Consider the following 51,691-nt stretch of genomic DNA (forward strand, 5'->3'; position numbering starts at 1 on the left):
CCTGCTGGCCAATTTCCACCCGCCGTTCACCGTTGCCGGCGCTACCGTATTCGCGGGTAAACCCGCTCCTACACAGACTGGTGGTGGGCACGCCTCGGTGGTTGGACATAGGCCGCCGTGTAGGAGCGGGTTTACCCGCGAAAGGGCCGGGCCTGCTGGCCAATTTCCACCCGCCGTTCACCGTTGCCGGCGCTACCGTATTCGCGGGTAAACCCGCTCCTACAAAGTNCCTGCTGGCCAATTTCCACCCGCCGTTCACCGTTGCCGGCGCTACCGTATTCGCGGGTAAACCCGCTCCTACACAGATTGGTGGTGGACACACATTGGTGATTGGGCGCAGACCGTCGTAGGAGCGGGTTTACCCGCGAAAGGGCCGCCCCTGCTGGCCAATTCCCATCAGCCATTCACCGTCGCAGCCGCCACCGTATTCGCGGGTAAACCCGTTCCTACGCCGTGAACCATCCCTCACCCCAGGGTTTTCCCACCCCCACAACCCGCGTATCATCTGCGCACACAAATCTGAACATTCCCACGCCAGTTCCAGACCATGAGTCTTGCGCACCCTGCGTGCATGGCAGTTTCAGGTACCCAGACAATCATCAGTGACATATAACGAATGGCCAGTTTCGTGGCCAGGCCAGGCATGCCGGCTGTCCGACGGATGGGACGGTGCCCGATGAGATTTGAAGGAATAGGTTTTGATCAAGCGTAGAAAGGTTGCAATCGTTGGTTGTGCGTACCGTTTTCCTGGCTCTTCCAATGCAGGCTTCTGGCAAAACCTGATGGAGGGCCGCGACCTGGTGACCCAGGTTGACCCGTCGCGTTGGAACAAACGCGAGTTCCTGCACCCGGACAAGGCCAGCCCTGCATCCAGCTACACCTTCGCCTCAGGCACCCTGGGTGATATCAGCGCTTTCGACGCTGGCTTCTTCAGCATCTCGCCGCGGGAAGCCGCGATGATGGACCCGCAGCAACGCATGCTGCTGGAAATGTGCTGGGAAACCTTTGAAAACGCCGGGGTCAAGCCGTCCAGCCTGCGTGGCAGCAACTGCGGCGTGTACCTGGGCATCGCCGGTGTCGAGCAGTCCTACCGCCTGCTCGAGGACCTGTCGGCCATCGATGGCGCCACGGCGACCGGCAACACCATGAGCATCGCGGCCAACCGCCTGTCGTTCTTCTACGACCTGCGTGGCCCGAGCATGGCCATCGACACCGCCTGCTCGTCGTCGCTGGTGGCTTTCCACCAGGCGTGCCAGGCCATCCTCAGCGGTGATGTCGACCAAGCCGTGACGGGCGGTATCAGCCTGCACATGCACCCGTTCGGCTTCATGATCTTCGCCAAGGCGACCATGCTGTCGCGCACCGGGCGCTGCCAGTCGTTCGACGAAAACGGCGACGGTTACGCCCGCTCCGAAGGCGGCGGGTTGTTCCTGCTCAAGGACTACGACCAGGCAGTGGCCGATGGAAATACCATTTTGGCGGTGGTAGCGGCCAGTGCGGTGAACACCGACGGGCGCAAGTCCAGCCTGACCCTGCCCAATGCCGAGGCCCAGGCGGCGTTGCTCAAGCGCGCCTACTCCCAGGCCGGTATCTCCCCCGAGCAGTTGGACTACCTGGAGGCCCACGGCACCGGTACCGCGGTGGGAGACCCGATCGAAACCCGCGCCATCGGCGAGGCACTGGGCCAGGCGCGCGGCGCCGGCAACCCGCTGCCAATCGGCTCGGTGAAAAGCAACCTCGGGCACCTTGAAGCCGCCTCTGGCGTGGCTGGCCTGATGAAGGCACTGAACTGCCTGGCCGAGCGCACCGTGCCCGCTACCATTGGCGTGCAGGCGCTCAACCCGAACATCGCGTTCGCCGACCTCAACCTGCAGGTGGTCACCGAGCCCCTGCCGCTGAAGGCAGATGGCCAGTTGACCGTGGGGGTGAACTCGTTCGGCTTTGGCGGCGCCAACGCCCATGTCATCCTGCAAAGCCCCGAGCCACAGGCGCCGGCAGCGCAAGCGGCCAGCGCCCGGCGCGTGCCGTTACTGCTCAGTGCCAAGAGCGAACAAGGCCTGCGCGCAACCGCTGAACGCTTTGCCGCCTACCTGGCCGGGCAGCCTCAGGCCGACTATTACGATGTGGCCTACCAGGCGATGTTCCGCCGCGATGCGCACAGCCACCGCCTGCTGCTGGTTTGCGACAACGCGGCCGAAGCCGCCCAGGCGCTGGACGACTATGCCCAGGACCCGACCCTCAGCGAACTGAGTGCAGTGCTGGAGGCCGGCCAGGCTCTGGACGGCGCCTCGGCACCGGTATTTGTCTACTCCGGCAACGGCTCGCAATGGCAGGGCATGGGCCGGGCGATGCTCGACCAGCCGCTGTTCGCCGCCGCCGTGGATAAAGTGGACGCGTTGTTCCAGCCCTTGGCGGGCTACTCGCTGCGCGCCGAGCTGCTGGGTGACAACGGCGAAGGCCGTTATGCACGTACCGAAATCGCCCAGCCTGCGCTGTTTGCCCTGCAAGTGGCGGTTACCAAAGTGCTGGCTGCCGAAGGCATCCACCCGGTGGCGGTGATAGGCCACAGTGTGGGTGAAGTGGCGGCGGCCTGGGCCAGCGGCGCGTTGAGCCTGGAGGACGCCACCCAGGTCATCTACCACCGCAGCCGCCTGCAGGGCCTGACCCGTGGTACCGGGAAGATGACGGCGGTCGGTCTCTCGGGTGAGGCCACGGCGCAACTGATTGCCGAACTGAAACTGGATGGCCGCCTGGTGGTGGCGGGCGAGAACAGTGCCCGCGGCGCCACTGTCGCCGGTGAGGTTGACGCCCTGGCACTGCTGGAAGCGGCCCTGGAAGAGCGCCAGGTATTCGCCCGCCGCCTGGACCTGGACTACGCCTTCCACTCACCGGCCATGGACCCGATCAAGCAAGCGGTTATCGACGACCTCGCGCATATCCGCCCGCAGGCTACGAAGATCCCGTTCTATTCCACTGTCGTCGGTGGCCAGTTGAACGGCGAACGGCTGGACAGCCAGTACTGGTGGCAGAACATTCGCTTCCCGGTGCTGTTCCAGGGCGCGCTGGCTGCCTTGGTGCGCAATGGCCTGAACCTGTTCGTCGAAGTGGGCCCACATGCGATCCTGCGCAGCTACGTCAACGATGTGCTGGCCGAGTGCGAACAACCGGGGCAAGTGATTGGCACCCTCAAGCGCAACGACCACAGCCCGCTGCTGCTGGAACGTACCGTAGCCCGCCTGCAGATTGCCGCCGTCGAGCCACAGTGGCAGGCACGCTTCCCGGTGACCGGGCGCCCGCTGCGCCTGCCTAACTATGCCTGGCAGCACGACCACTTCAGCTTGCCGGTCACTGCCGAGGCCTATGGCCCGCTGAGCCACGAGCGCGTGCACCCGTTGCTGGGTTACCCGGTAACAGACCAGGCGCTGACCTGGGAAAACCGCCTGGATACCCAGCAGTACCCGACCCTGGCCGACCACAAGGTGGGTGAGTCGGTACTGTTCCCGGGTGCAGGCTTTACCGAGCTGGCCCTGGCGGTGGCGCAACTGCACCAGCCGGGCGAGTTCGTCGATATCGAAGAGCTGGAAATCCACAACCCTCTGCTGCTGAGCAGCGAGGTCATCAAGAAAGTGCGCGTGCAGGTCGAAGAGGCCGACGGCACGTTGCGCATCAGCTCGCGCACGGTGATGCAACGCGAAGACTGGGTACAGCACGTGGTCGCACGCTTGCCGGGCGAAGCGCGCGGTGTGCTGCTGGACACCCGGGCACCGGCGTTGCCAGCCCGCCCGGCAGACTTCACCGGCGAGCAGCACCTGGCAATGACCTGCGCGGTTGGCCTGAACTACGGCCCCGCTTACCAGACTGTGGCCGCAGCCTGGGTGGAGGGGGAGCGCGTGTTGGCTGAGTTGGTCGTGCCTGCTGCCATCGAGCACGAACTGGCAAGCCTGCACCTGCACCCGGCGTTGCTGGATGGTGCCTTCCAGCTGATTACCGAGCTGCTGGCCAGCCGCCAGGGGCATGACGATGGCCTGGCGTTCATCCCCGTCAAGCTTGGGCGCATTGCCTTTACCAATGCTGGCGGTGTTCCGGTGTTGGCCGAGGTGCGTCAGCGCAAACGCACCGCGCATTCGCTGCTGGTCGACTTCACCCTGTTCGATGCCAGCGGCGCTGCCGTGCTGGCGATCAAGGATGCGCGCATGCGTGCCGTGCGCCTGCAGTACGACCGCAGTGGCGATATCAAGCGTATGGGCCATGTAGGGCAGGCCGCGCCAGGCGCGGTTGTGCCTGTGCAGCGTAACGCCGTGGCCTGCTCGCCGTTGGTCGAGGCCTTGCAGTGCCTGGCCGACGAACCGGCACAGGTGCGTTACCTGAATGAAGTGGAGCCACTGCTGGATGTGCTGTGCAACAGCTTTGTCCTCGATGCGGTGGAACAGGCCGGCGGCCGCATCAGTGCCGAGCAGGTCGCGCTATGGTCGCAGGGCCAGGGCGACTTCCTGGCGATGCTGTTGCGCCATGCCGAGCACGACGGCAGCCTGCAGCGTAGCGCGGACGGCAGCTGGCAACTGGTCGACCAGGGCGAGCGCCCGACCTCGCAGGCTATCTGGCAAGAGCTGTTCAAGAGCTACCCCGAGTACTTCCAGATTATCCATTCCGTTGGCCGCATCGGCCGACATCTGTCGGCGTTGCTGGATGGCAGCCAGGCCTTCGACACCCTGCAACCGCGCGAAACCAGCGGTGCCAGCCTGGCGCGCCTGGTGCTGGGTGCGGCAGGGCAGCAGCACCTGCTCAGCGGCATTGGCCAGACCTTGGCCGCGCGCCTGGCGCAACTGCCGCCCGGCCAGCGCCTGCGTGTGCTGGAATTCGGCTTCGGTGGTGCTTCGTTTGCCGAACTGTTGTACGCCGGCCTGGATTTCGATCGCCTCGATTATGCCTACTGTGTCGCCGAGCCTGAGCTTGAGCAGCGTCTGCGTGACGATTGCCCGGCGCTGGAGGTGCTTGGCCTGGAGCAACTGGCCGACGCCGGTACGTTCGACTGGGTGCTGGTGCCTACCGACTTTGGCCCCCTTGGTACGGTGGGTGACGCCCTGCGCCTGGCCAGTGGCCGGCTCAACCCGCACGGCCAGTTGGCGCTGCTTGGGCAGTACCCGGCGCGCTGGGCCGATTTCGTCTTCGGTGCCCAGCCAGATTGGTGGCTGGCCGGCCCGCAGCAGGCGTTGTCGCGCCAGCAAGGCCCGGCGTTCTGGAGCCATGAGCTGCAGCGGCATGGCCTGACCGCGTTGCGCCCGCTGGAGGCGTTGCCGGGTAACGCCTGTGGTAGCTACCTGTTGCTGGCGGACAAGCCCGCCGGTGCCGACACTGTCGCACCCGTGGCAGTGCAGCGCTGGGCCGTACTCGCCGAAGCAGGGCAGGGCGCTGCCCTGCGCCTGGCAGAGCAACTGCGCGCCCAGGGCCAGCAGGTTGACCTGTTGCAGCCGGGTGACGCCCAGGCGCTGGCGGCTCAGCTTGGCGCCTTTGCCCAGCCCCCTGAGCATGTGCTGCACCTGGCCGGTTTCGATAGCGGCACAGGCCTCGATGGCCAGGCCGAGCGCTGCATGCAAGCGGCCGCGCTGGTGCAGGCCTGTGAGTCGCTGACGATCGCCCCGCAGTGCTGGTTGTTCAGCCGTGGCGCTGCCGAGCACCTGCACAGCGTCGACACCGCCGCCGACGTTGCGGCCATCGGCGACGCCGCCTTGTGGGGCTTTGGCCGTACCCTGGCCAACGAATCCCCGAACTGTCGTATTCGCCTGCTCGATCTGGCGCACGCGGCAGCGGTCGAGCTGGCGGTACCTGCGTTGCTGCACGCCGATAGCGAAACCGAGCTGGCCCTGGACGCCGAAGGCCGTCGCTACGTGCCGCGCCTGCGGGTGCTGGCCGACCAGCCGCGCCCCGCAGTGGGCGATGCACAGTGGGTATGCCTGGGCTTCGACCTGCCGGGCCAGCTGCGCAACCTGCGCTGGGAAGTGCGTGAGCCGCGTCAACCGGCGGCGGATGAGCTGGACATTCAGGTGCGCGCGACGGGCCTTAACTTCCGTGACGTGATGTTCGCCCTCGGCCTGCTGTCGGATGAAGCCATCGAAAACGGCTTCTCCGGCCCTACCCTGGGCTTCGAATTTGCCGGTGTGGTGCAGGGCAAAGGCGCCGAGGCAGTGGGCGACTTCGCCCCGGGTGAACGTGTGGTGGGCTTTGGCCCCTGCAGCTTCGCCAACCGCCTGGTCACCAACGCCAACGCCGTTGCACGCATCCCCGAAGGGATGTCGTTCGAAGCGGCGGCCACCATTCCGAGTACCTTCTTCACCGTGTACTACGCGCTGCATCACCTGGCGCGCCTGGAGCCGGGCGAGAAGGTGCTGATCCACGGTGCTGCCGGTGGCGTGGGCATTGCTGCCATCCAGATCGCCAAATGGCTGGGCGCAGAAATTCACGCCACCGCAGGCAGCGACGAGAAGCGCGACTTCCTGCGCCTGCTGGGCGTCAGCCACATCTACGACTCCCGTTCGCTGGCTTATGCCGACCAGGTGCTGGCGGCCACCGGTGGGCGTGGCGTGGACGTGGTGCTCAATTCGCTGGCCGGTGAGGCCATCAACCGCAACCTGCAGGTGCTGAAGCCGTTTGGTCGCTTCCTGGAGCTGGGCAAGCGCGACTTCTACCAGAACACCCGTATCGGCTTGCGCCCGTTCCGCAACAACATCAGCTATTTCGGTATCGACGCTGACCAGCTGATGAGCGAGCGCCCCGCGCTCACCCGCCGCCTGTTCGCCGAAATGATGGAGCTGTTTGAACAGGGCATCCTGCATCCGTTGCCGTTCCGCGAGTTCGACGCCAACCAGGTGGTCGAGGCTTACCGTTACATGCAGCAGGCACGGCAGATTGGCAAAGTCGTGGTGACCTACGCTAACCCTATCCAGCAAACCGTCGACACCCGCGTGCAGCCGGTGCGGGCACTGCAGCTTGCCGCCGATGCCAGCTACCTGGTCACCGGCGGCCTGGGTGGCTTTGGCTTGCGTACTGCGCAGTGGCTGATCGACAAAGGTGCCCGTCACCTGGTGTTGCTGGGCCGTCGTGGCCCGGCCAGTGAAGAGGCCCAACCGCAGCTGGCGTTGTGGCACGCCCAAGGTATCGATGTGCAGGCCGTGGCGTGCGACATCACCGACCGTGAGCAACTGCGCGGGGTGTTCGATCGCATCGGCGCCAGCCCATGGCCACTGCGTGGCCTGGTGCATGCCGCGACGGTGATTGACGACAGCCTGATCCGCAACCTAGACGGCGACCAGTTGCGTCGCGTGCTGGAACCCAAGGCCAAGGGCGCGCAGTACCTGCACGAGCTGACCCAGGGCCTGGCGCTGGACTTCTTCGTGATGTTCTCCTCGGCCACTACCTTGTTCGGCAACCCCGGCCAGGCCAACTACGTGGCGGCCAACCACTGGCTCGAAGCCCTTGCGCGGCACCGACGTGCTCAGGGCCAGGCAGCCACTGCCGTGCTGTGGGGCGCCATCGACGATGTCGGCTTCCTGGCGCGCAACAGCCAGATCAAGGACGCCCTGCAGAGCCGCATGGGGGGCTCTGCGCTGCGGGCCGAGGCCGCCTTGGCACAGCTCGAGGCCATGCTGTTGCAGGGTGATAACGGCCATGGCGTGCTGGAACTGGACTTCAAGGCCCTGGCGCGCTTCCTGCCGAGCGCCAGTACACCGCGCTTCAGCGAACTGGCCCGTGCCTATGGCGGCGACCATGAGGATGAAGGTGGCGGTGAAGACATCCAGCGCATGCTGGAGGAGCTTGACGATGGCGAACTGCTCGAACGCTTCGTAGACATGCTCAAGCACGAGGTGTGCGAGATTTTGCGCCTGCCGCCAGCACGCCTGGATGCCCAGCGCCCGCTGCAGGAAATGGGGCTCGATTCGTTGATGAGCGTCGAGTTGGTGGTGGCGCTGGAGGAGCGTTTCGGTATTCGCCTGCCGGTGATGGAACTGAGCGACAGCTCCAGCATCGACAAGCTTGCCGTACGCTTGCTGGAGCTGCTGCGCGGTGAAGCGAGCAGCGGCGAAGAGCAACTGGCGCAGAATGTGCTTGCCCGCCATGGCAGCGAGCACAGTGCCGAAGAGTTGGCGCAGTTGAACGCAGCCTTGGCCGACAGCAACGCGGCACCCAACCGATTGATTGATTAAGAGTGCCAGATGACAGCCAGAACCCCGACCGGCCTTGGTGGCGATGCCAAGCAACGCCTGATCCAGCAAGCCCTCGCCCGGCGCCGCCATGTGGCTGCCGAGGGCGAGCAGGGCGCCACCCTGGAGCAGGTACAGCAGGCTGCCCTGAAGGTGCCCGAAGCGCACTATCGCTTTGATCTGCACCCGGGGTACCAGCAACTGCGGGTAATCCAGCAAAGCGCCATGCAGCTGGGCGTGAGCAACCCGTTCTTCCGTATGCACCAGGGCACCGCCGGTGCCCAGACGCAGATTGGCGAGCGCGAGTTTCTCAACTTTGCCAGTTACAACTACCTGGGCTACTCCGGCCACCCGAGCGTGGCCGAAGCGGCCAAGGCGGCGATCGACCGCTACGGCACCTCGGTGTCGGCCAGCCGCCCGGTTTCTGGCGACCGCCCGCTGCACCGCGAGCTCGAGCGCGAACTGGCCCGCCTGTACGAGGTAGACGATGCGGTGGTGATGGTCAGCGGCCATGCCACCAACGTCACCACCATCGGCTACCTGTTCGGGCCACGCGACCTGGTGGTGCATGACGAGCTGATTCACAACAGCGTGTTGCAGGGTATCCAGCTGTCCGGTGCCCGCCGTCTGAGTTTTGCCCACAACGACTGGCAGGCGCTGGACCGCCTGCTGGGCGAACAACGCCAGCACTTCGAGCGGGTGCTGGTGGTGGTGGAAGGCATCTACAGCATGGACGGCGACTACCCCGAGCTACCCCGGTTCGTCGAGCTCAAGCATAAGCACAAGGTTTTCCTCATGGTGGATGAAGCCCATTCGCTGGGGGTGATGGGTGCGACGGGCAAAGGTATTCGCGAGCACTATGGGTTGGCTGGCGATGACGTCGACATCTGGATGGGGACGTTGAGCAAGACCCTGGCCAGTTGCGGCGGGTACATTGCGGGCCGCACGGCACTGATCGAGCACCTGAAGTTTCTGGCGCCGGGCTTCTTGTACAGTGTTGGCATGCCGCCGGCGGTCACGGCCTCTGCGTTGGCAGCGTTGAAGCTGCTGGCTGCAGACAGCGAGCGGGTAGCGCAAGTGCAGGCGCGAGGTGAACTGTTCCTGCGCCTGGCGCGTGAAGCAGGGTTGGACACGGCGACCAGTACCGGGTTGGCGGTGATCCCGGTGATTACCGGCAGTTCGTTCAAGGCCGGCCGCTTGTCCAGCGCCCTGTTCGAGCGTGGTATCAATGCCCAGCCGATCCTGTACCCGGCGGTGCCGGAGCATTCGGCGCGGGTGCGGTTTTTTGTGTCTTGCGAGCATACGGAAGAGCAGATCAGGCATACCGTGGCGGTGGTGGCGGAGGAGATGGCGCGGCTGGGGTGAGGGCCACGGCTACAGCCAGATGGCATCCCAGTGTGGGTAGTTGCCGACATTGGGTGCCAGGCCGGCCCTGACCGGGTTGGCAATGATGTAGCGAGCGGCGTTGAGCAGGTCATCATCCTTGTGCATGGCGCGATCGCAGTAGCCCGCCTGCCAGATGGGGTTGGTTGTTACGCCGGCCTTGTGCAAGGCATGGCTGGACCTTGATTTGAAGCGGCGCATCAACGTGGCCAGCGTCACCTGTTTCAGTTCTATCAGCCAATGCACATGGTCGGGCATGACCACCCAGGCCAGCGTGGCGCAGCTGTTTTCCCGGTCTGCCTGGCGCAAGTGATTGACCACCAGCCTGGCCAGGTTGAAGTTGTGAAACAGCGGGCGACGCTGGTAGGTGACGGTTGTCAGCATGTATAGCCTGCCGGGGTGTGAAACCCGGTGGCGGCGCAGATGGTGGGCGTGGGCGTAGTGCATGTGGTCATCCTTGAGGCTTCGATAGTTCGAGCCAGCGTAGACGCCGTCATGATGCCAGCAGCGATTCAACCATTGCAGAATGTGCCCACTGACCAGGGGGGGACGGTGATTGGCCAAGGATATTGGCCAGCAGGCCCGGCCCTTTCGCGGGTAAACCCGCTCCTACACGACGGCCTGCGCCCAACCACCGATCTGTGCCCACTCCCGATCAGCGTAGGAGCGGGTTTACCCGCGAATACGGTGGCGGCGGCAACGGTGAATGGCCACGGATATTGGCCAGCAGGACCGGCCTCTTCGCGGGTAAACCCGCTCCTACACGACGGTCTGCGTTCAACCACCGGGCCGGTCCGGGTCGGGCGTGGGTCAGATATGCGGTGCCTCATACGCATTCAACTGCTCCACAAACCGCCAATGGCTCTTCTTGCCAAACCCCATCAATCGCTTCAACCGGATATCCCAACGCATGTGGTGGTTGGCAATCCATGGCAATGCAAACAGGTGCGCCCCGCGCCATGGGATGAACGGGTTACGCCGCAGGCTGGCATAAATCTCGACGCGGTGGCTGGCCTGATGGCTCGCACAGCGGGCATGGAATCCAGACGTGTCGGCCACCACCAGGGTGTTGGCTGGCACCGCAAAGCGACGGGGCGGCGGCAGACCGAGGGCCGCCAGCTCGGGCTCGTCAATACGGAATGAACCCTCACGGTGCATCTGCTCGCCGGAGCGCGCCGCCCCCAGGCTTTGACGATACTCCCAGGCCAAACGCTCCGGCGTCAGGCGGTGCGAGCCCGGCACATAACTGAACGGCCCTTGGTCATCCGCCACATCGTCCAGGAACAACCACGCCTTCGCCGTGGGGTGGAAGGTGTCGGCATGCAGGCGGGTCTGCGGGTCCTGATCGGCATTGGCGGCGTCGATCACGATCGACTGCAACTGGTAGGTAATGCCACCGGTATTGGACGACGCATAGGCAATCAGGTCGCGCACCCCACGGTCCGCCACAAACGCCGCGCTGGCCGGGTTTTGCGCCAGCACGTCCTGGTCAAGGCTGACCCGGCGGGTAACCGCGCGGCCCTGACGCATTTCCCAGCCAGTGCTGCGCAATGCACCCAGCTCGGCGCGCAAGGCCGCAAACTGCTCGGCAGGCAGGGCGTTTTCACGAATGAAAAAACCGTTCTGCTCAAAATGCGCGCGCTCACCGGCATCCAGCCGCGAGGCCAGCGCATTGCGACGGTAACCTGCCATGGCCATCGCCAGCTGACGACGCTGCACATGCAGGCCCAGGGCATTGAGCCGGGCGCTGCCCAGCACCGGGTTGTTCTCGAACGACTTGGCATGGGTTGCCAACTGCAGGCAATGCCAGGGGAGTGCCGCGTAACGGCCGATGTCCTTGATCGAAACAGGCATGATCTAGTCCTTTGATGGGGCCAATGGCCGGCCACAGCCGAGCATGGTCCGGGTATAGTTGAGCAACGGCGCCACTCGCCGATAGGCCACCGGCGCCGGGTGGGGCGCGCTGAGGCAGGCGAGGGCGTGCCAGGCATCGCAGGGCAGGTCTTGCTGGACGTCGGCATAGCGCGCATAGCGCAACAAGGCGCCGGCTACCAACTGGTCCAGGGTTAAACGCCGGGTGCGGCGGGGCAAGGGCTGATGGTCCTCGGTCAGGCCCCAGCCGGCATAGAACGGCGTGCCATAGGTGACCACCGGCAGCCCGCGCAGCAAGGCCTCGAAACCGGCGGTGGAACTGAGCGTATGCAGTGCATCGACCTGGCCATACAGGCTGGCGATGTCCACCCCCGCCAGTACCTGATCGGCCAGCCCCACCAGCTGTGCCGGGGCGATGTGCCCGCGGCGCTTGCCGGCCTCCACGTCGGGGTGCGGTTTGTACAGAATCCAGGCATCCGGCAACCGCGCGCGCACCTGTTGCAGCAGCCGCAGGTTGCACCCGGTACCGCCACCGCTGCACAGTGCCGAGGCATCATCCTCGACCTGGCCCACCACCAGTATCCGCAGCTGGCCCGGTTGCCCCAGCAAGGCCGGGCGCACATTGCTGCGCAGGTTGAACTTGCTGGTGCCGCTGGCAACGATCTGCGCCCGCAAGCGCGCCGCTTCGGCCAGGCATGGGGCGTCGAATTCGCCATGCTGCAACAGCTGCTCCAGGTCGCTGTCAGACTGCGCATCGTAATGAATGCCACCCCGGTCCAGCACCAGTGACAGCGCCGGGCTGTTGGTAGCCCCCAGCCCCGTGGAGCGCAAGAAACCATCCTCGACCCGCCACACTGGCACCCCCGCCTGGCGCGCACGTTCGGCCAGGCCGGCCGGCTCGCGTGCAGCCCATACCAGCAGCCGGCCCTGTTCGGCCGCTACCAGGCTTACCAGTTGCGGGCTGTCCACGCTGAAGCGCAGCTGCCCCCAACGGCTTGCGAAAAAGCGCCGGATGTTGTGCTGCTTGTGCCGCTTCACGCCCAGCACCGTGGTGGGGCCGGCAAACGCAGCATCGCGGGCTTTCTTGCTGGCTAGCTGGCGAGCAACGGTCAAGGCATCGGTCAATTGGCCGCTCAATGGGTCGACATAGCGGCAGTAGCGCACATAGGCCGCCGCCACCAGTTGCACAAGGTCTGGCCGTGCCTGCCGGCGAGCAATGGCCATGCGGTCATCGGTCAGCCCCCAGCCCGCATAGAACGGCAGCCCGAAGCAGGTGACCGGCACGCCCTGGATCAACGCCTCCAGCCCGGCCTGGCTGGTCCCCACGTACACCCGCCGGGCACGCCGGGCCAGTGACGCCCAGGCTACTGGCCGCGCCTCCAGCGTTACACCACGGGCCCGCGCGGCATCCAGCAGGCAACTGGGCTTTTGCCCGCCCAGGCAGTCCGGGTGAATGCGCACGCGCACGTCGGCATCCGGGTTTTCTGCCAGGGCCTCATCCAGCATTCGCACGTAGTCGGCTTCGCATAGCCCGCCGCCCGGGATCGAATAATCCCCGGCAGTCTGGTCCACCACCAGCACCAGCGGCCGCTCGCGGCCCAGCGGGTCGTCGTCGGGCAGGTCCTGGGCGTTGTTGTACTTGCCGATGCCGCTGCTGCGCATCAAGGCAATCAGTTCGCGGGCGCAATTCAGTTCATATGCGCTGAGCGCCTCGGGTTGCTGCAGGATGTTTTCCAGTAGCGAAGGGCGGTCTGCCAGGTAGTGGATGCCCACCGGGTCGACCACCATGGACATCGGCGTATCGCCCTCGATGCCCAACGAGGACGAGCGCAAAAAACCGTCCTCCAGCGCAATGTAGGGCAGCCCCCAGCGCTGGCACAGCACCCGGGCATGGGCCGACGACTGCTTGTAGCCGATACCGGCAATGGCCTTGAGCCCCTTGGGCGCCTTGCGGCCACGGCGCCACAGCCAGAAGGGCGGGCCTTCCGGGCCGAGGAACTGCGGCAGGTGCAGGACCTTCCAGGCCACCCATTGCGACATGATGCCGACCCAGCCGGTGCCGTCTACCAGGGCATCGGGTGGCGAGTAACCTTCGGGCGAGTGGGGTGCAAAGGGAGGCGTATTGTGCATTACACGGCCCGCCACATGTTGCGCACCGGCGGGAACGGCACCCAGCGCTTGCGGCGCAGGGCAAAGCCATTATGCAGGTACAGGTGCTGCGCCCGATGATTGCTCAGCGGCACCTCCAGCTCTACTCGGGTAAAGCCCTGGCCGGCGGCGTGCGCGCAGCACGCCTGCACCAGCGCCGAGCCCACGCCTTGCTGGCGTGCGGCCTTGCTGACCCGCAGCCCATACAGCAAGAACGGGTAGCGCCATTCGCGCAGCTCACTCAGGCAGAACCCGATAAACCGCACCCAGCCACTCAATACGCCGAATTCACCAACGAACGGCCGCCAGTGCAAGGCAAACGGCCCGCGCCGGTCATGCTTGAACGCGGCAAAGCCCAGTGCCTGCTCGCCGTCGAAGGCCAGCAGCACACGGTCCCAGTGGATAGCCGACCCCAGCAGGCGATAGCGGCAGGCCGTATTGCCAATCAGAAACGCCAGCGACCCCCGCCCCTCGGTCAGCAAACGGGCCAAGGCAGGGTCGGCGGCACGCTCCGGCGACAGGTCCGATCCCAAAACGATACGCACCACGTTGTCAGGCTACCCCGGCACTGGCCATGGGCGTGTCCTGGCGGGTTGCCGGCGCCAAGGCATGGCCCAGCAATGTGCTGGAAAGCTGCTGCACCGGCATTGGCCTGGCCCCGCAGCCAGGCTGGCGGCGGTTGGACCACACTAGGTAGTCGGTATCACCCGCGGGCGCACCAACAGCCTGGTACACCTCGGGCAGGATCGGCACATGGTCACCGAAGAAGCACAACAGCGCCTCGTTCGGCTGGGCCAGCAAGGTTTCGCGCAGCATGCCCAGCATGCGGTCGGCGTTGCCGATGTGCCGCACATACGGCGCCAGGTCTTTCATGCCCGGTTGCAGCGGGCGGTCGAACCAGGCGGGCAGCTCGTGCGCGGCTACGCTTTCCAGGTGCAACGGGCCATGGTTTTCCATGGTGACCGCATGGATGAACAGCGGCTGGGTGCGGCCTGGCGCCTGCAGCAGCGCGCGGATTTTATCTGCCACGGCGCAATCACCAATGAACGGCCCAGCCTTTTGCGAAGCGTTGAACGCCTTCACATCGATGAATTCATCAAAGCCCAATGCCGGCAACACCTTGTTGCGGCCATAGAAACCACCATCGTACGGGTGGATGCAAATGGTCCGGTACCCCTGCGCCTTGAGCCTGGAGGCGATACTGGGCAGGCCTTGGCGGGCCAGCACCCGGTACGGGTTGAAGCGGTGCACGCCCAGCCGGTCGGCAGGGATGCCGGTAAGGTAGGCGAACTCGGTCCGCACCGTATTGGCGCCCCAGGCTGCCACCTGCAGTTTGCCCCGGGCCAGCGCCTGGCTGGCCAGCAGGTCGTACTGGTCGAGCACTTGCGGGCGCACGCCAGGCCACAGCCCACGCACATCGAAAAACGACTCGCTCTGCACCGAGACCAAGTCCGGCAGCGCCCCGGCCTGGGCCACTGGCGGCTGCGAAGAGGCCGGCGCAGCCCCACCCGCAAACGGCGAGCCCAGCCCGTCCCGGTCCACCGGCGCCCGCGCCGCCCAGAAGTACCGCCACAAACTGGCCGCCAAGCCCCAGCCGCGCACATCCCGCTCGGCATCAAAGCTCGGCTTCACAGCCCGATGCCCCAGGCGCAGCAAGCCCAGGCCCAGCGCCAACGGCAGCAACGCCTCAAGCCGCGCGCCCGCCACCTCGAAGCTCAAGCCCGCCCACAGGTAAACCAGAAAGCCCACCGCCAGCAGCGCGGCCTTGCCAAAACCAAAGAACGGCAAGTACAACCGCGGGAACTTCACTGCATCGCTGAAATACTCGAAATCTGCACACACAAACGGCTCGCGCAGCGAGTGATACTTGGCGTTGCTGACCAGCACGATCAGCAGCCACAGCAACAACACATTCACGCCACTGAACAACGGCCGCGCCGTCAGTGCATACAACAGCCCGAAGGCCACACACCACAGCCCTGCGTGCAGCAGCCAGCAATCGGCCGGGCGACGCAGGGCAGGGCGGGGAACCAGCAGGCGCTCGACCGCGACGGTCAAGCCCAGGCCGATCAAAGCGACCGGCAACATGGAAACATCAATCACTGTACTTCAACCCACGCAGGATCATCGAAGAAAGCCACTGCGGGATTAGCCCCAGCAGCCAGGTGCCCAGGTTGAGCGGGAACGGAAAGCTGATACGCGCCTGGTTCGCCGCCAGCCCGCGCTTGATACGCCTGGCCGCTTTGTCGGCGGTCCACAGAAAAGGTTTAGGCCCGGGCATTTCGAAGCACATCTTCGACTCCACATACCCCGGCACAATCACATTCACTTTCACCCCTTCCGGCGCCAGCCAGTCGCGGATGGCCTCGCCGTACACACGGATGGCGGCCTTGCTGGCGCTGTAGGTCGGTGTGACCGGCAAGCCACGCCAGCCCGCCAGCGAGCTGAACAGGGCGATCTGCCCGTCGCCACGGCTGCGCATGGCGGGCAGGGCGGCCTCGACGGTGGCCAGGGCGGCCATCACGTTCACTTCCATCAGGGCGCGGCTGTCGTCCCAGTCTTCCGCTTCGCCATTGGCACCCACGGCGGTGTTAAGCCCTGCGCCCACCAGCACCAGGTCGGGCTGATGCTGCTCGCTAACCCGGCGCACCATGGCCCGCAGGGCGTCCAGGTCGCGCACGTCGAGGGCCTCCAGCAACACCTGGGCACCCAGGGCGCGGCATTGTTCGGCCATTTCGGCCAGGCGGTCCTGGCGCCGGCCTTGCAGGATCAGCGTCACCCCCGGGGCGGCGTAGGCAGGCGCCAACGCGCCACCGATACCGCCTGTGGCGCCGGTGATGAGGATGCAGCGGGGTGAGGCATGCGAACTCATAGGTATTTTTCGATTCTTGAGGTTTTCGCCATCAGCACTTCCAGGCAGTTGGCCACGGCCATGTCCATGCCGCAGGCGGTGTAGAAGCCGCCGTTGACCTGGGTGGTGTGGATGACGGTGTTGCGGAAGCGTTGAAACAGCGTGTTGTCGGGCGCTTCGGGGTGCTGCCAGAAATCATCCAGCCCGCCCTGGTGGGTTAGCCCCGGCATCGCGTAGATCGGCTCGGCCAGCGTGCAGGTAGGGCGGTGGTGCAGCAATGCAGAAGCCCCAGCGGTACTGTTGACGGTGATCATGCCGGTGATGTGCGAGAGCAGCGTAGGCATGTGCCCGCTTTCCATGAAATCGACACGCTCGGCCACGTCGTACTTGCGCGCCAACTGCTCGGTCACCTTGCGGTAGTTGACCAGCCCGGGCGTCAACGGGTGGTTTTTCACCAGCAGGCGCGCATCGAAGGGGGCGTTGAGCGAGAACGAGTCGATCACATGCTCGATCACCTGGGTCATGTTCTGGAACGGCGAGTGGTCGCGGATTTGCGCATCGCTGTCCAGCTGCAAGGGCAGCAAAAACGTGGGGTGCCGCTCGCGGGCCACTTCGGCCACCAGCGCGTCGTCATGCACACGGGCGCGCAGCAGGCGCATGCCCTGGCGGATGAAGCCGGCGTACTCCATGGCGGCGTTGAACGGGGCATGGGTGCGGTAGCGCGGGAAGCACAGCCGGTTCAGCGCGCCGCCGGCGTGGTACAGCACATCGTGCGTGGCACGTGCGGCGAACGACAGCTTGAACGGGTTGCCATTCTGATAGCGCGGAATGTACTTGCCCACATCGCGGTACCACTGCGGGTCACGTGGCAAACGCGAGTTGTTGTTGACCCCGTCGCGCTCCAGCGTCACCCAATAGGGCCGAAAGTAGCCTTCCTCGAACACGTGCACGCGAATACCCGACAGCCGCGCCAGGGTCACGGCCGGGCGGTGTACCGGGCGACAGTCGCCGAACAGCACCAGGTCGGTGATACCCAGTTGGCGGAACACCTGTGAATACCAGGCCTCCATGTCTTCCGGGGCGTACGGGCAGGTCAGCTGCGCGCCGCCGGGGCCATACAGGGCGTCGCCGACGTTGAAGCGCACACTGTGCACTCGCTGGCCGATATCCCGCAGCCCCTTGGCAAGGCGGCTGAAGAAGGGCGAACTGACACCCTGAAGCAGCAGAAAATTGTGTGACGGGATACGCAGCAGCGGACCACGCGTCGCCCTTGCATTCAGTTGGTCGGGCGCTTCATGCCCAACAAACTGCTCAAGCGTCGTTTCAAGTCCTGCCATCGGGAGGGAGCTCCAGGCTGCGGTAAGGCGTGCCAATTTTGTAGTTCGTATAAGGTTTGTTCGGCGGTGGTGAAGCGGTTGGTCACCAGGCTTACGTAAGTGGGGTAGAGCAGCAGCGTGCCCGCTACCAGCTGGTCCAGCGTCAGTTGTCGGCTGCGCCGTGCCTGCACCGGTGCTTGAAGGTCCATGTCGCGGGTCAGCCCCCAACCGGCGTAGAACGGCTGGCCATAGGTCGTCACCGGCACACCGCGCAGCAGGGCCTCGAAGCCCGACTGCGAGGTCAGTACGTGCAATTCGTCGACCACTTCCAGCAATTGCTGCAGTGGTGTATCGCCGATCACTTCATCGCACCAGTGCACGGTTTGCGCTTCGTCGTCACCACGGGCGCGCGTGCCGGCCAATACCTCTGGGTGGGGTTTGTACAACACCCACGCATCAGGGTTTTGCTCACGCACGGCGCGCAGCAGTTGCAGGTTGCTGCGGATACGGTTGCCGCCAAAGCGGATGGACGCATCGCCCTCCACCTGGCCAGGCACCAGGATCACCCGTTGCGCATGCGCGGGGCGCTGCCAGCTGGCGCCGGGCAAGTTGTACTTGGTCAGCCCCGCCGCGCAGATGGCCAGGCGCAAAGCATGCGCGCGGGCCAACAACTGCGGGTCGAAGGGCTCTTCAGCCAGGATGCGCTCCAGGCGCGAAGGCCGGGTGGCGTCGTAGTAAATACCCAGGTCATCGACCACCCACGACAACGGTCGCGCCTTGCCGGCGCCCAGGCCGACCGAGCGCAGGAAGCCGTCTTCCACGCGGTTGACGGGCAGTGGGTGGGCGCTAAGGTGGGTGTCGTGCTTGCAGCCCCAGGACACCACGGGCAAGTCTTGCGCCAGCGGTTGCTCGGGCTTGACGAAGCGAATGGCCGCGCCATTGAAAAACAGGTTTGCCAGCGGTTCTTTCCAGCGGCTGAAACCCAGCATCTGTACGGTGCCTGGCAGCACGCTGCGGTGCCGCCGTTGCAGGCCCAGCCAGTTGATCAGCACCTCTGGCGTACACGGCTGACCACGTTCTGGGCAGACATAGCGCGGGTAGGCCACCAGGCTGGCATGAATCAGTTGCGCCAACGGCACAGGCTTGCGGCGCGAAGGTGCCGGCAAGCGGTCGTCGGTCAGCCCCCAGCCGGCATAGAACGGCATGCCCCAGGTGTGCACCGGTACGTCCCAAAGCAGGGCATCGAAGCCCAGTTGCGACGTCATCACGAACACTGCACGCATGCGTGGCAGCAAATCGGCCGGGTGAACATTGTTGGCCAGTACCTGCACCCGCGGGTTGCTGGCCAGCGCTGCCAGGTCGAAGTGCCCGGCCTTGCGCCCGGCCACCACGTCGGGGTGCACCTTGAGCACGATGGTGCTATGCGGATAGCGGGCCAATGCCGCCTCCAGCATGGCCCGGAAGTCGCTGGCCCCTGCACCTTGCAACGAGGCATCGCCACAGGTCTGGTCGGCCACCAGCACGCAGTCGGCCGGCAGCGCTGGCAGTTCGATGCGTGCGTCGTTGTACTTCGACACCCGTTGCTGCTGCCACAGGCTACGTAGTGCCAGGGCACGTTGGGTTTGCTCGGCGTCGAGGGGCGTGGCGATCAACTGTTCGAGGCGGGACGGCTGGGAAGCGTCGTAGTACACGCCCACGTCATCGACGATCAGCGACAGGGGCGGCTCGTCGGCGCCCAGGCCCACGGAACGGATGAAGCCGTCTTCCAGCGTTAGAACGGGCTTGCCTGCCTTCCCCGCTCTGGATATTGCTTTGACGGCGCTCGCTTTACGGCCCCAAACCATGACCCAGTCAGTTTTCGAAAGGTGGCGCACGCCTCCGTTTCGCAGCACGAAATCAGGCAGCAAAGATGGCAGCGTGTCTATACGCTGGGCACCTTTTGAAAGCACCAGCAAGCGAGGGCGTGAGACGTCGTCCATAAACCTGAAGCGAGATTCCAATCGATAATTGATCGCGTCGAGCGCAAAGCGCTCACGGTGAGCCAGAAAAAGGGATGGTGCGAATCTTAATACAATTTCACATGAGTGGTGGCTTCAAATGGTTCAAATTTGGCGCCAGAAATCGAAGTTCATCATCGGATTTCGCTGAAGTGATGTCATTTTGATGTCGGCGCTGGGAGGGTTACGCGACTCCCAGAAGGTAATCATACTTTTCTCGAAGTAGGTGCATTGTCCCTTTTGTTCTGTACTCATCAACCGTTTCGGGGCGCAGGCAGTGGTACAGTGCCGTCATCAGGAAGATGTAGCGCATGTTCCTCAACGCCTCGGTTTCGTCGAACCTTGCGGCTAGAGAGTGCCGATATTGGTCTATGAATTCAGCGCGTGCGGTGAGAAAGGTGATCATCTCTGTGCGTCGGAATAAGCTCCCTAGGTAAGCGCCAGCATCAAAGCCGATTCTCCCTACCTTCCCTTCGCTCCAATCGATTACGTGTAACTGACCTGATATCAGAAATAGGTTTTTGCGCAGGTAATCCATGTGGCAAATGCATCGAGTCCCCCCCCTCGCCTGGCGCCCCAGTTTTTTGAGTCGAGGAATCAGAGCTTTGAATCCCTCGCCAAGGTCTGCGAAGCGCTTGTCCTCGTATCCCAGCTGCTCAAGGGAGGGAAGAAAGCGGTCGAAGTTGAAGCGCGGCCTTAACAGGAACCACGGGCGGAAAAAGTCCATGCTCCACAGCAGAGGCTTTTGTGAGAGTGGTTGGCTGGTCAAATAGCTATTGCTATGGCCCTCCAGCTCGGCAATCCCTAGCGCGAGCTGGCGCGCAATTGCCTGCATTCGTGGGGGTTTACCGCGAACAAACTCAGTAAAAATCAGGCTTTCCCAGGGGGTTTCGATGACTCCGAAGCAGGCAGGGTGCCGGAAATGCAAGCATCCACGGAAGATGCCGTCAGCACGATGTAGGCGAGCTTCTTGACTGCCTATGAAGGCTAGCTTGCGAATAGATTTCTCCACTAGCTCAACAGGTTGGCCTGTGCATGGATCAATAAATCGGTGGTGACGCACGTAGTTAACGAATGAGGCGTTAGAGGCCAAGGTCTGGCTGCTTACCTCCAAGGCCCTATCTTTCCACTGAGGCATCAGGGTTCGAAGGTTCTGTTCAAGTGAGGAGCGTTGCCAGCGATAGTGGGTTTTGCTGCCCGAGGGCGGGCGAGAATTTGCGTTCATGACATCCAATCAGGCAGAGCCGTACGTCCAAGTTCTAATCGTTTGCTGCGGTATGCTGCTGCATAGTGACGTTAGGCACAACGAAAAATTGCTCTGATGCCCAGTCTGTGGAGGTTGAGCTTAGCCGCAAAGCCCCGGAAGGCACGGCTCAATGATGCCGATTAGGCTTCTGCCAGAAAAAATGTGATTTCGGAGGCTAGCCGTCCCATGAAACCCTGAAATCGAGCGGCGTACTGATGCAGATTCCTGTCAGTGGTGCGTTGATGTGTGCTGCAGGTAGGAGGGCGCGAAATGTTACAAAAATGCGACTAAGCCTTGCTCTGCTGCGAGGGAGAGATTTGCAGATCGTGTGTGGTATCTGAGTCGAAAAGTGATTCTGCGCCTGCATTGCCATTACGGTGCCGGCGCTCAAGGGGGCTGAGGACTGCTCCCTACGAGGGCGAAGCTCGCGGGTTTTGATCCAGCTCATCGGCAACAAGCGTTTTTTACCCAGCTTCAAGACCAACGAGCTTTGCTTAAGGTTGCAAAGACCTTAATATTCCCCGTTTAGTACACCTCAGTCTTCAGGGACGAAAATGAACCACCTCACGATTGCCAAAGAAGCCTTGATTGCCCAAGCACAAGCCGTTACCCAGCTGGCTGGACGTATTGATGGCGAGTTTCAGAGCGCTGTGGAGCTTTTGCTCAGTTGTAAAGGTCGAGCCGTGGTCTGCGGTATGGGGAAATCGGGCCTTATCGGTAAGAAAATGGTTGCGACCTTTGCGTCTACCGGTACTCCCAGCTTCTTCCTGCACCCGGCAGAAGCATTTCATGGCGATTTGGGTATGCTCAAGCCGATCGATGTACTGATCTTGATCAGCTATAGCGGTGAAACTGACGAGCTGATCAAATTGATCCCAAGTCTCAAATCGTTCGGTAACAAAATCATCGCAATGACCGGCAACGGAAATTCAACCTTAGCTAAACACGCCGATATTTGGCTTGATATTTCCGTTGAACGCGAGGTGTGCCCCAATAATCTGGCACCTACTACATCTACGTTGGCCACGATGGCAATGGGGGATGCTCTGGCTGTGGCTTTGATTGAAGCAATACAGTTTAAACCTATGGACTTTGCCCGCTATCACCCTGGCGGTAGCCTTGGCCGAAAACTGTTGACCCGCGTTCGCGATGTAATGCATTCGCCTGCGCCTGTTGTATCTCCATCCACGAGCTTCCATGATTGCTTGTTGGTAATGACGCGCAGCCGATTAGGTCTGACAGCGGTAATGGATGAAGACAAACTGGTCGGTATCGTTACCGATGGTGATCTCCGTCGGGCTTTGGTGGAAGATGAGGGTGTGATACACGCCAATGTTGAGCTGTTCATGACTGCTCATCCTCACACTATCAAGGAAGATGCACAGTTGTCTGAGGCGGAAGCTTATATGCTTGACAATAAAATTCGAGCGCTAGCTGTGGTTGATGATCAGAACTCAGTAGTAGGCGTGGTCGAGATTTTTGACTAACTAACTGCTTTTTGCACTTTGTTGGCGCTGCGGCGAAGGCCGCAATTATCTGGATGGATACTTCTCTCAAGGGAAGTAGCAGGCTGTAGTAAAGTCTGCTACTTCTTCTCAGCGCTTCTAGGGCGGTGCTGAGGCTTTCGAGTAGAGTTTTGCTTGGGATGTATCGTTGCGTATGCCGTAGCGCCAGTTGCGTTAGTTATTGTGTAGAGAACAACTGTGTTGAAATTATTCAGGTTGGGTGCGTCGGGCGAGCCGGTAAAAATGGACAAAGTGATTGATTTACCAAAAATTGTTGAGCGCCATGAGCGTCATGTCAGCGGTAAGAAAATTTTATATGTTCCGTTGAATCCTGATGTGAAGTCTGAGCGTCTCTTGATCGTCATGAGTGCGCACAATCAGGGTGGCAAGTATATGGCCCTGAGGTCATTCTTGGAGAGTCAGGTCTGTGATCTTCTATTTGTCTCTGACCCTAAAAATTCTTGGTATCTAGACGAAGATGAAGGTGAAGCGTTCTCCAGAATTTTCCGTATGTTTTCGACGGATTATCGACCGAATTCGATTTTCTTTTTTGGATCGTCCATGTCGGGGTACGGGGCGATATATCACGCATTCAAATTGAATGCAAACGCGATTGCTTCAAATCCGCAAATCAATCTGGATATAACCAAGGACTATGCTTGGCCGGAGTTGATTGAACATATTGAAGCTATTGGAGGAAATCACGTAAACCTTGATGAAGTTGCACAGCAAGCTTGGGGCGATTCAGCGGTTTACGTGATCCATGGCCACGATGAAATTGATACTATCAACGTGGAATTACTGACGCGTGTGGCTCCGCCGAACAAGAAACTTATTGTTCAAACCTTGGACGTTGATTCCCATGTGATGTTTTTTGGTAAAGAGGTTGGTTATATTTACTCAGTGATGAATCTGCTTGATACCTTTAGGACGGAGCTTAATCTGCAGGGTATATTGGCACAGCTTGTTCCTGAGGATAAAACTAATCGACGTCTGCTGAGGGCTGAGCGAAAGCAGGCTAAAGTTCAAGACCCGTATCGTACAATGGATCATACAGGTCAAAGCATCTCTTGGCAGAATCGATACCTGCACCAGCAAGCGGGGAGGGAAGTTTTCTTCTCCAATGTGGGCTTCTATTCCGAGGGTGCTCTTTCGGGTGCTACCTGTTTCTTTGATGGTGATCGCTGGCGGTTGATGGGCCCTACGCCTTCAATAAATGATAACCTAATTGCCGTCAATAGCTTCAAGACAGTCCAGTCTGTATCTGCTGCGGAAAACAATCAGTTTGTTAATGAGCACTGGTGGGTGCGGAATGACGCTGCTTCGGACCTAGTGGTTCGAGGTGGTTATGAGTTAATTGAAATTGATCTGCGTTCTGTAAATTCAAAGAATATCTATTTAAGTACTTCGCTGAAGCTTAATGGAAAGGCGTATGATGAAATTAAGGGGAAATACCTAACTCTATCAGCTGATGTTTTTTCAACTGGTGGCGATATATATCTTACGCTCGGTGGGGTTGGTGAGTCAGGGTATCATCATATCAATTCGCCAAAAAACAAGGCCGGCGAATGGAGAAGAATTCACATAGCACAGCAATTTTTGTCCATTAACTCAGCTCACAGGGACTCGATATTTGTGCGGGTCAACGTTGCAGCAGATGGGAAGCCTAAGAAAGTTCTTTTGAAAAATTTAACTCTTCAAGTGGGGTATTTCCCCATGGGTTTTGCATAAGCTAATTAGCTTTTTGCTGCGGCAGGGTCGATGGCGAATGCCACCGACCCTTTAGCTTATTATTGGGCCATCTTTGACATTACTTTGGCGTAGCCTGTAGCTGTGTTGAGTACAGCTTCTTTGCCCTTGGCGAAAAGGATAGCATCGGCGACTTCTCTAAATGCACCGGTTCCGCCAGTTGCCGTCAGTGTATAGGTTGCTGTTTCTTTCACATATGCCGGAGCGTCGGCAACAGCAAAAGAGATGCCGCACGCTGCAAATGCGGGCAAATCAATGCAGTCATCACCTATGCAAGCCGTCTGCAGTTTGTCTACGCCAGCTTTGGACATTAACTCCTCGCAGGCAGAAAATTTATCTTTCACGCCAAACTGGAATAGTGTTACACCTAAATCAGCCACACGCTTGCGAAGTGTCGCTGAGTCCCGGCCTGACAGTACAGCTACACGTACTCCGTTCTCTTCCAGCAGACGCATCCCCATGCCATCTCGGACGTGGAATCTCTTAAGGCACTCACCGCTTGCGTCATAATAGATGCCGCCATCGGTTAATACTCCATCAACGTCGGTAATTACAAGCTGGATATTCGAAAGTGTTGGTGCGGAATCAGGACGCAGCCCACTCATGATTGAACGTACTTGCTCAAGGCACTCGGGGGTATCGACGCCAGGTCCAGTAGGTTCTACATGGTAGGCGCGAATGCAGTAACCAGCCGCTAGCAGGCGCAGTTGCTCAAGCTTCTCTGCATTTTCAATCATGGGTTGTGCAAGGCTTGCATACTCGGCTAAAACATTACGGCGATAAGCATAGACACCGACATGTTTTAGGTAGGTTGCAGCTTCGCTCTCCCGCGGGAACGGTATCGATGAGCGACTGAAGTAAAGAGCGTTGCCATTAGCCGCTAATACTACTTTCACAGTGTTGGGGTTTCGGGCTTCTTGAGCATTAATATGATGACACAAAGTGCCAACGCTAACGCTATTATCGGCCAGCATCCCGGATACTAGGGTTTCGATATCTTCAGGGCGGACCAGCGGTTCATCACCTTGTAGATTTATATATATATCAGCTTCAACTTGACGCATTACTTCCGCAAGCCGATCTGTGCCGGAGGGATGATCAGGCGATGTCATTACATATTGACCACCGAACTGCTGCACTGCTTTAGCAACTCGCTCGTCATCAGTAGCAATGATCACCTGTTCGGCACTTTTCACCTGTAAGGCACGTTCATAGACATGCTGGACCATTGGTTTACCAGCGATATCAGCCAGCGGCTTACCAGGCAAGCGTGTTGAGCCGTACCGTGCCGGGATGACGATCGCAACACGTGGATTAGAGCCTGCCATAATCACAATCCTTGTCTTGAAACGGTCAATATCTTTAATCGATGGTCAGCTGAGGAAGCGATTTAACAAGATCATCAACAGCTTTGATTTGCGCCAGGAATGGTTCAAGTTTATCCAGTGGCAGTGCGCTGGGACCATCGCATTTGGCCTTATCCGGGTTTGGGTGCGACTCCAGGAAAAGTCCTGCTAAGCCTACTGCCATACCTGCTCGAGCTAAGTCGACTACTTGCTCGCGACGGCCACCGGAAGCAGCCCCTGAAGGATCACGGTTCTGAAGAGCATGAGTGACATCGAAAATAACTGGTAAGTCATCGCAAGTGCGCTTCATTACACCGAAACCGAGCATATCAACTACGAGATTGTCGTATCCCATGCAGCTGCCGCGGTCGCACAGAATCAGTTGGTCATTTCCGGCTTCTTTAAATTTGTGAACGATATTTTGTACTTGCGAAGGACTGAGGAATTGTGGTTTCTTGATATTTACCGGTTTACCTGTTTTCGCTAGTGCGACAACCAGGTCTGTTTGGCGTGCCAGAAATGCGGGCAATTGCAGTACATCGACAACTTCGGCAACCGGGGCAGCTTGGTAAATTTCGTGAACATCAGTGATTACCGGTACACCGAACTCAGCCTTAACCTTCTCAAAGATACGCAATCCTTCTTCCATCCCTGGGCCGCGATAGGAGTGGATGGACGAGCGGTTAGCCTTGTCAAAGCTTGCTTTGAATACGTAGGGGATTCCCAGCTTTTCAGTGACGCGGACATACTCAGCACAGGCAGTAAGAGCCAGATATTCTGACTCAAGAACGTTAATGCCTCCGAAGAGTACGAATGGAGCGTGATTGGAGCATTCAATAGTGGAGGTGATTTTCATCATGATTTACTCAGTAAAGCCCATGGGGAAATAGCCAATGGCCAAGCAGGCATTTTTAATTCGGATGACTTTGGGCTTTCCGTCTGTCGCCAGGTTGAATCTTACAAAGATTCGATCTTTATGACTTTCTTTGATCGACGTGAATTGCTCAAAGACTACAAGTCTACTCCAGGTTCCCGGAGTGTTTTTCTCTGAATTTTTGTGATGGTAACCCACATCCCCAACTCCGCCAAGGGTGAGTGATACTTCGCCTTCGCTTGTGTAGATGTCGGCAGTGAAGGTGAGGTACTGGCCTTTGATTTCTGCGACATCGATATTGCTGGGTATGCTCGAATTGATATAGATGTTTTTATTTTTCGCTTCGGAAATTACTATTTCGCAAAAATTATGCGCGCCTGAAATTGTGACGGATGATTCGGCTTCGTTTCGGATCCACCAGTAATCATTAAAGTAGGCGTTGTTCGTGAATGCAGAAATCACACCTTGGGTGATGAATTCATTGCCGGCTATGAGGTTGTCGCCCATTTCATAAGGGACGCTAATTAGACGCCATCCGCGTCCATCATAAAAACAGGTGCCGCCCGATAATTCGCTACCTGTGTACAGTCCTATATTAGCGAAATGTACGAGCTTGCCGAGTTCTTCATGAAGGTAACGTTCTTGCCATGAGACAGCATTCTCTGAGATGTTCAGGGAGCGATACGGGTCAATTACGTTTAATTGTCTGCGCTCAGCTCTGAGCATTTTTTTAACATTACTGGACTCTGTTGCTAAGTCGTTCACCGTAGTAGAAAGGTCTAGTTTTGTCCTAAATATTGACAGCATTGATATTACGTCAAAGACATAATCTACATTTTTCCCGAAGTAAAATGTATGTGCATCACTATCGACAGTTTGGATTATTAGTTTTCTATTATTGGGGACAGCATTGAGTAGAAGGCTGGCATTGATAGTGTCAATATCATCATGGCCATGGATAATGTAGACTGCAGAGTCCTTCCAAATGAAGGGGGCAATTTCTTCGATGTTTGTATGGTTGCCTTTTATGCTGGAAATGTGCTCAACCAGCTCGGGCCAGGAATAATCTTTTGTAATGTCGAGGTTGATCTGTGGGTTGGACGCGATGGCGTTGTGGTTTAGCTTCAGTGCGTGGAGAATCGCGCCGTACCCAGACATTGATGAACCAAAAAGGAACACGTTTCTGCTTTCATAGTTCTTAGTGAAATACGAAATAATGGTTTGATATGTTGCGCCATTGTCATCATCTAGGTACCAAGTGTTCTTGGGGTCAGTGATGAAAAGCAAATCGCATGTCTGCTTGCTAAGAAAAGAACGCAGAGCCATATATTTTTCGCCATGATTATGAGCGCTCATGACGATTAATAGGTTTTGAGAGTGTTTCTCCGGTTCCTGCTTGACGTAAAGAACTCTCTTCCCTGAGACAATTTTTTCGTTTCTCTCGATTATTTGCGCAAGATCGAATTCTATTGTCACATTTTGTCCTAGTAGCAGGCCAGGATATTATTGTGGTTATTCCTGGCCTTGACGGTTAAGTGTTATTTGCCTGAGAAACTCAGCTTTTTAGGAAAGAAGATGTGCATCCAACGGACGCGCTTGTTTTTTGAGTCCAAAAAAAAACGTTTGGGAGTTTTCCAGAACTTTTGCCATTTTTTCTTTTTTTTCTCTGCCGCTTCGATCTTAGCTAGCTCAGTTTGACTCTTTTCAGCGGTTGCTGGCGCGTCCACAGGGTCAGCTGGCTTGGTTGCAGCAGGGGCAGCAACTATTGCAGGAGATGGAGTGGCAGGGGCAGCAACTACCTTAGCAGCTGCTGGGCTTGCCTGGGGCGTTGCGGGCGGGACAGGTGCTGTCGGTTTGGGTGCAGGCGTTACTGCTGCGGGCGTAGCTGCGTTAGCTGGGGTTGCTGGCTTAGCTACCGGAGCATTAGGCTTCGTCGGGGCAGCAGGCTTCGCAGGGGCGACTGCTGGTGGGCCCTTTAGGATAGCCACATGCGATGGGAGATTGAACATCGTGCTCAATTGAGCTTTTCCGGAAGGGAAAGCCGAAACTAACGAATACTGCAGCGTGCGAAGCAGGAAGGTTTCATAGTTGCGGTATTCATTAATTCCCAGTTGGCTAGGGACTGCACCTTTATTTATATCGTCTATGAATTGATCAAGGTTCTCGGTAGTGTAGTCCGAAGTAAAGCCTTTTTTTCCATAGAACGCGTTGCCAAACTGAATTGGTTGATAGCCTTCAAAGGCTGCTTCAATAAGTGCCTGCGAGTTGATCCCTGCGACAAAATCAACTTGCCTGAAGAGGGACTTGATATTGAAGTCCTCAATGAAAACTAGTCGATCATTGGCTGTTGTGATACTTGGTGATGTGTTGAATTCTTTACACAAAGTATCAAGTGTAAGCGGGGACTGAATATTTTTCTTCTTTCGCTCCCACGGATGTGCCTTGAATATAATATTCAGATCGGTGCGGGTTAGAAGTTTTTTGATAAGCTCTATGTAAAAGGCAATGCTATTCAGGCCTACACCTTTGTACTCAAGGACTGAGAAGTCATTTAGTACTTGGCCGGTGATTAGAATGGTCTTTTTTTCGTTTTTGAAGAGCTTTACTTTGGTTTCTTCTGGTTGATTAACGTTTTTGTTCTTTGAGGAAATGACTTTGTTGATGGCTTTGTTTCGTTCGCGGTCGCGCTCCGCAGGTGTCAAGTTCGGCTCAAGAGAATTGTAGTATGCCAGATGCTTGAGGTTTGAATTGTTTGCGATAGGCTCAAACTTCTCTTCGACATAGTTGTCGTTGCCGGTAAAGAAGCTCTCTAATACGAAGATTCGGGCAGTATGAGTACGCACTGCCTCAAGAAGAGATCGCGCGTATGTCAGGCTTCCGGAGAATACAAGGACGAATTTCGGATTGTGCCGTTTCAGCATTGCCGACCAGAATTCGATCCAGTGGATGGCGGCAGCCATATTCCAGAGGAGGGTATCCTTGTGCGCGCTGTACAAAATATCAAAAAGCTCGCGTGTATTATCAGGCAGTGGGGTGCTGCGCATATCTTCGGAGGTTATTACCAGCGAGAGAATTTCTGCTCTGCATACCTTGAACAGATTTATTTGCATCACGCTGAAGTCGAAAAGCTCGTTTGCTTCTAGTTTCTTCAGCTTAGAATAATTTTCTTTCAGCGGCTTCTGGAATTCGGTGTAGTTACCAAAGGCGCTCATCCATGGTTTGAACTCTTCGTTAAATACTGTGGTCGCCTTTTTGTCGGCGAAATAGTCGAAAAGGCTACCGAAGTTACGGGCATGGATGTGTACCGGATCGGCGATGAGAAACTTGCTCATGCGGTTGCCTCCAGCGCTTTGGTGATAGAGTCGTGACTACCTTTCAGGAGGCTTACATGCTGCTTGACATTTCCAAGAATGGAATCCTGCCAGGTAATTAAGTTTTGGCTTGCAGTTTGGCTGGTGTGAAGAAGGTCGGAGTAGATGTTGTCTTCATCGGCCGCCAGTCGATTAATGGTTTCCGCATCAATAGATGGGTCCATGGTCAAGTAGATGCCATGCAGTCCGTCGTCAATAAGGTCGGGAACCATTCCGATCGGGTTCGACAAAACCGGGACGCCCATTGCTGCAGCCTCAGGAATATTGGCTGGGCCGCCTTCAAAGTAACTGGTCATGAGTAGTGCATCGATACCCCGATATGCATCAATCAGGGTGGCGTATGGTAGCTTTTCATAAACCTCGGTGTTGAAGCCGAGTTGACGGAAAATGCGACCTTCCTCTGCTCGGCCGTCGCCTACAAGGAAAAACTCGATTAATGAGGGGTCGAGTCGTTTCGCCAGCTCAAACAGATAGGCCTCCCCCTTAACTTTCCGACCGTACCGTTTAGATACAATGGCAAGCGTAAACTTTTCTCGTTTGATACGGCCCTTGGCTCGTGCAGGGTCAATCAGATGTTGGTTGTAGCCATGCGGTACAACACGTGTATGATGAATACCGTGTTTGGCCAATATTTTTTGCTGAATAGTATTCAGGCAGATAACTACATCCGCTTCTCGATAGCGGTCGAGAAATGCATCGATAGAAAGCCAGCCATCAGGATCGTCCAAATCGTGGTGAACCGTCACGACGCAAGGGGAAATGAGCTTATCTTCGAGATGAGGACGGTGATAGTGGCGTACGTGAGCCCCAATGATCGGTTTTTCACTTACGACATGTTCCGCGAAGCCCTCGGTGTAGCGAGAAAAGTATCTGAAGATATCCTCAAATATACCGCTATGAACGTTATTTGATGTGACGTGGTTGATGGTTATGGCCATTTTCGATTTTTCTGCCCTGAAAATTCGTATGTTTATAGCTGAGTGGGTGTTTAATTAATAGTCGGTAAAATCAGATTCTGATTTTAGTTGTAAGCTCCTGCTGTTCGACCTAGAACCATTGTTTGAACGATTGGGCCGATAACTTTTTGCCATTCGTATACCGCTGCGTTTGTGACGTAAATGGTATCGTCGGGCTTAACTGCAATCTGCCTGGCGTAGAAAATTGCTGCTGGGTCTCGCATGTTCAAGCGAAGCACTGTGGGCTTGGCGTTCGGACCGTCGCCCATCCTGAATACAAAGACACCCTCTGGGTTAGCATTTGCTTCCCGTAATCCTCCTACACTACCAAGTGCATCTAGCAAGCTGGTATGCTGGCTTGGAAGATCTTTGAGGCCAGGTTCGCCTACTGCACCCATTGCAACGAATCTCTGGCGTGCGCGATCTAAAACTACTTCCGAATTAGGGCGCAGAACCATGTTGTTGCCAGCGAGGATGTCTTCGTAATTGAACTGTCTAACTTCGCTGCCTGTACGCACCGTGACATTGACAAGGTGAGGCTCCATGACTGGGCCTCCTGCTTGGTTGACAGCGTCAAGGAGCGTTAGCGGGCCTTGCAACGTACTGAAGCGACCTGGAGCTTTGACTGCTCCCGCAACTAATACGGAGCCAGAAAGATCCCCAACGAGTTCGACATGAGTTTGTACGTCTGACGTAATTCCCTTGAGCTGGCGGCGAATCATATTTTCCACTTCGTTGAGTGTCATCCCGGCAACGAATTGCCGACCAACGTAGGGAAGTGAAAGCATACCTTGCGCGTCGATGCGAGACTTCAACTGGGTGCCGCCGGTAGCAAGAGGTGCAAACAATGCCGATCCTTCGGGAGCGGTGTCGGCAATGAGTACATTAAGCGTATCACCCGCCATCAGCCGGACTTCTGGCGGAGTAGGTTTTGTCACGCTGGCTAGTGCTGGGCGAGCGGCCCCTTGCATGTAAGGAGCAATTGTGCGGGCGTCGATATCAACGAGATTGTAAGCCTCGTTTTTGCTTTCAATTGTGCCCTTGTATGGCCCGGCGCCTGACAAGGTGCCGCCGCAGCCAGTCAGCCCTGCAGTCGCGAGCACGACCGCCATGATTTTGAGGTTAAATGTCATAGAGACGCTCAGTGATTTAATCACGGTGATCCTCGATTGAAGCCAGAATGAAGCGGGTGATACCGTAGACCATCAGGAGACCCAGCAAAATTGTTGCCAGGTTGTACCAGCGCTCCGGGTACAAGGCGAGTTGTGGAGTATTAGGGCTAACAACTGTGACTAAAGTACGAATTTTTTTGCTTGCTTCGACACGCGCATTGTCAAGTGCAGCGACAGCCGTTTTGTAGGTCTCTTCCGCAATCCCTGCATCCAAGGTTAATTGTTGGTAGCGAGAAGCTACGACGTTCAATTGAGAACCCTGAGGCGAGGAAACCAACAATCGTTTTTCTTTGGCTAATTGTTGAGTGATCGCTTGAACTTTTTGCTTTTGCTGACGAATTTGAGGGGCGTCGCCTCGTAGTTTAAAAGACATCTCTGTGAGTGCGGCTTGCTCTTTGGTGTACTGTCCTTCAAGGTCGGCAATGATGGTGGCGCGGCTTTGCGCCGTGTTACCGCCATCCAAAACTTTATTGTCGTTCTGGAAGTTCAGCAATTGAGTCTTACGTTTGGAGTAATTAAGCCGCGCCGTTTCCAATTCGCCTTGAGCAAATTTCATTTGCTCGCGTGCAATGTTGTGACTGACTTCGTTAACGAAGTGTTCGCTGGCCTGAAGGATGACTCGCAGCATTTTTTCGGACAATTCGGGAGTGAACGCCTGGACTTCAACGCGTAGGAGTCCAGTTGTTTCATCGTAGTGTGCCGATACCATGCGCTGGTAGTACTTGAGCAGATCTTCGCGAGGGGCGTCTTTGTCGAGCCAGAAAAAGACGTCGCTGCGTTGAGCGGCGTATTGCTCAATCCACTTTACGCGGTCTTCAAGCAGCAACATCATGTCCATAGACGTGATGAATTCGCGCAGGTAAAGAGTCTCTTCCCGCGAAGCCGGATTGGTGCCAGTCAGCAAGGTGGCAAGTCCCGGTACTTGAGCACCTTGATTATTGCCATCCTGACGTACCACCACTTGAGCGGAGCTGACGAAGCGGTCGACAGCAAATACGCTGTAGTACACACCTGCCAGGATCATTGGTAAGACTACCATGGCGATCGCCAAGTGCCAGCCCTTCTTTTTACCCCTACTGCTCATATTTGGATGCATCCTTGATATCGAACGGTACCGCTTGAAATTATGATTGGGTTGTTTCAGCTGCTGTAAGCCTTTATACCTTCAGATACATCATCGTAAACTTGGATATCACCATTTCGTACCAGTAGTACCACGTCGCAAAGTTTTTCAACCTCGGACATTGTATGGGTAACTAGCACAATGTTGGATTTTTGCAGTTTTTCTTGGAAGACATCGGCGCATTTACGTTTGAATTGGGCATCGCCCACCGACATTACTTCGTCAATAAGGTAGTAATCGAAGTCAAATGCCATGCTTAGGCCGAACGCCACGCGTGAGCGCATACCGGAAGAATAGGTCTTAATTGGTTCGTCGATCCAGTCACCAATTTCGGCAAAATCCTGGACGTAACGAATCTTTTCGCGCATTGCATCGCCGGTTGCTCCGTAGATACGGCAGACAAACTTGATATTGTCACGTCCTGTCATACTGCCTTGGAAGCCCCCCGCCAATCCGACTGGCCAGGAGATGCTTCGATCGGTAATTATGCTTCCAGAGTCGGGCACATCTGCTCCGCCGAGAAGACGCATTAGGGTGGATTTACCAGCACCGTTGCGACCGATCAGTCCAATATTCTTACCTGGCGGTATAGCTAACGACAGGTTGCGGAAGACATACCTCCGACCGTTCGGGGTGAGGTACGACTTGGTGACGTTTCTTAGTTCGAACACGTTTGGCCTGTACTTAACCGTTCTTGGTGGAAATCAAATGCATTCTTCGGGCACGGTATGCGCCCAGAGATAGGAACAGCAATACCAGGGCGAAGCTAATGACATACGCCTCGGATACCCCATCAACAGGCGTATACTGAGGCAAGACTTCAGCTCGGATTAGCTCAAGGATGTGCAGGAAAGGGTTAAGCAGTAGCACCGGCATCATAGCTTGGGGGAGGTATGAGGCAGGGATTAGTACGCCTGAAACGAAGTAAAGGGGAAAAAAGGCCATGCGAATGACAATTTTCAGGCTTGGAAGGGCGTGGGTAATCAGGGCTAGGAGCATTCCTAGTCCGAAGGCGAACAAGAGTCCAAGCAGTAGTGTGGCAACCCACTGCAGGGGGCTATGGACTGACATGTCAAAGCCGAACCACGCGAAGCCAAATACCAGAATGGCGTAGACGGTAGCGGCAATGCATGTTTCTACAATTACCCGAGCAACGTAGGTGTCCAAGGGCTTAATTTGCTTGTAGCCAAACAACGATCGGTTTTCTCGAAGGCTATCCATTAGCCGGAGAGCGGTGTTGCGATAGAGTAGGAACGGCGCCATTCCAACCAGGATGAATACAGGGTATTCCACGCCAGAGATTGTACGACCGCGCATCATCGCGAACAGCACAGAGAACAGCAAAAGGTGGATCAGCGGCTCAAGCAGCATCCACACTGCCCCGAGGCGACTACCGCCAACGCGAGCACGGGCCTCGCGCAGGACTAAGGCGAAAATAACCGATTTCTGTATCTGTAAAGACGAACGAGCTTTCAAGATGGCGACCGCAAAGCAATGCAGCGCGCCTAGGCACGCCGGAATTCATCTTCAGGAAAGGTTCGCCCTGGGGCGATTTCAGACGGATCTTCCGGACACTTCCCTGTTCTAAGGGGCGGAAGGGTAAGCGCGAGAGGGCGTAAGCGTCAAGCAAGACGCTGCAAATGCAACCGAAAGTTCTAATCCTTTAGCCGCATTCGAGACGAATGGCGTAGATTGATGGTGGCATATTGATATCGATTTGGGAAGTCGTGAACCTACAGATTTTTGTTTCCGACATTGCTTCACAGCTTACGCTGGACGGACCGTTTTGGAAGTGAATGGGTTCACACTGTGCAGCCAAGGCATGGGGTTTTGATGGGCAGTCGCTGACTGTAAGGTTTACGACCAAAAAGTGCACCCGACCCGCAGATTTTTGCAGCGATAATTGAGGGGTAGGGGTGCCTTCCGAAGGCGGAGGTAGCTTCAGGAAGCGTAATTTCAAGCGCAAGCAAACCTGCGACAGTGGCCGCGAAACCCATGTGTTTACAGCAAAATCCGCAAAATTATGGCACTCTGCCAGACCTCACTAGCCTTCTTGGCTTGACTTGTATCCGTACCAGAGCATCCGCCCGATGCGCCTGCCTGACCGTGAAACGATGAACATCCCTAACTTCAAGAAGTTGTTTATGCCTGATATTTCAGCAGACGCAGCCAGCCTTATCCATGCCATAGCCTCTGCCACTGCGGTCATCGCTGCGCTGATCGCCGCCAGTGCGATGATCATTGCCCATATGACCTCGGATGTAAAAAACCAGCAAGCCGAAGTGCCCGTTTCCCGGGGGGCGCAGGCGGTTACTGTCGTCCACGAGTCGGACGTGCAGGCCAGGCTGGAGATCGAGCAACTCATTGAGCAGAACGATGCGCTCAGGGCCGAACTGGAGCGCGAGAGGGCCGAGCGGTTGAAGCTGGAGGCCAGCCTGAAGCCCAGAGCGCTGACGCCGCAGGCGCATGATGCGTTCAAGGCATTGGCGGGCGAGCTGAAGGCTAAGACGCTGGCACCGGTGGTGTTGCTGAATATCCACAAAGATGACAAGGAAGCTGTGCGCTTTGCCAAGGAAATTGCCGTTGCGCTGACCAAGGCGGGCGTGCAGGTTCAGATCAAGCAGCTGCCCCTGCAAAAGCACAATACCGGTACCCAGGTGGTCGTTTATGCCGGGGTGGGCGGTGACGAGCTTGAGCAGGCATTCAAGACGGCTGATTTTGCCTCGGATATCAAACGCTCGGGGCAGAGCCCGCGGGTGAAGGTGGATGATGGGGATGCAATTGCCATTTCGGCGTTTATCAGTGTTTATCCGCGCAGTGAGATTTGAGCGGCGGGTGGGGCTGTGATCTTGTAGGCATGGGGTGGATGGCACCGGCGGTGCCGGTGTTCGCGGGCGCGCCCGCTCCCACAGTGTGGGGCTTGGCCACTGCAGTGGTTCGCCCTCGCCACGTCTGGCCTGATGAAGCCCATTTCTTCTGACTGCAAGCGAGGCATAGCCTCGCCTGGTCTCGCGTCATTCCCTTCAGTGGTGCCTGTTTTTCGCAATCTCGATGTCGTTCATCAGGGCTTTTGCGGTGGCCAGCAGGTAGTCCGCAGCGCCCAGCATCTTGTGGTCGTCTTCCATGTCGCCTTCGCGTACCAGGTGCTTGCAGTAGCCCAGCAGGACGGAGACGTGTTCATAGGCGTCATCGACGGGGACGCCGGGTTGGACGCGCAGCAGGTACAGGGTGGGGTTGCCGGCTTCGAGGAAGGTTTCGATGCCTGCGGTGAGGAGGGGGGATTGGTTGTTGTTTTTCATGGTAGTTGCTCCTGATAGGTGGAACTGCCACGCAGATCTTTCTCACGGACCAGGGCGGCAGTCGTACACGGGGTGAGAAACCGAGGGAGCTACAAAGCTCGGCCAGACCGAAGTCTGCCCGCGTACGACTGCCATGACAGGCAAGCCAGGTAGCTCGCATCAGGTTCTCACACCCGGTCACCAACATGGCGACCCGGTGACGTTATCCCTGAGGCATTTCCCCGACAATTCAGCTGCTTCTGACTGGCGCGTAGGATAGTTCGCTTGGTTGTCCGAGCTGAAGAGGTGGGGCGGGGTTTCAGGAAAGTCTGACGTGAGTAATGTGCATTCCAAGGCAAATATCTTCGCGGTGATTGTTGACCGTTGTTGGGGTGGGTTTACACGCGGAAGGGGGGGGCTGCTGGCCAGTTTTTACTGGGTGTTCAGCGGTGCTGCGGCTACCGTATTCGCGGGTCAACCCGCTCCTACGCCGAGCGGGGGGGGGGGCACAGGTCGGGGTGGGCCGCTGGCCAGTTTTTACTGGGGGGCAGGGGTGTCGCGGCTATCGTATTCGCGGGTGAACCCGCTCCTACATTGAGCGGTGGGGGCTGGTCCAGGTGGCCAGGGCTTCGCGTATGCGCGCGCAGGCTTTGCCATCGCCATAGGGGTTATGGGCGAAGCTCATTTCGCGATACGCCGCCTCATCGGTCAGCAAGGTACTCAACGCCCGCACAATCGATGCCACTTCGGTGCCCACCAGCTTGACCGTACCTGCCGCCACGGCTTCCGGGCGCTCGGTGGTGTCGCGCATCACCAGCACCGGTTTGCCCAGGGCCGGCGCTTCCTCCTGAATGCCGCCCGAGTCGGTCAGAATCACACAGGCCCGGGTCATGAGGTAAACGAATGGCAGGTAATCCAGCGGTTCGACAAGGTGGATGTTGCTTACATCCCCCAACAGCCGGTTGACCGGCTCGCGTACGTTGGGGTTGAGGTGGACCGGGTACACGACGTCCAACTCGGGGAATTGCCGCGCAATCTGCACCAGGGCCTGGCAGATGCGCTCGAAGCCGCCACCAAAGTTCTCGCGCCGGTGGCCGGTGACCAGCAACAGCCGGCGCTCGGCTGCCAGGTAGCTGAAGTGGCTGGCGAAACGGGCCTTCAGCGCGGGGCTTTGCAGCTTTTGCTCCACCTCCAGCAAGGCGTCGATCACGGTGTTGCCGGTGGTGAAGATGTGCGCCGGGTCGGTGCCTTCGCGCAACAGGTTGTCGCGCGAGGTGGCGGTGGGCGCGAAGTGCAGCGCGGCAAGGGCCCCGGTCAAGCGCCGGTTGCCTTCTTCGGGCCAGGGTGAATACAGGTTGTTGGTGCGCAGGCCGGCCTCAACATGGGCAATGGGGATTTGCTGGTAGTAAGCCGCCAGAGTGGTGGCAAAGGTGGTGGCGGTGTCGCCGTGCACCAGCACTACGTCGGGCTTGAACGTGGCCAGCACCGGTCGGATGCCTTGCAAGATGGCAGTGGTCACACCGGTCAGGTCCTGGCCGGCTTTCATGATGTTCAAGTCGTAATCGGGGCTGATGCCGAACAGCTCCAGCACCTGATCGAGCATTTGCCGGTGCTGGCCGGTGACGCACACGCGGGCTTCGAAGCGGCTGTCCTGCGCCAATTGCAGGGCTAGCGGGGCCATCTTGATGGCTTCTGGGCGGGTACCGAAAACAGTCAGGGTCCTGAGGGGCACGGCAGTGATCCTCTTGCTCGGGTCCTTGAAGCAGGCCGGTTTCCATTGCTCAAGAAATCTAGCAGGCGAGCAATGGCGTGCCAGTTTGCCGGGGGGAAGCTTACCGACTGGGGGAGGGCGGTTTACCGGGCGGGCCTTGTTCGGCGGGCGTTGTAGGAGGATGGCTGGGCATTCGTGGGCAGCGGGTATCGGACAAACGGGGATTTGGCTACAGGCACAGGGCCAGGGCCTTGTGCATTCAGGGCCGGGCCGAGCGGGGCGAAAACAGCCACGGTTGGTGGGTGGGCGAAGTTGAGCGTTTTGCTGACCGATTCGGTAACCATTCGCCGGGGAGGTTGGGTATTGTGCGGCCGGCTTACCCGCTAGGGTTGGTTGCGCAGCCGAAGGAAAGCGGCTGCTGGAAAATGACCAACCCAAGGAGTGTTGACCATGCGCAATAACGTTCTGTCGTACCTGCTGCTGCCGCTGTTCGCCAGTTTGTCTTTCTCCCTTAGCGCCGCCCCGGCCAGCAACATGGCAGTGGCCGAACCGGTGCCGGTGGTGGCCCAGGCACAGCAGGCGCCGAGGCTGGACTTGAACACGGCGGATGCACTCACTCTGCAAAAGGAGCTGAACGGCATTGGCAAGGCCAAGGCGGAGGCTATCGTGGCCTACCGCGAGGCCAATGGGCCGTTTGCTTCGGTGGATGAGCTGCTGGAGATAAAGGGGATAGGCAATGCGTTGCTGGAGCGCAACCGGGACAAGGTGATGGTGGAGTAAGCGGGCAGGGGCCGGGGTGATGCCCTGGCCCGGCCTTTACGTGCCGGGAATGGGCGCTCCCACAGGCGCAGCGCCTGAAGGTCTGGGTGTTTTAACGGTCTTCTGCGTCCTTGGCATCCGCCTCGGCATTGCGCTGATGTACCTTGCGCAGTTGTTCTTCGGTCAGCGGCAGTTTCTTGGCCGTGTCGCGCAGCAGCATCAACCCGCCGACAATCGAGCCGAGGGCTATGATGAGTATCAGCCAGGCATACCAGGGCATTGTCGTTCTCCTTAGATCGGGCCGTGGGCAACGGTTACATGAATTTTGAGCAATTGCCCGTTCCGTTGGTTCAATTATAGGTGCCAGGCCTTGTTGGGCCAATTCCGTGACCTGCGGGCCCCAAAGCCTGCGCCACTTCGTTTACAATGCGCGCCGTTTTCGACTTGCCAAGAGACCCTGCCCATGTCCGCCTGCCAGACGCCCCTGATCGTCGCCCTGGATTTCCCTACCCGTGAGGCCGCCCTGAAGCTGGCTGACCAGCTTGACCCTGCGCTGTGCCGGGTGAAGGTTGGCAAGGAGCTGTTCACCAGCAGCGCTTCGGGCATTGTCGAAACCCTGTGTGACAAGGGCTTCGAAGTGTTCCTGGACCTCAAGTTCCACGACATTCCCAACACCACCGCCATGGCCGTAAAGGCTGCCGCCGAGATGGGCGTGTGGATGGTCAACGTGCATTGCTCCGGTGGCCTGCGCATGATGGCGGCCTGCCGTGAAGAACTGGCCAAGCGCAGCGGCCCGCAGCCGTTGCTGATTGGCGTGACCGTGCTGACCAGCATGGAGCGTGAAGATCTGGCCGGCATTGGTCTGGATGTCGACCCCCAAGAGCAAGTGCTGCGTTTGGCGGCGCTGGCGGAAAAAGCGGGTATGGACGGTTTGGTGTGCTCGGCGCTCGAGGCCCCGGCACTGAAGGCGGCGCATCCCTCGCTGCAATTGGTGACCCCGGGCATTCGCCCGGCGGGCAGCGCGCAGGATGACCAGCGCCGTATCCTCACCCCACGCCAGGCACTGGATGCCGGTTCGGACTACCTGGTAATCGGCCGGCCGATCAGCCAGGCTGCAGACCCTGCGCAAGCGTTGGCAGCGGTGGTGGCGGAGATTCGTGGGTAATTAACCTGCGGCTGTCCGACAACGGCCTGCGCCGAACCACCGATGTGTGTTACCGCGAATACGGTGGCGGGGGCAACGGTGGACGGCGGGTGGAAATTGGCCGGCAGGCCTGGCCCTTTCGGGCCACCGATGCCTGTGTCGAACCATTGATGTGGCTGCGCCCCCGATCCGTGTAGGAGCGGGTTTACCCGCGAATACGGTGGCGGCGGCAACGGTGAACGGCCGGTGGAAATTGGCCCGCAGGCCCCGCCCTTTCGCGGGTGAACCCGCTCCTACGACGGGCTATGTCGGGCCATCGGTGCCGTGCAGGGGCGTTTAAACCTTTAACACCAACTTGCCAAAATTCTCCCCGCTGAACAGCTTCAACAAGGTCTCCGGGAAGGTTTCCAGCCCTTCCACCACGTCCTCTTTGCTCTTCACCTGACCACTGGCCAACCAGCCGGCAATCTCCTGCGCGGCCTTGCCGTAGTCCTTGGTGTAATCCATCACCACAAAACCTTCCATGCGCGCGCGGTTCACCAGCAGCGACAGGTAGTTGGCCGGGCCTTTCACCGCTTCTTTGTTGTTGTACTGGCTGATCGCGCCGCAAATCACAATGCGTGCCTTGAAGTTAATGCGCGTCAGCACGGCATCGAGGATGTCGCCGCCCACGTTGTCGAAGTACACGTCCACGCCTTTGGGGCATTCGCGCTTCAGGCCGGCCAGCACGTCTTCGGCCTTGTAGTCGATAACGCCGTCAAAGCCCAGTTCGTCCTTCAGGTACTGGCACTTCTCGGCACCGCCGGCAATGCCGACCACGCGGCAGCCTTTGATCTTGGCAATCTGCCCGACAATGCTGCCCACCGCACCGGCCGCGCCGGAAATGACCACGGTATCGCCAGCTTTGGGTTGGCCGACCTCCAGCAGGGCGAAGTAGGCGGTCATGCCGGTCATGCCCAAGGCTGACAGGTAACGGGGCAGGGGGGCCAGCTTGGGGTCGATCTTGTGCAGGCCCTGGGGCTCGCCGGTGAAGTAGTCCTGCACACCGAGGGCGCCGCTCACGTGGTCGCCGGGCTGGTAGCCGGGGTGATTGGAGGCAACCACTTCACCCACACCCAGCGCACGCATTACCTGGCCCAGGGCCACGGGCGGGATGTAGGACTTGCCTTCGTTCATCCAGCCGCGCATGGCCGGGTCCAGCGACAGGTACAGGTTGCGCACCAGTACCTGGCCTTCGCGGGGTTGTTCGGCGGGTACGGTCTCGAAGCTGAAGTCGTCACGGCGCACGGCGCCGACCGGGCGTTTGGCAAGCAGGAAGCGGCGGTTGGTCTGGGTCATGGCGGGTCCTTGTGGGCGGTGGAGGGCGTAAGGCGTTCAATCTACCTTGTTGATGAAGACGGTTCCTTAAAATCACTGACAAGCATGGTAGCCCAACCGTTGCTGTGATGATGCTGCCCGGCCGGGTGGTGGCTGACTATGCTCTGAACCCCACCCAAACCCTCACAGGAGCACGCGATGAGCATGACCTTTTCTGGCCAGGTAGCCCTGGTGACCGGCGCGGGTGCCGGCATAGGCCGGGCAACCGCCCTGGCGTTCGCCCACGAGGGCGTGAAAGTGGTGGTGGCCGACCTCGACCCGGTCGGCGGCGAGGCCACCGTGGCGCAGATCCACGCGGTGGGCGGCGAAGCGCTGTTCATTGCCTGCGACGTGACCCGCGACGCCGAGGTGCGCCAGTTGCATGAGCGCCTGATTGCCGCATATGGCCGGCTGGACTACGCCTTCAACAACGCCGGGATCGAGATCGAGCAACATCGCCTGGCCGAAGGCAGCGAAGCGGAGTTCGACGCCATCATGGGTGTGAATGTGAAAGGCGTGTGGTTGTGCATGAAGTATCAGTTGCCCTTGTTGCTGGCCCAAGGCGGTGGGGCCATCGTCAATACCGCGTCGGTGGCGGGGCTTGGGGCGGCGCCAAAGATGAGCATCTACAGCGCCAGCAAGCATGCGGTCATCGGCCTGACCAAGTCGGCGGCCATCGAGTACGCCAAGAAGGGCATCCGCGTGAACGCCGTGTGCCCGGCCGTGATCGACACCGACATGTTCCGCCGCGCCTACCAGGCCGACCCGCGCAAGGCCGAGTTCGCCGCAGCCATGCACCCGGTGGGGCGCATTGGCAAGGTCGAGGAAATCGCCAGCGCTGTGCTGTACCTGTGCAGTGACGGCGCGGCGTTTACCACGGGGCATTGCCTGACGGTGGATGGTGGGGCTACGGCGATCTGAGTGGATACCGTGCGGGCTGCTTCGTGAGCAAGCCCGCCCCTGAAAAATGCGATCACCAGGCCAGAGCCTACGATGTCGCGTATGGACAGGAGGGGCGTGCCCGGGCCGTTCTGAGCAAGTCGGGCAGCCAGCCGGCCAGCCGGCTAAAAGCTGACGCCTATTTTCAGGCCATACTCGTCACGGGTTTGTTCGTCCGAGTCAGTCATCAGGAACTGCCCGTCCAGTTCATAGTTGTAGCGGCTGAAGTAAAGCGAAGCGTATACCGGCACGGTACCGTGTTGGTTGAACAGCACACTAAGTTCGGCAAAGGGGTTGGTGGTATCTTTCAAATCAACCTCTTCGTTGCTGATGCCATGTATTTTCAATTGCGAATCGCCATTGATAACCTGGCGTATCCCCGCTTCGAAACGCAAGGTGGCATTATTGAAGCGGTAATTGTACCCCGCCGCCAGCTTGGCGAACGGCGTGCGGTTGGTAAGGTCGACATCATGGCGGCTGGTATTGGGTTCCAACCGGTTCCATTTGTAACCGGCGCCCAGCAGCAGGTCGACTGAATGCCGTTCGGCCAGTGCCAACCGCCAACCCAGGTCCAGGTCGGCCTGGCCGTCCTTGAGCTTCTGGTCATGCTGTTTCGAGTACATGCCGCTGGCCTCGGCCTGGTAGACAAGGCCTTGCGTGACCGTCATCTTGTTGCCGTAGTTAATGAATAAGCCACCTTCGGGCATATCTTCGGTTTCATTATTACGGCCGTTGAGTTCCAGTTGGGTGTAGCTCCCTTGTAGGCCAAGGGTGAACAACGGGGCGGTGGAAGTTTCGGCATAGCCAACGGTTGGCACAGTAAACAGCAGCAACGGGGTGACCACAGCAGTAAACATGGCTGTTTTCATTGCAAACTCCAGGGTGCACTGCAGGTCCGGAGAACGGGCCAGTTACCGATCACGATAGCGACGTTTTTATTGTGTGTAGGGGTGTTTAAAAAAATTTCAATACCCCACTTTTGGCGCAAATTTAATGGCGTCAATAGTGTTCGATAAAGTGTGGATTGGAATAAATGAATGTTTTACTTGCGTCGATTTAATATGGGCAGGTGCCGTCGCAGGTTGAGGGACGGGCTATCATTGATGGCCTAGTAATATCTTTTACAGCTGGCACTGAAAGCGACCCTTTTGCAGCCAAAAACGACAAGACATAGCTATTTGACACTATTCTGACGCCAGGCCCTTGTTCATTGGCAGATAACGTTGCCACCCTTAGCCTTCGGGATAACCTCACTGGCTGAAAGGGGATCGGTGATGGGCACGAGCAAGCACGGTGTGCTGGCCAACCTGGGCATGGCCCGCAAACTTGGCCTGGGCTTTGCCTTGGTGCTGCTGCTGACGCTGGCGGTGGCGGCTATCGGCGTCGTGGCGTTGCAAAGCGTTGGCCAGCGCTTCGACAGCTTGCGCAAGCTGGCCCAGTTCAATACCGACTTGCTGCGCTTGCGCGAACATGAGCAGGCGTTTGCCCTGCGCTCCGACATGCAGCAGGCCGACGCTTTGCGTGGCGGCCTGCAGGGTTTGGTCGAACGCGCCCGAGGCCTGCCGGCGCTGGCGGCGGCGCAAACCGATCTCGCCGCCTATGGCCAGGCATTCGAAGCCTTTGTCGAGGCCGTGCAAGCCAAGGAGCTGGCGCTGGACATGGCCAGCTGGTCGGTGTCCAACGTGTCCAACAACCTTGATGTGCTGCAGGCCGGCTTGGCCGATGACGGCGTGTACACCCTCAAGCAGTCCCAGGGCCAGCAGGGTGGCGAGTTTCTTGAGCAAGCCGCGCAGGTGGCCCAGGTGTCGCGGCTGATGCTGCAGGCCATGGACGAAGCCCGGGTACGCCTGGAAAAAAGCCGCAAGGGCGAGGAGGGTGTGAGCCAGGAGCGTATTGCCCAGACGGTGGAGGCCGCTGGCTTGGTCAGCCAGTTGCAAGGCGCGGTTGGCGATGCCGGTTACCAGAGTGTGTTGGGCGAAGTGGCGGGGCACATTGGCAGTTTCTCGGAAAAACTCAACGAATACACCGACCAACTGGCCCGCGAGCAGGGGCTGAAGGCGCAGTTGCAAGCCAGCGCCGAGCGGGTTACCGGGCGTGTCGACCAAGCCTATCTTGGGCAGGAGCAGGCCCTGCAAGGCGAGCTGCAGCGCAATGCCATCGCCATCGGCCTGGCCACGGCGCTGGCGTTGCTTGTCGGCGTGTTGGCCGCCTGGCTGATTACCCGGGCTGTGGTTGGCCCTTTGAAGCATGTGATCGCCCGCGCCCAGCGCATTGCGGCGGGTGAACTGGGCTTCGACGCCCAGGCGCCGCGCCGGGATGAGGTGGGGCAACTGATGCAGGCCATGCAGCAGATGGCGGCGGGGCTCTCGGGCATAGTCAGCGGCTTGCAGCAGGGTATCGAACAATTGGCCGGCAGCGCCCAGGCGTTGTCGACGGTGACCGAGCAGACCAACCGCGAGGTGGGCAGCCAGAAGGAGGAAACCGAACAGGTGGCGACCGCCATGCAGCAGATGACTGCCACCGTGCACGATGTGGCGCGCAATGCCGAGGAGGCGGCGCAGGCAGCCCAGGCCGCGGACGAGAAGGTGGACACCGGCCAGCAGGTGGTGCGCCAGAGCATGCAGCGCATCGAGCAGCTGGCGTCGGCGGCAGAAGCTGCCAGCGCCGGCATCGACAGCCTCAGTGCCGAAATCCACACCATCGGTGACGTGCTGGAAGTGATCAAGAGCGTGGCCGAGCAAACCAACCTGCTGGCGCTGAATGCCGCCATCGAGGCTGCCCGCGCCGGCGAGCAGGGGCGCGGCTTTGCCGTGGTGGCCGATGAAGTGCGCGCGCTGGCGCGGCGTACCCGGCAATCCACCGAACAGATCGAGACCTTGGTGGCCAGCCTGCGCGGCAATGCCCAGCAGTCGGTGGCGCAGATCCGCGGCAGTACCGAGCTGGTACGGCTGGCCGTGGCCGATGCACTGCAGACCGAAAGTGCGCTGGGTAGCATTGCCGCAGCGGTGTCATTGATTCAGCAGATGAACCAGCAGATTGCCGCAGCGGCCGAGCAGCAGAGTTCGGTGGCGGAAGAGATCAGCCGCAGTGTCACGCAGATTCGTGGCAGTGCGGACCAGGCGGCATTGGCGATGCAGGACAATGCCCGGTCCAGTGTCGAGCTGGCGCAGCTGGGCACCGATTTGAAGGGCATGGTGGGGCATTTCAGGTTGTAATCTCGTTGTCTGTGCCGGCCCATTCGCGGGTTTTGTGATTTCCCGTTGTAGGAGCGGGTTTACCCGCGAATAGGCCGCCACAGGCAACAACAACCCTCACCCCCTGCGCGGGTTAAGAATCACCAAGGCCAACACCCCCGCCACAATCCCCCAGAACGCCGAACCAATCGAAAACAAGGTCAGCCCCGAAGCGGTCACCATAAAGGTGATCACCGCTGCCTCCCGCTCACGCGCCTCGCTCATGGCCACGGTCAAACCGTTCATGATCGAACCAAACAGGGCCAGTGCCGCAATCGACAGCACCAGTTCTTTCGGCAATGCCGCGAACAGTGCCGCCAAGGTGGCGCCGAACACCCCGGCAATGCCGTAGAAAATCCCGCACCACACTGCCGCGGTGTAGCGTTTGGCCGGGTCTTCATGGGCATGCGGCCCGGTGCAGATCGCCGCGCTGATCGCCGCCAGGTTGACCCCATGCGAGCCGAACGGCGCCAGCAGCAGCGAGGCAAAGCCAGTGGCCGAAATCAGCGGCGAGGCCGGTACCTGGTAGCCGTCGGCACGCAGGACGGCCACGCCAGGCATGTTCTGCGAGGTCATGGCCACCACGAACAGCGGAATGCCGATGCTGATGGTTGCCGCCAGCGAGAAGCTTGGTGTGGTCCACACCGGCTTGGCCACTTCCAGGTGGAAGCCGCTGAAGTCCAGCAGGCCCAACGCGCCGGACAATGCCGTGCCCACCAGCAGCGCGGCCAGCACGCAATAACGCGGCGACAGGCGCTTGACCAGCAGATAGCTGAAGAACATGCCCAGCACCAGCAGCGTGCGGTGCTGCGCGGCCACGAAGATTTCGCTGCCGATCTTGAACAGGATGCCCGCCAGCAGCGCCGAGGCCAGCGAGGCCGGGATGCGTTTGACCAGGCGCTCGAAGCTGCCGGTCAGGCCGCACACCAGCACCAGCAAGGCGCAGGTGATGTAGGCGCCAATGGCTTCGCCATAGCTGACCCCACCCAGGCTGGTGATCAGCAGCGCTGCGCCGGGGGTGGACCAGGCGACGGTGACCGGTGTGCGGTAGCGTAGCGACAGGCCGATGCTGCATACCGCCATGCCGATCGACAGCGCCCAGATCCATGACGAGATCTGCGCGGTGGTCAGCCCGGCCGCCTGGCCGGCCTGGAACATCAGTACCAGCGAACTGGTATAGCCGGTGAGCATGGCAATGAAGCCGGCGACCACCGCCGAGGGGGAGGTGTCTGCCAGGGGCCGCAGGCGTGCGGAAGTGGCATCGGTCATGAATAAAATCCTTGTAAAGGTGTAAGCAGTTTTTTCAGACTACAGCGAGCAAGGTTGATCCTTGCCATACAGCGGCCATTGCTTTTAGCCGTACAGTCGCCAAATATTGGGCGCAATTGCGAAACTGCTTTGCAGGGAGGGTCGATGTACAAGGTTTATGGCGACTACCAGTCGGGTAACTGTTACAAGGTCAAGCTCATGTTGAGCCTGCTTGGCCGGCCGTATGAATGGCACCCGGTGGACATTCTCAAGGGCGAGACCGAAACGCCCGAGTTTCTTGCGATGAACCCTAACGGCAAGGTACCGGTGCTGGAACTGGAAGACGGTAGCTACCTGTGGGAGTCCAACGCCATTCTCAACTACCTGGCCGATGGTAGCGAGTTCCTGCCCAGCGAACCGCGCCTGCGTACCCAGGTGCTGCAGTGGCAGTTTTTCGAGCAGTACAGCCATGAGCCGTACATTGCCGTGGCGCGGTTCATCCAGTTCTACCTGGGGCTGCCGGACGAGCGCCTGGACGAGTACCGCAAGTTGCACAAGGGCGGCTACAAGGCGCTGAAGGTGATGGAACGGCAGTTGCAGATGACGCCTTACCTGGTGGGTGATCAGTACTCGATTGCCGATGTGGCGTTGTATGCCTACACCCATGTGGCGCAGCAGGGCGGGTTCGACCTGGCAGAGTACCCGGCGGTAAGGGCCTGGCTGGAGCGGGTCAGCAGCCACCCGCGGTATGTGCCGATGGTGGGCTGAAAACCGACCTGTTTTCCAGGCGCTTGCGCAATCCTTGTGGGAGCGGGCGTGCCCGCGAACACGGGCGCAGCCCGTGCCAACCACCGCAGTGCCTGCTTCGCGGGCTCGCCCGCTCCCACAAGGGATCTGCAGCGTCAGTCAGATGGCGGCAAACCGCTCATCCAGGTAAGCGATGATCGCCTTGGACTCATACATCCAGGTCACCTTGCCGGCTTCTTCAATGCGCAGGCATGGCACTTTCACCCGGCCGCCACCTTCTTGCAGGGCCTGGCGGTGCACCGGGTCGTTCTTGGCATCGCGCAGCGCCACCGGCACGTTCAAACGGTGCAGGGTGCGGCGGGTTTTGACGCAGAACGGGCAGGCGTGGAACTGGTACAGCGCCAGCCCCTTGGCCGCTTGCTCGATGCGGGCCTGGGCGGCGGGGTCGCGCTTTCGCCTGGCCGGGCGGCTGATCCAGTCACCGAAGACGATGAGCTGGCCGAGGCCAACCCGCAGGGCTTTGACGATCATGGGCAACTCCTGAAATGCAAAAGCCGACCCTGAAGGGTCGGCTCGGGGCCAGCAACCAATCACTTGATCAGGCTGAGGAACTCGCTACGGGTGGCGGCGTTGTCGCGGAACTCACCCAGCATCACCGAGGTGATCATGGTCGAATTCTGCTTCTCGACACCGCGCATCATCATGCACATGTGCTTGGCTTCGACCACCACGGCCACGCCCGCAGCACCGGTTACCTGCTGCACGGCTTCGGCGATCTGGCGGCTGAGGTTTTCCTGGATCTGCAGGCGGCGGGCGTACATGTCGACGATACGTGCCACCTTCGACAGGCCCAGTACCTTGCCCTTCGGCAGGTAGGCAACGTGTGCCTTGCCAATGAACGGCAGCATGTGGTGTTCGCACATCGAATACAGCTCGATGTCCCGGACCAGCACCATTTCGCTGTTGTCAGAGCTGAACAAAGCGTTGTTGGTGACTTCTTCCAGTGTTTGCTCATAACCGCGGCAAAGGTACTTCATCGCCTTTGCAGCCCGCTTGGGCGTGTCGAGCAGGCCCTCACGGGAGACGTCCTCGCCAATCTGGCTGAGGATCTCGGTGTAGTTCTGTTCCAGGGACATGGATCTACCTGTGGGAAAAAATCGCAAAAACGAAGGGTACGGCGGTGAGGGCGGCGCTGCAAGCGCGGCGTTACTCGTCGCGGCCTTCGAGCATGGTTCGCTTCAGCATCACATACACCGCGCCGGTGCCGCCGTGGCGGGCACTGCACGAGGCAAAACCGAGCACTTGCGGGTGCTGGCGCAGCCAGGTGTTGACGTGGCTTTTGATCATCGGGCGCTTGCCGTCCAGGCGTGCGGCCTTGCCGTGGGTCACCCGCACGCAGCGCACCTCCAGTTTGGTGGCTTCGGCGATGAAGTCCCACAAGGTTTCGCGGGCCTTTTCCACCGTCATGCCGTGCAGGTCGAGGCTGCCCTCGAATGGAATCTGCCCCAGCTTCAGCTTGCGCAGTTGGCCTTCCTGTACGCCATCGCGGCGCCACATCAGCTCGTCTTCGGCGCCTACGTCGATGACGAACTGGTCGGACATGCCATCGATGACCAAAGCCTTGTCACTGCGCACGGTCGCCGCCTGGCGCAGGCCGGCCAGCTTCTGGCGGTCGGCCTTGGGCTTGCCGACGTCGGCACGGTCGTGGCGGATCGGCTTTACGCCGCGCACTTCGGCCTTGAACAGGGAAAAATCGTCGTCTTGCATGATGCCTCCACGTAGGCGGCGTAGTTTACGCGACTGTGGGGCCGTGTGCAGCCTGTGCGGGCCTCTTCGCGGGTAAACCCGCTCCTACGGGGATGTCACAGAGCCTGAAGGCGGCGGGGTACCTGTAGGAGCGGGTTTACCCGCGAAGAGGCCCGCACAGGTTACGCAAAACCATCAATCGTGCTTCTTCATCAGGTGCGGCGACAGGTTAAGCTCCCGCCCGCGGCGCAAGCGGATACGGCTGCGCCGCCAGAAACGCACACCCAGCCACAGCAACAACAAGCCAGCCACGGTGAGGATGCTGGACAACGGTTTGTTGGCGTTGAGTTCCTGCAGGGCAGGGTAGTTGCCCAGCAGGCCGGCGACGCCGGCCATGGCCAGCAGTACGCCCAGCGTCGCCAGCAGGGCCGACAGGCCGGCCGCCAGGCGGGCGCCCCAGTTACGCGGTTCGCGCGGGCGCAGGCGCTTGGCGTCGAAACTGCCTTTAAGCTTCATTCCGCTCTCCTCGGTGGATATCCGGAATTCGACCTGCTGCTGCCCATCGGGTTCCGCCCGGCTGCCGGGCGGTCCTGCAAGCCGCTCAGATCAGGCTGGCGGTGGGTGCGACGCAAGCGAAGTTGTCAGCCATCACGGCCATTTCGCACTGGTGAATCTGCGCGGCCGGAATGACGCCGTCCTTGAATGCCAGGTCGCGGGTGGCCGACGCGTCTTCTACCAGGGTGCACCGATAACCATAGTCCTTGGCGCGGCGAACGGTGGTGCTGACGCTGGAATGGCTCATGAAACCACAGACGATCAGGTCCAGGTGGCCCAGCTCCTGCAATGTTTCGTGCAGCTTGGTGTTCTTGAACGCGTTGGGCATGCGTTTTTCGATGACGATTTCACCTTCCAGCGGCTCCAGCCCCGGAATGAACTGGCCAGCCGGCCCCTGGGGGTCGAAGCGGCCACCAACAGTGCCCAGGTGGCGAACATGGATGATCGGACGGCCGCTCTTACGGGCGGCGTCGAGCAACCTGGCGATGTTGGCCACGGCCTCGTCCATGCCCGACAGCTTCAGGGGACCACTGAGGTACTCCTTTTGTGCATCGATGATGATCAGGCTGGCGTGGCTCAGCTTGGCCGGCGGATAGTCGCGGCCAGTGAGGCGAAACATCGTGGTTGGAACGGACATCAAGGGCTCCTTGGATAGGGCTTTTGTATACCTATTCTCCCCTGCCTTGGCGCCAATGGGAATGGTTGACAACGCAAGCGGCGTAGTTACTGGCCTGTGGCTAGCCTTTGGGCAAGGCAAAGGAACAAATGTGTGGGTGGGGCTGTTAGACTTTTGTCCGGTCTGAAAATAGGAGTACCCCGTGATCACATCCCGTCTGCGCACGCTGCGCGACTACATCCGCTGGGCGGTCAGCCGCTTCCACGAGCATGACCTGTTCTTCGGTCACGGTGCCGACAACGCCTGGGACGAAGCCCGCCTGCTGGTGCTGGGTGCGGTGCACCTGCCATGGGAGGTGGCCGACAGCTACCTGGATTGCATGCTCGAGGACGACGAGCGAGTACGCCTTCAGCACCTGCTCAAGCGCCGTATCGAAGAGCGTGTACCGGCCGCCTACCTGCTGGGCGAGGCCTGGTTCTGCGGCATGTCGTTCATCGTCGACGAGCGGGTGCTGGTGCCGCGTTCGCCCATTGGCCAGCTGATCGAAAAACGTTTCGAGCCGTGGCTGGCCAGCGAGCCGGCGCGCATTCTGGACCTGTGCACGGGGTCGGGCTGCATCGGCATCGTCGCCGCCGACGTGTTCCCGGAGGCCGAGGTGGTGTTGGCCGACCTGTCGTTCCAGGCCCTTGAAGTGGCCAACCAGAACATCGAGCGCCATGGCCTGGACGGGCGCGTGTACACCGTGCAGGGCGATGGCTTTGGCGGTTTGCCGGGGCAGCGTTTCGACCTGATCCTGTCCAACCCGCCGTATGTCGACGCCGAAGACTTCGACGACATGCCGGCCGAGTACCACCATGAGCCCGAACTAGGCCTGGCCTGCGGCAGCGACGGCCTGGACCTGGTACGGCGGATGCTGGCCGAAGCGGCTGACCACCTGACCGAGAAGGGTTTGCTGATTGTTGAAGTGGGCAACAGCCAGGTGCATGTCGAGGCGTTGTACCCCGAGGTGGACTTTGCCTGGCTGGAATTCGAGCGTGGCGGGCATGGGGTGTTCATGCTCACCGCCGAGCAGTGCCGCCAGCATCAGGAATTGTTCAAGGCCCGCGTTTAGGCTATTTGGGGCTGCTTTGCAGCCCATCGCGACACAAGGCCGCTCCCACAGATTGATCGCGATACCTTGGACTGCCCCCCAAAAGTTGGACAGTTTTAAGCTGCAGCCTGAGCCCTGTATTCCACAGGGCTCAGGCCATTGAGT

At 59.4% G+C, this 51,691-nt stretch carries 40 protein-coding genes; 11 read left to right on the forward strand and 29 right to left on the reverse strand.

The features are described 5' to 3' along the window. Positions 1-698 precede the first annotated feature (698 nt). On the forward strand, positions 699-8,198 hold the full coding sequence (locus tag FQ668_RS08200; protein WP_119713379.1) for a type I polyketide synthase: 7,500 nt from the start codon (positions 699-701) through the stop codon (positions 8,196-8,198). A gap of 9 nt (positions 8,199-8,207) precedes the next feature. Then, on the forward strand, positions 8,208-9,560 hold the full coding sequence (locus FQ668_RS08205) for an aminotransferase class I/II-fold pyridoxal phosphate-dependent enzyme (protein WP_014592007.1): 1,353 nt from the start codon (positions 8,208-8,210) through the stop codon (positions 9,558-9,560). 9 nt (positions 9,561-9,569) lie between these two features. Here FQ668_RS08205 and FQ668_RS08210 read toward each other — a convergent pair whose 3' ends face one another. From FQ668_RS08210 to FQ668_RS08250, 9 genes are all read right to left on the reverse strand, one after another. After that, on the reverse strand, positions 9,570-10,025 hold the full coding sequence (locus tag FQ668_RS08210; RefSeq protein WP_119713380.1) for a transposase: 456 nt from the start codon (positions 10,023-10,025) through the stop codon (positions 9,570-9,572). 363 nt (positions 10,026-10,388) lie between these two features. Further along, on the reverse strand, positions 10,389-11,432 hold the full coding sequence (locus FQ668_RS08215; RefSeq protein WP_004577660.1) for a phytanoyl-CoA dioxygenase family protein: 1,044 nt from the start codon (positions 11,430-11,432) through the stop codon (positions 10,389-10,391). A 3-nt stretch (positions 11,433-11,435) separates the two neighbouring features. Continuing rightward, entirely contained in the window at positions 11,436-13,580 is a 2,145-nt protein-coding gene (locus FQ668_RS08220; protein WP_119713381.1) for a capsular polysaccharide biosynthesis protein, read from the reverse strand. Continuing rightward, positions 13,580-14,146: an N-acetyltransferase gene (locus FQ668_RS08225; protein WP_119713382.1), complete on the reverse strand. Its 567-nt coding sequence runs from the start codon at positions 14,144-14,146 to the stop codon at positions 13,580-13,582. Before FQ668_RS08225 ends, FQ668_RS08220 begins: the two co-directional genes overlap by 1 nt. A gap of 4 nt (positions 14,147-14,150) precedes the next feature. After that, a complete protein-coding gene (locus FQ668_RS08230) occupies positions 14,151-15,686 on the reverse strand; it encodes an LTA synthase family protein (RefSeq protein WP_144179977.1) in 1,536 nt (511 codons plus the stop codon). 7 nt (positions 15,687-15,693) lie between these two features. After that, positions 15,694-16,470, reverse strand: coding sequence for an SDR family oxidoreductase (locus tag FQ668_RS08235; RefSeq protein WP_003252728.1), 777 nt, complete (start codon positions 16,468-16,470; stop codon positions 15,694-15,696). Next, on the reverse strand, positions 16,467-17,786 hold the full coding sequence (locus FQ668_RS08240) for a capsule biosynthesis protein (protein WP_119713384.1): 1,320 nt from the start codon (positions 17,784-17,786) through the stop codon (positions 16,467-16,469). Before FQ668_RS08240 ends, FQ668_RS08235 begins: the two co-directional genes overlap by 4 nt. Further along, the gene (locus FQ668_RS08245) at positions 17,726-19,744 is read right to left on the reverse strand and encodes a capsular polysaccharide biosynthesis protein (RefSeq protein WP_119713385.1); all 2,019 of its coding nucleotides are present in this window, start codon (positions 19,742-19,744) and stop codon (positions 17,726-17,728) included. The genes FQ668_RS08240 and FQ668_RS08245 overlap by 61 nt, the downstream gene beginning before the upstream one ends. Positions 19,745-19,946: 202 nt before the next feature. Next, the gene (locus FQ668_RS08250; RefSeq protein WP_080557819.1) at positions 19,947-20,987 is read right to left on the reverse strand and encodes a phosphotransferase; all 1,041 of its coding nucleotides are present in this window, start codon (positions 20,985-20,987) and stop codon (positions 19,947-19,949) included. 575 nt (positions 20,988-21,562) lie between these two features. On the opposite strand from FQ668_RS08250, the gene FQ668_RS08255 reads away from it, so the two are divergent. After that, positions 21,563-22,495 carry an SIS domain-containing protein gene (locus tag FQ668_RS08255; protein ID WP_014592000.1) on the forward strand — a complete coding sequence of 311 codons (933 nt, stop codon included), beginning with the start codon at positions 21,563-21,565 and terminating at the stop codon, positions 22,493-22,495. A gap of 261 nt (positions 22,496-22,756) precedes the next feature. Then, the gene (locus FQ668_RS08260) at positions 22,757-24,244 is read left to right on the forward strand and encodes a hypothetical protein (RefSeq protein ID WP_014591999.1); all 1,488 of its coding nucleotides are present in this window, start codon (positions 22,757-22,759) and stop codon (positions 24,242-24,244) included. Positions 24,245-24,303: 59 nt separating this feature from the next. On the opposite strand, the gene kdsB is transcribed toward FQ668_RS08260, so the two are convergent. The 9 genes from kdsB to FQ668_RS08305 form a co-directional block, all read right to left on the reverse strand. Then, complete coding sequence (gene kdsB / locus FQ668_RS08265; RefSeq protein ID WP_014591998.1) at positions 24,304-25,590, reverse strand: 3-deoxy-manno-octulosonate cytidylyltransferase; 1,287 nt, start codon at positions 25,588-25,590, stop codon at positions 24,304-24,306. 34 nt (positions 25,591-25,624) lie between these two features. Then, the gene (gene kdsA, locus FQ668_RS08270) at positions 25,625-26,467 is read right to left on the reverse strand and encodes a 3-deoxy-8-phosphooctulonate synthase (RefSeq protein WP_080557818.1); all 843 of its coding nucleotides are present in this window, start codon (positions 26,465-26,467) and stop codon (positions 25,625-25,627) included. Positions 26,468-26,470: 3 nt separating this feature from the next. Next, on the reverse strand, positions 26,471-27,958 hold the full coding sequence (locus FQ668_RS08275) for a hypothetical protein (RefSeq protein WP_014591996.1): 1,488 nt from the start codon (positions 27,956-27,958) through the stop codon (positions 26,471-26,473). A 62-nt stretch (positions 27,959-28,020) separates the two neighbouring features. After that, positions 28,021-29,814 carry a capsular biosynthesis protein CpsB gene (locus FQ668_RS08280; protein ID WP_110159864.1) on the reverse strand — a complete coding sequence of 598 codons (1,794 nt, stop codon included), beginning with the start codon at positions 29,812-29,814 and terminating at the stop codon, positions 28,021-28,023. Next, complete coding sequence (locus tag FQ668_RS08285) at positions 29,811-30,791, reverse strand: glycosyltransferase family 4 protein (RefSeq protein ID WP_080557817.1); 981 nt, start codon at positions 30,789-30,791, stop codon at positions 29,811-29,813. The genes FQ668_RS08280 and FQ668_RS08285 overlap by 4 nt, the downstream gene beginning before the upstream one ends. A gap of 83 nt (positions 30,792-30,874) precedes the next feature. Next, a complete protein-coding gene (locus FQ668_RS08290) occupies positions 30,875-31,966 on the reverse strand; it encodes a polysaccharide biosynthesis/export family protein (RefSeq protein ID WP_238530835.1) in 1,092 nt (363 codons plus the stop codon). Next, positions 31,959-33,065, reverse strand: coding sequence for an ABC transporter permease (locus FQ668_RS08295; protein ID WP_041167055.1), 1,107 nt, complete (start codon positions 33,063-33,065; stop codon positions 31,959-31,961). The genes FQ668_RS08290 and FQ668_RS08295 overlap by 8 nt, the downstream gene beginning before the upstream one ends. A gap of 56 nt (positions 33,066-33,121) precedes the next feature. Further along, on the reverse strand, positions 33,122-33,775 hold the full coding sequence (locus FQ668_RS08300) for an ABC transporter ATP-binding protein (protein WP_041167054.1): 654 nt from the start codon (positions 33,773-33,775) through the stop codon (positions 33,122-33,124). Positions 33,776-33,788: 13 nt separating this feature from the next. Further along, positions 33,789-34,580, reverse strand: a complete 792-nt coding sequence (locus tag FQ668_RS08305) for an ABC transporter permease (RefSeq protein WP_080557816.1) — start codon at positions 34,578-34,580, stop codon at positions 33,789-33,791. A 614-nt stretch (positions 34,581-35,194) separates the two neighbouring features. Between FQ668_RS08305 and FQ668_RS08310 the strand changes: the two genes are divergently transcribed. Further along, the gene (locus FQ668_RS08310; RefSeq protein WP_014591989.1) at positions 35,195-35,932 is read left to right on the forward strand and encodes a hypothetical protein; all 738 of its coding nucleotides are present in this window, start codon (positions 35,195-35,197) and stop codon (positions 35,930-35,932) included. Positions 35,933-36,127: 195 nt separating this feature from the next. Here FQ668_RS08310 and FQ668_RS08315 read toward each other — a convergent pair whose 3' ends face one another. Further along, on the reverse strand, positions 36,128-36,403 hold the full coding sequence (locus FQ668_RS08315) for a DUF3077 domain-containing protein (RefSeq protein ID WP_014591988.1): 276 nt from the start codon (positions 36,401-36,403) through the stop codon (positions 36,128-36,130). A 568-nt stretch (positions 36,404-36,971) separates the two neighbouring features. After that, positions 36,972-38,114 carry a non-hydrolyzing UDP-N-acetylglucosamine 2-epimerase gene (wecB, locus tag FQ668_RS08320; protein WP_119713387.1) on the reverse strand — a complete coding sequence of 381 codons (1,143 nt, stop codon included), beginning with the start codon at positions 38,112-38,114 and terminating at the stop codon, positions 36,972-36,974. A 429-nt stretch (positions 38,115-38,543) separates the two neighbouring features. Here wecB and FQ668_RS08325 point away from each other — a divergent pair, with 429 nt between their 5' ends. Then, positions 38,544-38,873 (forward strand): ComEA family DNA-binding protein, encoded by a 330-nt coding sequence (locus FQ668_RS08325; RefSeq protein WP_119713388.1) that lies wholly within the window; start codon positions 38,544-38,546, stop codon positions 38,871-38,873. A gap of 91 nt (positions 38,874-38,964) precedes the next feature. Here FQ668_RS08325 and FQ668_RS08330 read toward each other — a convergent pair whose 3' ends face one another. Further along, entirely contained in the window at positions 38,965-39,132 is a 168-nt protein-coding gene (locus tag FQ668_RS08330) for a DUF2897 family protein (protein WP_119713389.1), read from the reverse strand. Positions 39,133-39,315: 183 nt separating this feature from the next. On the opposite strand from FQ668_RS08330, the gene pyrF reads away from it, so the two are divergent. Then, positions 39,316-40,017 carry an orotidine-5'-phosphate decarboxylase gene (gene pyrF, locus FQ668_RS08335; protein ID WP_010952851.1) on the forward strand — a complete coding sequence of 234 codons (702 nt, stop codon included), beginning with the start codon at positions 39,316-39,318 and terminating at the stop codon, positions 40,015-40,017. Between the two features lie 315 nt (positions 40,018-40,332). On the opposite strand, the gene FQ668_RS08345 is transcribed toward pyrF, so the two are convergent. Continuing rightward, entirely contained in the window at positions 40,333-41,334 is a 1,002-nt protein-coding gene (locus FQ668_RS08345; protein WP_144179980.1) for an NADP-dependent oxidoreductase, read from the reverse strand. A gap of 177 nt (positions 41,335-41,511) precedes the next feature. Here FQ668_RS08345 and FQ668_RS08350 point away from each other — a divergent pair, with 177 nt between their 5' ends. Beyond that, positions 41,512-42,273 (forward strand): SDR family oxidoreductase, encoded by a 762-nt coding sequence (locus tag FQ668_RS08350; RefSeq protein WP_019437197.1) that lies wholly within the window; start codon positions 41,512-41,514, stop codon positions 42,271-42,273. 143 nt (positions 42,274-42,416) lie between these two features. Here the strand turns inward: FQ668_RS08350 and FQ668_RS08355 are convergent, their stop codons facing one another. Beyond that, on the reverse strand, positions 42,417-43,160 hold the full coding sequence (locus FQ668_RS08355) for a hypothetical protein (RefSeq protein WP_144179983.1): 744 nt from the start codon (positions 43,158-43,160) through the stop codon (positions 42,417-42,419). Positions 43,161-43,565: 405 nt separating this feature from the next. On the opposite strand from FQ668_RS08355, the gene FQ668_RS08360 reads away from it, so the two are divergent. After that, positions 43,566-45,506, forward strand: a complete 1,941-nt coding sequence (locus tag FQ668_RS08360) for a methyl-accepting chemotaxis protein (RefSeq protein WP_014591981.1) — start codon at positions 43,566-43,568, stop codon at positions 45,504-45,506. 96 nt (positions 45,507-45,602) lie between these two features. On the opposite strand, the gene FQ668_RS08365 is transcribed toward FQ668_RS08360, so the two are convergent. Then, positions 45,603-46,793 carry a benzoate/H(+) symporter BenE family transporter gene (locus FQ668_RS08365; protein ID WP_003252785.1) on the reverse strand — a complete coding sequence of 397 codons (1,191 nt, stop codon included), beginning with the start codon at positions 46,791-46,793 and terminating at the stop codon, positions 45,603-45,605. Positions 46,794-46,937: 144 nt separating this feature from the next. Here FQ668_RS08365 and FQ668_RS08370 point away from each other — a divergent pair, with 144 nt between their 5' ends. Then, on the forward strand, positions 46,938-47,540 hold the full coding sequence (locus FQ668_RS08370) for a glutathione S-transferase family protein (RefSeq protein WP_144179986.1): 603 nt from the start codon (positions 46,938-46,940) through the stop codon (positions 47,538-47,540). Between the two features lie 138 nt (positions 47,541-47,678). On the opposite strand, the gene FQ668_RS08380 is transcribed toward FQ668_RS08370, so the two are convergent. The 5 genes from FQ668_RS08380 to FQ668_RS08400 form a co-directional block, all read right to left on the reverse strand. After that, positions 47,679-48,050, reverse strand: coding sequence for a glutaredoxin (locus tag FQ668_RS08380; RefSeq protein WP_144179988.1), 372 nt, complete (start codon positions 48,048-48,050; stop codon positions 47,679-47,681). 59 nt (positions 48,051-48,109) lie between these two features. Next, complete coding sequence (gene folE / locus FQ668_RS08385; RefSeq protein ID WP_003252789.1) at positions 48,110-48,655, reverse strand: GTP cyclohydrolase I FolE; 546 nt, start codon at positions 48,653-48,655, stop codon at positions 48,110-48,112. Between the two features lie 70 nt (positions 48,656-48,725). Further along, on the reverse strand, positions 48,726-49,286 hold the full coding sequence (locus FQ668_RS08390) for a Smr/MutS family protein (protein ID WP_019437969.1): 561 nt from the start codon (positions 49,284-49,286) through the stop codon (positions 48,726-48,728). Positions 49,287-49,460: 174 nt separating this feature from the next. Next, positions 49,461-49,781, reverse strand: a complete 321-nt coding sequence (locus FQ668_RS08395; protein ID WP_004577080.1) for a hypothetical protein — start codon at positions 49,779-49,781, stop codon at positions 49,461-49,463. A gap of 85 nt (positions 49,782-49,866) precedes the next feature. Further along, positions 49,867-50,457, reverse strand: coding sequence for a cysteine hydrolase family protein (locus FQ668_RS08400; protein ID WP_003252796.1), 591 nt, complete (start codon positions 50,455-50,457; stop codon positions 49,867-49,869). Positions 50,458-50,638: 181 nt separating this feature from the next. Between FQ668_RS08400 and prmB the strand changes: the two genes are divergently transcribed. Then, complete coding sequence (prmB, locus tag FQ668_RS08405; protein ID WP_003252797.1) at positions 50,639-51,547, forward strand: 50S ribosomal protein L3 N(5)-glutamine methyltransferase; 909 nt, start codon at positions 50,639-50,641, stop codon at positions 51,545-51,547. Positions 51,548-51,691: the final 144 nt, after the last annotated feature.

This window comes from Pseudomonas sp. Kh14 (assembly GCF_900291005.1).
Taxonomy (GTDB): domain Bacteria; phylum Pseudomonadota; class Gammaproteobacteria; order Pseudomonadales; family Pseudomonadaceae; genus Aquipseudomonas; species Aquipseudomonas alloputida.

Bases quoted from the DNA above. Each gene is read 5' to 3' on its own strand.
- FQ668_RS08230 (WP_144179977.1), bottom strand. From the start codon at position 15,686: ATGTTGCCGGTCGCTTTGATCGGCCTGGGCTTGACCGTCGCGGTCGAG.
- FQ668_RS08235 (WP_003252728.1), bottom strand. From the start codon at position 16,470: ATGAGTTCGCATGCCTCACCCCGCTGCATCCTCATCACCGGCGCCACA.
- FQ668_RS08395 (WP_004577080.1), bottom strand. From the start codon at position 49,781: ATGAAGCTTAAAGGCAGTTTCGACGCCAAGCGCCTGCGCCCGCGCGAA.
- pyrF (WP_010952851.1), top strand. From the start codon at position 39,316: ATGTCCGCCTGCCAGACGCCCCTGATCGTCGCCCTGGATTTCCCTACC.
- FQ668_RS08240 (WP_119713384.1), bottom strand. From the start codon at position 17,786: ATGGCAGGACTTGAAACGACGCTTGAGCAGTTTGTTGGGCATGAAGCG.
- FQ668_RS08310 (WP_014591989.1), top strand. From the start codon at position 35,195: ATGCGCCTGCCTGACCGTGAAACGATGAACATCCCTAACTTCAAGAAG.
- FQ668_RS08280 (WP_110159864.1), bottom strand. From the start codon at position 29,814: ATGAGCAAGTTTCTCATCGCCGATCCGGTACACATCCATGCCCGTAAC.
- FQ668_RS08315 (WP_014591988.1), bottom strand. From the start codon at position 36,403: ATGAAAAACAACAACCAATCCCCCCTCCTCACCGCAGGCATCGAAACC.
- FQ668_RS08365 (WP_003252785.1), bottom strand. From the start codon at position 46,793: ATGACCGATGCCACTTCCGCACGCCTGCGGCCCCTGGCAGACACCTCC.
- FQ668_RS08325 (WP_119713388.1), top strand. From the start codon at position 38,544: ATGCGCAATAACGTTCTGTCGTACCTGCTGCTGCCGCTGTTCGCCAGT.
- FQ668_RS08330 (WP_119713389.1), bottom strand. From the start codon at position 39,132: ATGCCCTGGTATGCCTGGCTGATACTCATCATAGCCCTCGGCTCGATT.
- FQ668_RS08250 (WP_080557819.1), bottom strand. From the start codon at position 20,987: ATGAACGCAAATTCTCGCCCGCCCTCGGGCAGCAAAACCCACTATCGC.
- FQ668_RS08380 (WP_144179988.1), bottom strand. From the start codon at position 48,050: ATGATCGTCAAAGCCCTGCGGGTTGGCCTCGGCCAGCTCATCGTCTTC.
- kdsB (WP_014591998.1), bottom strand. From the start codon at position 25,590: ATGGCAGGCTCTAATCCACGTGTTGCGATCGTCATCCCGGCACGGTAC.
- kdsA (WP_080557818.1), bottom strand. From the start codon at position 26,467: ATGATGAAAATCACCTCCACTATTGAATGCTCCAATCACGCTCCATTC.
- FQ668_RS08350 (WP_019437197.1), top strand. From the start codon at position 41,512: ATGAGCATGACCTTTTCTGGCCAGGTAGCCCTGGTGACCGGCGCGGGT.
- FQ668_RS08355 (WP_144179983.1), bottom strand. From the start codon at position 43,160: ATGAAAACAGCCATGTTTACTGCTGTGGTCACCCCGTTGCTGCTGTTT.
- FQ668_RS08285 (WP_080557817.1), bottom strand. From the start codon at position 30,791: ATGGCCATAACCATCAACCACGTCACATCAAATAACGTTCATAGCGGT.
- folE (WP_003252789.1), bottom strand. From the start codon at position 48,655: ATGTCCCTGGAACAGAACTACACCGAGATCCTCAGCCAGATTGGCGAG.
- FQ668_RS08245 (WP_119713385.1), bottom strand. From the start codon at position 19,744: ATGGACGACGTCTCACGCCCTCGCTTGCTGGTGCTTTCAAAAGGTGCC.
- FQ668_RS08390 (WP_019437969.1), bottom strand. From the start codon at position 49,286: ATGCAAGACGACGATTTTTCCCTGTTCAAGGCCGAAGTGCGCGGCGTA.
- FQ668_RS08255 (WP_014592000.1), top strand. From the start codon at position 21,563: ATGAACCACCTCACGATTGCCAAAGAAGCCTTGATTGCCCAAGCACAA.
- FQ668_RS08345 (WP_144179980.1), bottom strand. From the start codon at position 41,334: ATGACCCAGACCAACCGCCGCTTCCTGCTTGCCAAACGCCCGGTCGGC.
- FQ668_RS08205 (WP_014592007.1), top strand. From the start codon at position 8,208: ATGACAGCCAGAACCCCGACCGGCCTTGGTGGCGATGCCAAGCAACGC.
- FQ668_RS08295 (WP_041167055.1), bottom strand. From the start codon at position 33,065: ATGAGCAGTAGGGGTAAAAAGAAGGGCTGGCACTTGGCGATCGCCATG.
- FQ668_RS08360 (WP_014591981.1), top strand. From the start codon at position 43,566: ATGGGCACGAGCAAGCACGGTGTGCTGGCCAACCTGGGCATGGCCCGC.
- FQ668_RS08210 (WP_119713380.1), bottom strand. From the start codon at position 10,025: ATGCACTACGCCCACGCCCACCATCTGCGCCGCCACCGGGTTTCACAC.
- FQ668_RS08260 (WP_014591999.1), top strand. From the start codon at position 22,757: ATGGACAAAGTGATTGATTTACCAAAAATTGTTGAGCGCCATGAGCGT.
- FQ668_RS08370 (WP_144179986.1), top strand. From the start codon at position 46,938: ATGTACAAGGTTTATGGCGACTACCAGTCGGGTAACTGTTACAAGGTC.
- FQ668_RS08400 (WP_003252796.1), bottom strand. From the start codon at position 50,457: ATGTCCGTTCCAACCACGATGTTTCGCCTCACTGGCCGCGACTATCCG.
- FQ668_RS08215 (WP_004577660.1), bottom strand. From the start codon at position 11,432: ATGCCTGTTTCGATCAAGGACATCGGCCGTTACGCGGCACTCCCCTGG.
- FQ668_RS08220 (WP_119713381.1), bottom strand. From the start codon at position 13,580: ATGCACAATACGCCTCCCTTTGCACCCCACTCGCCCGAAGGTTACTCG.